Raw genomic sequence first — 51,832 nt, 5'->3', positions numbered from 1 at the left:
CCCCCTGCCCGGTTCGGGAATCGTCGCAGTGCAGTCGTCACTGCCGCAGGCGCATTCGAATCGGGAGCCGCTCAAGAGCGCGAACATCGCATCCGAGGCGCGTTGCTGACGAGTCCGCCCATCGCCGCCGCATACCGCGTCGGCGAGGCGTCGTACCGCTGCGACCGCTACCCGCACGTTCTCCGCTGACATCACGGCGGTGATCTCACCGACCCCGTCACCACAGTTGTCGGTGAACACCCCGCGCTTGTCCAGAGCACGTTCACGACGTTCACGCACCGCATCCGGATCCTGGCGGAACACGATCCGATCCACCATGTCCCGCAGGCGAGGTCGCTTCCACGACCCTCGCCGCGTCCGCAAGGTGGTCGCGATCTGTTCATCCACAGCCGCCACCACCTCGGGCGGGGTGCCCGGCCCACGCACCAGATCGGTACGTGAGATCACCAGTCGCGCTTGCTCGACCGACACGATCCCCTCCCGCAGACAACCGAACACCTGCGGCAGATCATCACGCAGCACGATCGCCTCGTCGATCATGCGTTCCGCCTGCGAACGTGACACCGCGAAGACCCCTGAGATGCGTGCCGCCGCATCCGAGAAGCCGTCGACGATCAACCCATCAGACGCAGCACGCTCGACAACCAGCCGGTCATAGAGCACGCCGATCGACTGATACCGCGCCCACGCCACAAACGCCTCACCACACCGCAATCGGGTCAAACCCTCCAGCACCGCAACCGTGTCCGAACCCTCGGGAGCAGCGGGATCGACACCACCCAACAACCCGAGCGGCACGCCCGTTGCCCAATCCGACTGAACAGCACCGGACGTCGAATCGAATCGTCCCGAATCATCACCTCCCGCAGCCGAATCGGCTCCTCGGCCAACTGACTCGATCGACACCCGACACCCCCTCCGAACCACCGGATCGAACGTTTGTACCCATACTACGGGCGGACACCGACAAGAATGGCCATCCCAGATGCACAGAACACATCTGCGGATAAACCTCTGTGAGGCCAAAGTTTTCAGTGAAAGTCAACGTTGCTATATCGGAGTTCTACCTCCACAGTGGACGCCACATCACCGACCAAAGAGAGCAGCCCCACTGGTGAATACAGATCAGACAAGAGCACTGCAGGTCGCAAATGAACAGCTGGCGATTGATGAAATGTACGACCGTCTTGACGCCGAGCAGAACGAGATCCTCGCCGCCCGAGCACGCACCCTGACATCTGGGGCGGACGAGCCCGAGATGCGCGTAGCCAGAGATGCCGAGCTCCACCGAATCGACGCCGGGTTACAACGACGTCGACGCGCAGAGCGATCATTGTGCTTCGGACGTATCGACATGACCGATGACGGCGCGTATCTGCATGTCGGGCGGGTAGGTCTGCAGTCGGCGGAAGGCAGCACACTGCTCGTCGACTGGCGCGCCGAGGCCGCTCGACCCTTCTACGAAGCGACGACGAGATCACCACTGGGAGTGCGACGCCGACGCCATCTGCGCCTCGACGGTCGTACGGTCGTCGATGTCACCGATGAGATTTTGGATGGCACCACCCAGACCGAGAACGACATCGTCGGCGATGCACCACTCACCGCAGCGCTGACCGGTGCGCGATCGGGTCGCATGCACGAAGCAGCAGCCACCCTGCAGGCAGAACAGGATCAGATCGTCAGGTCGCAGCATCGCGGAATCGTCGTCGTCGACGGCGGTCCCGGGACAGGAAAGACGATCGTCGCACTCCACCGCGCCGCTTACGTGCTGTACGCATTTCCGTCGATCGCCGACCGCGGCGTGCTGATCTTCGGTCCCAACGCTCGGTTCTTGTCCTACATCTCGGACGTGTTGCCCTCTCTGGGAGAGAACGACGTCGCCATGGCCACGGCAGCCGATCTCGTCGACGTCCAACCCGATCGTCTCGAATCCGACGACATCGCACGCGCCAAGGGGCGCGCATCATGTGCCGCGACACTCGAGGAGGTCGTCCGGGCACTGCAGCCGCACGGGAGGTCGTTGCGGTTGCACACCGGGCACGGCACCATCGTCGTCGAGGCAGATCGCGTCGACGATGCTCGACGCCGGGCTCTCCAAGGAGGGGTCGGACACAACCCCGCGAGAGAAGCCTTCATCGAGTACATCGTCGACGACGTCGTCACCGAACTGGAACGACAGACTGTGCAGGAGATCTCCGACTTCGAAGCCGAGATCAAGGAAGCGTTCGGCATCGATCTCGATCGCATGTTCGCCGGCGAGTACCGCGACTCACCCGATGCCGCAGAGTCTTCGGGATTGGATGAGATCGACTGGGACCGAATTCGCGACGACCTCCTCGAGGATGAAGTTATCCGCGCGAGCGTCGATCGCGTCTGGCCCCGTCTTCAGCCGAACGAGGTTCTCCAGACCGCCCTTCGAGACGACGTTGCCCTACGCCGACTACTTCCCGAACTGTCAGACGAAGCCATCCACTCGGCCATGTCTGAATCCCAATCAGGTTGGACTGTCGCCGATCTCGCGCTACTCGACGAGCTCCACACGCTTCTCGACGGCCCACCGGACACCGTTTACGGGCATATCGTCGTGGACGAGGCACAGCAGCTGTCCGAGATGCAGTGGCGCATGCTGATGCGCCGCTGCCCCAACCGGTCGATGACCGTAGTCGGAGATCTCGCCCAGGCGGGACCGGCCACCACGATCACAGCGTGGGCTGACGCTCTCGACCCGTTCGTCGCCGACCGTTTCGTCCATCACACCCTGACCATCAACTACCGCACAACCGCCGAGATTCTCGACGCCACCGCCCCACTACTGAGTCGGATCGCGCCCAGCCAACGGCTTTCGCGCTCGCTCCGCCATGGAGACCAGCCGATCGTCGTCACAGCTTCCGATCACACCGTCGATGCCACCATCGGCACGCTCATCGCCGAGCTACGACGCGACCATCCCGGCGAACTGATCGGCATCATCGCCGCGTCAGGGCGGGCCGCAGTGCTGGGCGCTGACGGCCGTGAGACCCGCCTACGAGACACGAACGCCAGGCAGTCGAGTCGTGTCGGCCCCGACGTGCTCGTCATTCCCGCAGCAGAAGCCAGGGGCTTGGAGTTCGACACTGTCATCGTCGTGGCACCCGACGAGATCGAATCCGCCGGCGCGGCTGGGCTGAGAGATCTGTACGTGGCACAGACGCGAGCCACGAAGCGACTGATCACGGTCATCCGCACCGAGTGACGAGCGCATAGCTGAATCGCGCGACTGGTCAGCCTGACGCGGCGAGCGTGCGGACCTTCACAGACGAACCCGCCTCACCACGCAGCACCTGCAGCTGTGACGGTATCCGCGCACGCAACTCGTCGACGTGACTGACCACGCCGACAACCCTTCCACCGGAACGCAATTCGTCAAGGACACCCATGACCAGATCGAGCGACTCCGGATCGAGGGTGCCGAATCCCTCGTCGATGAACATGGTGTCGAGCACTCGTCCACCCGATTCCGCGGACACCACATCAGCGAGGCCGAGTGCCAGCGCGAGGGAGGCAAAGAATGTCTCGCCGCCGGACAGGGTTGTCGCCGCGCGAGTCGCGCCGGTGTACTCGTCGCGCACCTCGATGCCGAGGCCACCGCGCCGACCGCGTGGTCCGCCTGCGTCGGTGTGTGCGAATTCGTATCTCCCCGCGGACATCTGACGGAGTCGGACTGACGCTGCCACCAGTACCTCTTCGAGGCGCGCCGCGAGAACGTAGGAGCGCAGTGTCATGCGCCGCGCATTCTGGCCGCGACCGCTGACCAGTTCGGCTAGCTCGCGAAGCTCCAGCTGTTTGGCTCTCACGGGCTCGATGGCGCTCAACGCCTCCCAGTACTGGGCGACGTGATCGGCCAATCCGCTCACACGACGCCCGGCCACGGCCTCGGCACCCGCCGCGGTGTCATGGCGTTGACGAGCGTTGTCAACAGCCGCAGCCAGCGCATCGACGTCAACGGGTTCGGCGGCAAGTGCTGCGCGGACGTCGTCGTCATCCAGCGTTGCCTGCGCCTCACTGCGCAAGCCGTGCGCGCGCCGCAGTGACGACTCCCAGATCTCCATCTGTTCGGGAGTCGCCATAGCGGCGCGGACCGCTTCTTCGTCGACCAATCCGGCATCCGCGCACGCCTCCGCAAGGCGTCGGGCTGTGCGCTCGAGACGCTCACGTGATCGGATGACCTCGGCGCGGTCGTCTCGTACCGAGGTTGTGGCGCGACACACCTCGGCTAGTTCCTCACGCCGTGCGGCGACGCTGACCCGACCTCCGGTCGCCTGTGCGACCTCGTCGTCGAGCGACGTCAGCTCGGCGCGCAGTGCGTCGAGCCGCGTCGACGCCGACGCACGGGCGGACTGCTGTTCGCCTCGCTCGGCGGTCAGCCGCTGGGCTTGGGCGTCGAGATCGTCGACCTCGCGCTGCAGATCGTCGATAGAGCCTGCAACCCGTTCGGCTGTCGCGAGACGCGCTGCAGCGTCTGCTCGTTCGGCAGCGATTCCTTCGCGGCTCGCACCGCCGATAATGCTGTCGAGATTCGCCCTGCGCTCGAGATAGGTACCGAGCGACGACCGCGTTGCCGCCACGTCGTCGGCCGCGCGTTGCTCGATCTCGGACGCTGCGCGCTCATCGACGTCGCTGACACGAGCCTCGGGGCTTGCAGTCGTCGGCGCCGGATGAAGCGACGACCCACACACGACGCAAGGCTCGCCGTCGACGAGTTGTGATGCCAGTTCCGCGGCCATGCCGGTGAGTCGACGCTCGCGGAGGTCGAGCAGATGCGAGCGAGCGTCGTTGTGCGCCTCGCGGGCGTCGTGAAGTCGACGCTCGGCGCGCTCGATCGTCTGCGTGAGTTCTTCGCGCTGGCCGAGCGCAAGGTCGACCGTCTCGACCTTCTCCACTCTGCCACGCAACATCTCGAGCTGTGCGCGCTGGTCGCGAGCAGCACCCAACGCGTCGATCGCACCGGCTTTGCGCGCGGGCATCGCTGTCAGCGCGGCGTCGATGTCGTCCACACGGGCAGTCGCGGTCGCGATCTCCCGTTCGACGGCGGCTATGTCGGCAACGATGGTCGGGCGTTCGTCAACTCTGCGCGCCAGCGGTTCGAGGCGGACCGATTCCGCCGCCCAGGTGTCGGCCGCCCCCTCGAGCTCGCCGTCTGTGCACCCGTGCAGCGCAACAGCTTCCGGTAATGCAAACAACGCCGATTCTGACCCGGCACAGCGTGCGAGGGACCGCTCGAGCGCTTCGAGAGCATCACGATGATCGACCATCAACGGCACCACCGGAGCTGCGCGTCGTGCAGCCGCGAGATCGGTCTCGGCACGGTGGAGCTCAGCGCTCGCAGCCTCGAGTTGATCGATCTTCGACCGGGCAGCGAGTCCTCTCTGCCGGTCGCGCATGAGACTCGTTCCCCGATCGTATGTGTCTTGCGCTCGCTCGAGTTCGGCTCGAACCGACGACAGTCGGAGGACCTCGCGCTCATGTGACTCGCGTGCGGCGTCGAGACATCCCTGGGCCCAATCCATATCGGGCTCGACGGGCGTTTCCGTCTCGGCCAGCGCCGCGACCTGGGCCGCGATCCGACCGAGCGTGGCCTCCTTCTCGTCGAGCGCTGCATTGCCCGCACGCGCGTGGTCGCGCAACCATTCCTCGACGTCGCCGAAGCGCTCGGTGTCGAACAGGCGTTGTAACAGGGCTTCTCGATCCTCGTTGGCAGCGCGCAGGAACCGGGAGAAATCGCCCTGCGGCAGCAACACCACTTGGAAGAACTGCTCGGCACTCATACCGAGGAGACTGGCGATCACCTCGCCGATCTCGGGTAGCCGCGTGAGCGGTACGCCTGACCCGTCGATCCAGTCGAGGGTGGCCTTGGCCTGCACCTTGGTGGTGCCTGTCCCCCGCTTCTTCGGGCGGTGATACTCCGGGGATCGCACGATGCGCAGCCTGCGTCCGCTGATGGTCGCTTCGAGCTCCACCTCCGGAACCTGTTGCGCCGACGCATGATCGGAGTGCAGTCGCTTGGCGTCGTGACGCGCTCCCGGCACCCGACCGAACAAAGCGAACGCAACGGCGTCGAGAATCGTCGTCTTCCCCGCACCGGTCTGCCCGTGCAAGAGGAACAGCCCGTCCTCGGCGAGGGCGTCGAAGTCGACGGTGACGTCGTCGGCGAATGGACCGAACGCACACATGCGGAGGCGATGAAGTCTCATGCCGTCTCAGCCATGGTGTCAATCTCGAACAGCGTCAGCGACTCTGCTGTCTTCTCGGCCCCGCGCGACTCGTCGACCTGCCCCGCCGCAGCAACATGCTCCGGCTCACCGACGACGGCCCGCAACGCGGCATCGAGGAGCGCACACTCCGCAGCCGTGGGTTCGTCACGGACATCAGTGACGAAGGAGCGGATGATCTGTGCATCGGTTCGCCCGTGCACCCGCGAGTGATAGTCGAGTTCTGTTGCTGCGTCGGGACGCTGCCACTGGACGTGCACGGCATGTGGGAAGCGTTCGCGGAGTCGACGCATCGCGTCGACCGGGCGTGTCGCATCGGTCAACGTCGCCTCGACGTAGTGCTCCTCTGCGCCTGCATGATCGGTGGACGTCAACAGTTCGTCGAGTGTTCCCGTGAGCGAGCTGAGGCCGCGCACCTCCTGAATGTCGTGGCGTCGCACCTCGGTGACTCCGTCGGCGCCAAGGTCGACGAGCCACACCGCCTTGCGGTGCGTGCGCTCGCCGAACGAGTACGGCAGGAACGACCCGCTGTAGCGCACGGCCGGCGTGATCTCCTGCGGTGAATGCAGGTGACCGAGAGCAACGTAGTCGATACCGGAGAAGGTCTCGGCGGCAACGGTTTCCACACCACCGACGCTGATGGATCGCTCAGTACCGGTTGCCTCGCCCCCGACGACGAATGCGTGTGCAGCGACGACCGAACGTGCGTTGCGAGAGGCGAGATCGCCGCGAATGCGGTCCATCGCCGCGGTCAGAACATCCTGGTGGCCCCGAGCGTCGGGGACACCGAGGGCCACTCGACTGACCTCGGGTTCGAGGTACGGAATGCCGTAGATCGCCACGTCCCCGTACTCGTCGGAGAGGATCACCGGATCGTCTATGGCATCGACAGATGTCCGCAGATGTAGTCCGCCAGCTGCGGCAAAGGCAGATCCGACGCCGAGTCGGGTCGGGGAATCGTGGTTGCCCGACGTCACGACGATGGCTGCCCCCGCCGCTGCAATCGCCGCGAGTCCCTCGTCATACACACGCACGGCGTCGGCAGACGGCACCGACCGGTCGTACACGTCGCCCGCGACCACCACGACGTCGACGGACTCCTCCGCGACGATCGCTGCCAACTGAACAAGCGTCTGCCGCTGGTCGCCGAGCAGATCAATGCCGTGAAACGTGCGACCGAGGTGCCAATCGGAGGTGTGCAGGATGCGCATGACCAACACCGTACGATCTGCCACCGACAGATCTGCGGAGGCGCGTCAGCGGTCGGCCCGCGCGCTCAGGCGGCGCCGGCCTCCTCCACCGCACCCTCGGCGCCGGCAGCAGCTTTCACGTCCACAGCAGGCGGATACGAACGCTGCCCCGCCGGGCGCTTGAGGAACAGTGTGGCCACCACGCCGATCAGCAGTGCCGCCGCAGGCAGATACAGCGTCTGCCCCATGGCATGGGCGAACGGTTCGCGCACGGCGTGGCCGAAGACCTCGATCGGCAGCTGCTTGGCACTGTCGTTGTTCGATGCCGTGTCCATGCCCGGCAATTCGGCTGCGAGCCTGGTCTGCATCAACGCACCGACCGCGGCCGCACCGATCACCGACCCGATCATTCGGGTGGTGTTGTAGACACCGGCGCCCGCGCCCGCCTGATACCAGGGAAGATCGCGAGTGGCGGTCGCCGCGAGCGGCGCCCAGATGCCCGCCGAGGCGATACCCATCAGGCACAGCGGCAGGATGAGCTGCCACACCGGCGTGGCCGAGCGGGCGATGGCGCCCATCCAGAACAGCGAGATCGAGGCCAGCAACAGTCCTGTCGAGATGATCAGGCTCGGATGCACCTTGTCGAGGATCCTGCCGACGATCGGCGCGAGAACACCGGTGAAGATCGCCATCGGCACCATCACCAGTGCGGACTGCGTCGGCGTCATGCCTCCCACGAGTTGCAGGAAGAACATCGCCGGAATCATCTGGCCCGAGATCGCGAAACCCATGGAAGCAATACCGATGTTCGACAGCGAGAAGTTGCGCTGACGGAACAACGACAACGGCACCAGCGGCTCGGTCTTGACCCGCGACTCCCAGTAGATGAAGAGTGCGAACACCACGATTCCGACGATGATCAGCGTCCAGATCCACGGCGCCCAGTCGTACTTCTCTCCGTCCTGGATACCGAACACCAAGGCGGACAGACCGACTGCCGACAGCACCACACCGACCCAGTCGAAACTGTGGTCGTGCTTGTCGACCTCGGGGACCAGCACTGCGGCCAGGATCAGTCCGACGATTCCGACGGGCAGGTTGACGAAGAATATCCACTCCCACCCGAGGTTGTCGGTCAACACGCCACCGAGCAAGGGGCCGACGAGTGTGGCGACACCGGCAACCGTTCCCCAGACACCCATTGCGGCGCCACGCTTTTCGGGCGGGAAGATGCGTTGGATCATGGCCATCGTCTGCGGGGTGATCAGTGCGGCACCGATTCCTTGCAGCGCGCGGGCCGCGATCAACTCGCCGATCGAACCGGAGAACCCGCACCAGACACTCGCGGCGGTGAAGACCACGAGGCCGACCTGGTAAACGGTCTTGGGTCCGTACTTGTCGCCGAGCCTGCCGGTGATCAACAGCGGCACCGCGTAGGTCAGCAGATATGCACTCGTCACCCACACGATGCCGTTGACATCGGTGTCGAGAGATGCGCGGATCTGCGGCTGCGCGACGGCGACGATCGTCATGTCGACGAGGATCATGAAGAAGCCGACACACAGCGCCATGAGCGAGAGCCACGGTCTGTTGGTCACCGACTTAAACGTTGGAGCTGTCACGGGTTCGCAACTTTCTGTGTGGACGAGTTGTCGGTGGACGATTCAGTGGTCGTTGATGATTCGGTGGTCGTTGATGATTCGGTGGCCGTTGATGATTCACCATCTGCCGGCAAAGTGAATTGCTGCGCGGCCCAGGGAGATCCGGTGCCGTCAAGCCATTCGATCTGATTGCTGCGAAGTCGCCGGATGAGGTGGTCGACCCAGTCGACCTGTGCGCGCAGAGTGGCGATGCGACATCCGAGGTCGAGATAGAACACCTCCGGTTTGCCGAGGGAGAGCATCGCGGAGCGCGCAGCGTAGAGTTCGCCAAGTTCCCCGCTCATCCGGCCAAGTCGCTCCTCGAGGAGTTCGACGACACGATCGCGCGGGAGACCATGCGCTTCGGACAGCGCCAGATAGAGCTCGGGGTATTCGACGGGATGGCGCGCCAGGATCAGCTCGAGGCTCTCGACGAGCACCGCGCGCCCGCGTTCGGTGATCGCATATATGGTCCGCTCCGGCCGATTGCCCTCTCTCTCGACGCCGTGGACCTCGATGAGCCCCCCTGGGCGAGACGGTCCACCGAGTGGTACATGGTCCCGGCCCGGAACTTGCAGAGACGGTCCTCGCGCCGTTCGACGGTGGTCTGGAACATCTCATAGGGGTGCATGGGCTTTTCCATCAGCAACCCCAGAACCAACACGGCCAACGGCCCCAATGGGGCCGAACACTTATCGGTCACAGTCGTGCAGCTCTTTTCCACGGGTGGTGCACGGCGGGTATCCCCGGGCCGTTATTCCGAATGGAATATACCCAGGCGAATAACTTGAGGCAACACTGGTGAGGCACCACATCTGCATCGGCCCCGCAACGGGCGTCCACGACAACCGGCGCCGCGGCCACGTGGCCACGGCGCCGATGTTGCTGATGAGACGTGATCAGCAGGCGCCACCGAAGGGATGGTCGATCACGTATTTCCAGGTACCGTCGGGCTGACGCCGCGCGAGCTCGTCGGTCACGCCGGCCAGCGCAACCAGGGTGCCGTCTTCGCCGACGCCACCGTCCATGGTGAACGCAATACTGCTCAGGACCAGGTCTTCGTGCTCGAGCCAGTGCCGAGGAGTGAATCGCAGTGTGCCACCGAGCCCGAGGAACCAGCTCAGCGATGCGCGGATGGCATCGTGCCCCCGGACCGGCCCCGCATCCGGCCCGGGCACGAGCACCGCATCGGGTTCGTACATGGTCATCAGCAGGTCGAGGTCGCCGGCGTTGAAGGCGTCTCGCCAGCGTTCGTTGAGGTCGAACGGGCGAGCTGCGACTGCGGTGGGATCGGAAATGGTCATGAAACTCTCTTTTCTGTGTTGTTACTTGGACGTCGGACGGGATGGTGGACAGATCGGTGATCAGGGGCGTCGCGTGCCGTACAGGCGTGCGGCACGGCGCGCGTAGACGCGCGGGGCGAGTCGGGGAACGATCATGCGCAGAGGGGCCGGCGCGGTGTGCAGCATCTGGGCGAGCACCTCGGGATCGCCCTCGTAGCAGAACATTCCGAAGACGAGGAGCAGTGCGCTCTTGGGGACGCCTGCCGCACCCGCCTCGCCAATGGCGCCCCATTCTCGGGGAGACAGGTGGGCTGCGGCCAACGGCAACAGGTATCGCTCCTCGGCCTCGAGATGTTCGCGAAGCAGTTGATCGAGGGCTTCGAGCGCTACGGTCAACTGTTCGGTCTCGGTGTCGTCCCGACTCGCCACCCACTCGGCCTTAGCCACGTCGACGCGGTCGAGTGCCCTGTCGATGCCGGCGTGCTGAGCTTCAGCGGCTGCCACGAACGCGCTCTCCGACGGCGCCAGGCGTGGGGCGAGCACCGGCCACAGCAGCGCATCCTCACCGGCGTGGTGGTGATGGAGCAGTGAACAGATCAACTCGAGATGCTCGACGGCTCCGCGCACGGCGCGCCGCGAACCGTGTTGTGCGCGGCGAATTGCGTTGGGAGCCAAGCGAAATTCCCGGAGTAATGCTGTGTGGACCACGATCATGTCGCGAATGTCGGCGCCCGCGGTGTCGGTGATGTCGGCCAGTGGCGGACCAGGTGTTGTGTTCATGCCGAGAACTCTCGTCCATGATCGATGCGCGGCCCATCCCAGAAATCTGGGGTATTTGCGCTCGCCGCGCCGAATTAGCATGGAAAGCATGAACACTGCCCGGTGGCGCAGTCTCGACGACCGGCTCGCCGACGGGCTGCGCCCAGATCTGGACCGCTCCGCACTCGCCGGCGTCGTCTACTCCGCACTCGGCGATTACGTGCCGTACGACTTCGCCTGTCTGGCAGCGTCGGACCCTGCATCGGGTGTCATCACCTGGACGTCGAAAACCCGCGATCTGGGCGTCGGAGACGAAGAGTTCACCGCCAGCGAATACGGCCCGCCCGACATCAACAAGTTCGAAGACCTCGCCCGCCGACGACCACCAGTGGGAGGGCTGCACATCGACACCGACGGCGACCTCGACCGATGCCGTCGACACCGGGAGTTCATGCGGCCACGCTTCGGATTCGGCGACGAGTTGCGTGCGGTCTTCACCAGTCGTGGGGCCAGTTGGGGCGCAATGGGAATCTATCGACGCCTCGGCGATGTGCCCTTCTCGGCCGGCGACGTCGAGGCGGTCGCCGGCATGATCGACACCGTCGCGCATGCGATCGCGCGAAGCCTGTTCAGGTTGCCGACCGGGCGCGGCACCGACGCGGTGTCCGGCGACGGGCCCGCGGTCTTGATCGTCGACGCATCGGACGCGCTCACGCACGTGACGGCTGCGGCGCGGTCGGCCATCGAGGATCTCGGCGGCTGGGATCACGGTCAGTTGCCCGCAAACCTGCTGGCCGTGGTGGCCCGCACGCGGACCACCGGCGAACACCTCACGACCCGCGTCTTGACGAACTCGGGACGGTGGATGAGCTTGCGGGCCGCACCGTTGGACAACACCGGCAGCGGCGTCGACGTTGTGGTCAGTCTCGAGGAGACAGCGCGCGCGTCCCTGAGCAGGCTCGCCCTCGCAGCACACGGACTGACCGCTCGTGAGGAAGAGGTCGCCCTGCTGGTCCTGCAGGGGGTGAACACGGAAGGTATTGCTGCGTCCCTGCACCTGTCGCCGCACACCGTCCAAGACCACCTGAAAGCTGTGTTCGCCAAGGTCGGCGTCCGTAGCAGGCGCGAGCTGACGGCGCAGTTCCTGTCGAGCTGACCAGGCACAACCCCAATGTCGTGCGCGATCACTACTGTGGATTCCATGAGCGCTGATCAGTCCACCGCAACGCGCGAGCCCGACGGGCAGGCGTCCTATGTCACCAGCGGACAGGAGTTCGTCCGCGACACCCAGTACATCGAAACGCGCATCACACGTGATGGTCGCGACGGCTATCCCGTCGAGCCGAACAGGTACCGGCTCGTCGCCGCCCGCGCATGCCCGTGGGCAAACCGCACCCTCATCGTGCGTCGGCTCCTCGGCCTCGAGGACGCCATCTCACTGGGCCTGTGCGGTCCCACCCACGACAAGAACTCGTGGACGTTCGACCTCGACCCGGGCGGAGTCGATCCGGTTCTCAAGATCCCCCGCCTCAAGGATGCCTACGAGAAGCGCTTTCCCGGCTACCCCAAGGGAATCACCGTTCCGGCGATCGTCGACGTGCCCAGCGGCGAGGTCGTCACCAACGACTTCAAGCAGATCACCGTCGATTTCGAGGTCGAGTGGGTCGACTACCACCGCGACGGTGCACCCGATCTCTACCCCGAGCACCTGCGCGACGAGGTCGAAACCGTCAGCAAGGGCGTGTACACCGAGGTCAACAACGGCGTCTACCGCTGCGGATTCGCCGGCAGCCAAGAGGCATACGACAAGGCATATGATCGGCTCTTCACCAAGCTCGACGAGTTGACCGAACGTCTGAGCTCGCAGCGCTACCTGGTCGGCGACACGATCACCGAGGCCGACGTGCGACTGTTCACCACATTGGCGCGATTCGATCCGGTGTATCACGGACACTTCAAGTGCAATCGCAGCAAGCTGTCGGAGATGCCGGTGCTGTGGGCGTACGCACGCGACCTCTTCCAGACACCGGGCTTCGGTGACACGGTCGATTTCACGCAGATCAAGCAGCACTATTACATCGTTCATCGCGACATCAACCCCACCGGGATCGTGCCGGACGGCCCCGATCTGCGGAACTGGCTGACCCCACACCACCGTGAAGAACTCGGGGGACGTCCCTTCGGCGACGGAACACCACCACCCCCACCGCAGCCGAACGAGGTCGTTCCCGAACAGGATTGGGTACCGCTGTCATGACCGAAACCAAACGGACCGAACAGAAGCCTCCCAAGAAGGCGGTCGAACTCACCGGCTCTGTGCTCGACAAGGCGCAGCGTCTGCAGGCCCCCGCGGTCACGAAATACGTGAACGCGCTACGTAAGGCGCATCCGGATGAGTCGCCCGAGCAGATCATCCGCCGCCTCGAGAAGCAGTATCTGCGCACCGTGATGGGTTCGGGCAGCGCCGTCGGTGCAACCGCGGCAGTCCCCGGTATCGGTACGATGACCGCGCTCGGTGCCATGACGGGTGAGACGGTCCTCTTTCTCGAGGCATCGGCTCTGCTCGCTCTCGTGATCGCCGAGGTGCACGGGATCGGCGTCGAACAGTCAGAACGACGAAAGACACTGGTGCTGGCAGTCGCGCTCGGCGAGGAGGGGGTCACGGCACTCGGCCGCCTCATCGGGACACGAGGTGGCGCGTTGCGCCGACTGGGGACCGCGGCCATTCCCGGGGGCGGCGTGGGCAAACTCAACACGGCGTTGATGAACAAGATCGTGAAGAAGTACGCGATCAAGCGCGCGCCCCTGATCTTCGGCAAGATGATGCCCGCAGGCATCGGCGCCGTCGTCGGCGGCGTCGGCAACCGAGCACTCGGACGTCGCGTCGTCCTCAACGCACGTGAAGCATTCGGCCCCGCACCGAGATCGTGGCACGGCGACGTCGTCGACGGTTCTGTGGTGACCGAACCCGGTCTGCCCGCCGGGGATCGGTGACCGGCTCCCTCACGGACAGCCGGGCCCCGACCCGAGATGCCCCACCCACCTCCGACAGCGCAACACCGACCGAACGAACCGGCTGGATTCGTCGACTCTCCGCAGAATGCTGGCGCCACCGCAGACTGGTGGTCATCACTCTCGCAGTAACACTCGTCGCCGTCGGCGTCGACCTCGTCGCGCCGCTGCTCGCCAAAGCGGCGATCGACCGCGCCACCGGAGCGGTGCACGACTCCGTGACGATCCCGATGATCGTGACGGCTCTGCTGATCCTTGCGGTCGTCCGCTATGCCTGCCAGTTCGGCAGACGGCTCACCGCCGGGCAGCTGTCGATCGGCGTGCAGAATTCGCTGCGACTACGTCTGATGCGAACTCTGCTGCACCTCGACGGCGCAGCGCAGTCTCGCATCAGTACGGGACAGGTCGTCTCACGGTCGATATCCGATCTTCAGATCGTGCAGGGCCTGTTGGCCGTGGTGCCGCTCTCGGCGGGTGCGGCGGTCCAGGTCGTGGTCGCGATCGGGATCATGGCCTACTTGTCCCCACTGCTGACCATCGTCGCTCTGAGCATCATCCCCATTGTCGGTGTAGTCGTGTTCACCACGCGCCGAAAGCTATTCGCTGCGACGTGGTCTGCTCAGCAGGCGGCGGCCAACGTCGCACAACACGTCGAGGAGACCGTGACGGGCGTACGCGTCGTCAAGGGCTTCGGTCAGGAATCACGCGCGGTCGACGAACTCGTCGGCCTGGCCGGCGACCTGTACTCGAAACGACTGCGCGCGGCGAAGATCAACGCGCGATTCGCGCCGACGATGGCAGCCATCCCCCAGTTGGGAATGGTCGCGGTGATCGCGCTCGGCGGGTGGCTCACATTGCACGGCACCATCACCGCGGGCACGTTCCTCGCCTTCGCCACCTACGTCGCCACGATGACCTCGCTCGCCCGGCTGCTCACCAATCTGGTCGTCAGTGCCCAATTGGCCCGCGCGGCCGTCGACCGCGTCTACGAGGTGATCGACGAACCGACCGATCCGGGCGACCGACAGACCGGCACGGTGCCGGACGGGCCGCTCGGGCTCCGGCTCGACGCCGTCGACTTCGCGTTCGGCGACAAGACCGTGGTGCACAACGTCGACCTCGACATCGCTCCGGGTGAGTGCGTTGCCATCGTGGGACCGCCCGGCTCCGGGAAGTCGACCCTCGCCGAATTGACGAGCCGCTATCTCGTGCCGACCTCCGGTTCGGTGTCTCTGACCGCAAGGGACGGCATCCACGACGTCGCCGACCTCTCCCCCGACAGCCTGCACACCGCGCTGGCGGTCGTCTTCGACGAACCGTTCCTCTACTCCGACACCATTGCCGCCAACATCGCCCTCGGCGCCGCACCGGGCGAGCGAACTTCCGCGGACGGTTCGCCCGACCCGCGACTCGTCGACGCCGCGGCGCGGGCCGACGCGCTCGAGTTCATCTCGGCTCTGCCGGACGGATTCGACACCGTCGTCGGTGAGCGCGGTCTGACACTGTCGGGAGGTCAACGGCAACGAGTCGCGCTCGCCCGCGCGCTCTACGCCGCTCCGCGAGTCCTCGTCCTCGACGACGCCACGTCCGCCGTCGACGCCGCCACCGAGTCGCGCATCCTGCGTGACCTTCGCGGAGCACACGCAGACAGCGATGCGGGCGCGGGGTCAGGCGGGGGTAGGAGCGGCAGACCCACGATGCTGGTCCTCGCGCACCGGCGCTCGACGTTGATGCTCGCCGACCGCGTTGCCGTACTCGACGGCGGAACCATCACCGACATCGGCACGGTCGCCGAACTCGACGCACGCAGTCCGCGCTTCCGCGAACTGATGACCGGGATCGTCGCGGAGACGGCAGGCACCACCACCTCCGGCCGCACCGCACCACCATCCCCGACCCCCGACACACCGACGGCGATCGACGACGGCCTCATGGCCCGGCTGTGGCCACCCGTCGAGTCCGAATCTGCAGACACGGCACCTGCAGACAGGGCGTCGACGTCAGCGGCGGCACACATCGCGCCCGCACCCGGTCGGCCCTCCGGCAGGGGCGGCGGCGTCGCGAGTGCTCTCGGCTCCATGCAGGCCACGCCGCAACTGACTCGGGCGGTCGACGCATTGCCACCCGCCGACGAGAATCCCCACGTCGACACCGCAGCGGTACGTCGGGAAGACCGCCAGTTCAGTTTGTGGGGAATCCTCTCGCCGGTTCGCCTGCTCCTCGCAACAGCCATCATCTGCATCTCGCTGGACACCCTGATCGGTCTCGCCTTCCCGTCCCTGGCGCGAGCTGTTCTCGACGCCGCAGACCGCGCGGACGAAACACGGCTCTGGGAGGTCGCGGCGTTCGGTGTCGCGCTCGTCGCCATCGGATGGATCGTCGGCGCGGTGATGACGTTGACCTCCACGCGCGCCGGTGAGCGTGTCCTGTTCGGACTGCGGGTGCGCAGCTACGCACACCTACAGCGACTCGGCCTCGACTACTACGAGCGCGAGCTGTCCGGCCGCATCATGACCCGCATGACCACTGACGTCGATGCACTGTCGACGTTCCTGCAGACGGGACTGACGTCGGCGATCGTCGCCGTCCTCACCCTCGTCGGCGTCACCGTCGCTCTGCTGCTCACCGACATCGAACTCGGCCTGATCATCCTTCCGGTGTTCCCCATCCTGATCGCCGCGACAGTCGCCTTCCGGCGGGTCGCCGCCGATGCGTACACACGGTCACGCGAACTGGTCAGCGTCGTCAACGCCGACTTCCAGGAGAACATCGCGGGCATCAAGACCACCCAGACCTATCGCAACAGCGCCGTGGCGATGGCGCGCTTCACCGACCGCACACTCGAGTGGGTGCGTGCGCGTATGCGCTCACAACGCGCGATCTCGGTGTACTTCCCGTTCATCACCCTCATGTCCGACATCGCCACCGCGGTGGCGATCGCGGTCGGTGCGCATCGCATCGCCGGCGGCACGATGCAGGCGGGCACGCTCGTCGCATTCATCCTCTACCTGACGCTGTTGTTCGGGCCGGTTCAGCAGCTCTCACAGGTCTTCGACGGATACCAGCAGGCCGTCGTCGGCCTCCGCCGCATCGCCGACCTCCTGCGCACTCGCAGTTCACTCGAGTCACGCTCCGACCGAGTGCCCGTTCCCGCGAACGGTTTTCGCGGCGATGTCGATCTCGCCGACGTCGGGTTCCGCTACGCGGGTGCCTCTGCCGACGCGTTGAGCGACGTGGAACTGACCATTCCGGCGGGATCGTCACTCGCCCTCGTCGGGCGCACGGGCGCAGGTAAGTCAACGGTGGTGAAATTGCTTGCCCGCTTCTACGACCCCACCTCGGGTGAGGTACGGATGGACAGGACCGACATCCGCGATTTCGGACTGCTCGACTACCGTCACCGCATCGGGCTGGTACCACAGGAAGCCCACCTGTTCACCGGCAGCATCGCGGACAACATCGCCTACGGGAGGCCCGACGCCGACCGGACAGAGATCGCTGCCGCGGCGCTCGCCGTGGGTGCCACGGACGTCATCTCAGGGCTCGATGGCGGTATGCGCCACCAGGTGGGCGAACGCGGGGGTGGCCTGTCGTCGGGCCAGCGGCAACTGATCGCACTGGCCCGCGCCGAGCTCGTCGAGCCCGACCTCCTACTACTCGACGAGGCGACGGCGACACTCGACCAGGCGACGGAGGCGCTGGTGCTCGCCGCGGGCGAGACGGTCACACGCAGTCGTACCTCTGTGATCGTCGCGCACCGCCTGGCAACTGCTGCCCGAGCCGATCGCATCGCGGTCGTCGACGACGGCCGCATCGTCGAGTTGGGAACACACGACGAGCTGTTGTCGTTAGGCGGTAGGTACCGCGCGTTCTGGGATGCAGGTGTCGATCCGGACGCCGACGGTATCGAGCCTGCTTGAGGCGATGTTCGTGTCTGCCGCCACGAGTCGGCAACGCCGGCTGCGGATGGGGGCCGCGCCGCAATCGCGTCGTCGCGGCCGGTAGATGGCGCGCAACGTCGCGCGCGTAGCATGGGCAGGTGGTGCGCCGTAGTCTTCACGAGGGGCTAGCGACGCGAGCGAGCGACCCGACACCAGAGGGAATTGAGGCGAGATACCGCTGTGAGCAGTTCGATATCAGATTTCGGACAAAACACGTGGCTGGTCGACGAAATGTACCAGCAATTCAAAAAGGACCCGAACTCGGTAGACCCGAGTTGGCACGACCTGTTGAAGGACTACCGGCCCGGCGAGGACGGCGCGTCCTCGCCGTCCAATGGATCGAGTGGCAACGGTAGCACCGGCAAGGCCCGAAGCGGTCAGCCGACGAAGAGCACGACAGCGACGAAGAGCGCACCGACGACCAAGAGTGCGACAGCCTCGTCGAGCGCCTCATCCGCCACGAGCGCTTCCTCCACCAAGGACTCGTCGGCGTCGAACGGGACGTCGTCCAACGGCAACAAGCCCGCCGCACGTCAGGTGACGCTCGACCAGGAGCCGACGCCGCGCCCGGCAGGCAACAACTCCCCCGCCCGCGAATCCACTGCGACCAAGGCCGCCTCGGGTCACAGCGTTGCCAGCCGAGATGGTTCGTCGCGCTCGCAGAAGGCACCGGCGACCGCGAAGGCCGCGCCGAAGGGCGGCGACGAGCCCGCAGGCGAGGACACCCAGAAAGTTCTCCGCGGCGCATCGGCCGCGGTCGCGAAGAACATGGCCGCATCGCTCGAGATCCCGACGGCCACCTCGGTTCGCGCAATTCCCGCCAAGTTGATGATCGACAACCGGATCGTCGTCAACAACCACCTGTCACGTACGCGTGGCGGCAAGATCAGCTTCACCCACATCCTCGGCTACGCCATCGTCCAGGCGATCAAGTCGTTCCCCAACATGAACCGGCACTTCGCCGAGATCGACGGCAAGCCGAACGTCGTCACACCGGCGCACACCAACCTCGGTCTGGCCATCGACCTCGTCGGCAAGGACGGCAACCGCTCCCTGGTTGTCGCTGCCATCAAGAACTGCGAGACAATGGGTTTCGCCGAGTTCTACACCGCCTACCAGGACATCGTGCGTCGCGCACGTGACGGCAAGCTCACCGCCGACGACTTCGCGGGTGTCACCATCTCGCTGACGAACCCGGGCACCATCGGCACAGTGCACTCGGTGCCGCGTCTGATGAAGAACCAGGGCGCCATCATCGGTGCGGGTGCCATGGAGTATCCGGCGGAGTTCCAGGGCGCGAGCGACGAGCAGATCGCCGAACTCGGTGTCGGCAAGCTGATGACGCTCACCTCCACCTACGATCACCGGATCATCCAGGGCGCCGAGTCGGGCGACTTCCTGCGCAGAATCCACGAACTACTGCTCGACGACGCGTTCTACGACGAGCTGTTCACCGCGTTCCACATTCCCTACGAGCCGATCCGTTGGCGTCGTGACATCCCCGCGGGTGTCGTCGACAAGAACGCGCGGGTACTCGAGCTGATCGCGGCCTACCGCAACCGCGGGCACCTCATGGCCGACACCGATCCGCTCATGATGGACAGCTACGCCCGCACATCGCATCCGGATCTCGACATCCTCACCTACGGCCTGACTCTGTGGGATCTCGACCGTAGCTTCAAGGTCGGCGGCTTCCACGGCCAGGACACGATGAAGTTGCGCGACGTGCTGTCGATCCTGCGCGACGCGTACTGCCGACACGTGGGAGTCGAGTACACGCACATCCTCGAACCCGAGCAGCAGCGCTGGGTTCAGGAGCGCGTCGAGATCAAACACGTCAAGCCGCCGGTCGCCGAGCAGAAGTACATCCTCTCCAAGCTCAATGCCGCCGAGGCCTTCGAGACCTTCCTCCAGACGAAATACGTTGGGCAGAAGCGCTTCTCACTCGAGGGTGCGGAGTCGGTCATCCCGATGATGGACGCCGTCATCGACCAGAGCGCCGAGTATTCGCTCGACGAGGTCGTCATCGGCATGCCACACCGCGGCCGCCTCAACGTGCTCGCGAACATCGTCGGCAAGCCCTACTCGAAGATCTTCACCGAGTTCGAGGGCAACCTGAATCCGTCGCAGGCGCACGGGTCGGGTGACGTGAAGTACCACCTCGGCGCCGAGGGCAAGTACTACCAGATGTTCGGCGAGAACGAGATCAACGTCTCGCTCACCGCGAACCCCAGCCACCTCGAAGCGGTCGACCCGGTTCTGGAGGGGCTCGTCCGCGCCAAGCAGGACCAGCTACCCGAAGAGCGTGAGTTCTCGATCATGCCGCTCATGCTGCACGGCGACGCCGCGTTCGCCGGCCAGGGTGTCGTGGCCGAGACCCTCAATCTCGCGATGCTGCCCGGCTACCGCACCGGCGGCACCGTGCACATCGTGGTCAACAACCAGGTCGGGTTCACCACAGCTCCCGAGCACTCGCGTTCGAGCGAGTACTGCACCGACGTCGCGAAGATGATCGGTGCCCCGATCTTCCACGTCAACGGCGACGACCCCGAGGCGTGCGTCTGGGTGGCCAAGCTGGCGGTCGACTACCGCGAGGCCTTCCACAAGGACGTCGTCATCGACCTCGTCTGCTTCCGCCGTCGCGGACACAACGAGGGCGACGATCCGTCGATGACCCAGCCGGCGATGTACGACGTGATCGACACCAAGCGTGGCGTCCGCAAGTCCTACACCGAGGCTCTGATCGGTCGTGGTGACATCTCCACCAAGGAGGCCGAAGACGCGCTGCGCGATTACCAGGGGCAGCTCGAACGGGTCTTCAACGAGGTCAAGGAACTCGAGAAGTTCACCCCGGAGCCGAGCGAATCGGTGGAAGCCGATCAGCCGCTGCCGCAAAAGCTCGTGACCGCCGTCGACAAGTCGGTGCTCGAGCGCATCGGCGACGCGTTCTACGACACTCCGGATGGTTTCACTCCGCACCCACGCGTGAAGCCGGTACTCAAGCGCCGCCACGAGATGAGCCGCGACGGACACATCGACTGGGCATTCGCCGAGTTGTTGGCCTTCGGTTCGCTGGTGCTCGAGGGACGCACCGTTCGCCTGTCGGGCCAGGACTCACGCCGCGGTACGTTCAGCCAGCGCCACTCGGTACTCATCGACCGCGAGAACGGCTCCGAGTACACACCCCTCAATCACCTCGCACCACTCGATGGTGACGCGGACTCGGAAGGCCGCTTCATGGCCTACGATTCGCCGCTGTCGGAGTTCGCGGTGGTCGGTTACGAGTACGGCTACTCGGTGGGCAACCCGGACGCACTCGTGCTGTGGGAGGCGCAGTTCGGTGACTTCGTCAACGGCGCGCAGTCGGTGATCGACGAGTTCATCAGCTCCGGCGAGGCCAAGTGGGGCCAGCGCTCGGATGTCGTGTTGTTGCTTCCGCACGGCCACGAGGGCCAGGGCCCCGACCACACGTCGGGACGCATCGAGCGCTTCCTGCAGCTGTGTGCGGAGGGTTCGATGACCGTTGCGCAGCCGTCGACACCCGCGAGCTACTTCCACCTGCTGCGTCGCCACGTTCTCGACGGCATCAGCCGACCGCTGATCGTCTTCACGCCGAAGTCGATGCTGCGGAACAAGGCTGCGGTCAGCCCGGTCGAGGACTTCACCGACGACAAGTTCCGCTCGGTGATCGACGACCCGAAGTTCCGCAAGCAAGACGGCGACCGCAGCAAGGTCAAGCGCGTTCTGCTCGTCAGCGGCAAGATCTACTACGAGCTCGCCGCCCGCCGGGACAAGGAGGGTCGCGACGACATCGCCGTGGTCCGCGTCGAGCAGCTCTACCCTGTACCGCATCGTCGCCTGCAGGAGACGCTGGAGCAGTACCCGAACGCCGACGACTTCGTCTGGGTTCAGGATGAGCCCGCCAACCAGGGTCCGTGGCCGTTCCTCGGTCTCTGGCTGCCCGAGATGCTGCCCGACCTGCTCAAGGGCCTGCGTCGCATCTCGCGTCGACCGATGTCGGCACCGAGTTCCGGCTCGTCGAAGGTGCACGCCGTCGAGCAACAGGAGATCCTCGACGAGGCTTTCGCCTGACGGACTGGTCACACTGACGGTAGAAGGGCCGTACCCGCGCGGGTACGGCCCTTCTACTGTCTCTGGAAGTCCTTGTCGGAGAGCAGCCTGTCTGCGGACAGCGTCCCTCAGGCTGGGGCCAGGCTACGGCTGAGGTGGGCTTCGCAGATCTGTGCCGCAGCGTCGACAGCTTCGCGTGGGTCGGTCATCCGCGACGCCAGCTCACGCGCGGTCTCGCGGGTGGAACGGCTCGTGAGCACCGCGACTCCCGTGGCACAGTCGTCACCGGTCAGCGAGGCCAACCTCCGTCCGACGCCGACACCGAGTGCAGTGACGCGAGCAGCCCAGAACGGCTGCTCAGCCGTCACCGCACACACCATCGTCGGCAGTCCCGCACGCAATGTCGCGCCCGTGGTCCCCGCTCCACCGTGATGGATGGCCGCGCGGCACCGCGGTAAGACGGCAGCGTGGTCGAGCGCTCCCACAACGAACACGTCGGGATCCGAACGACCCACACCGTCGTAGTCGGTTGCCGAGAGTAGACATCGCTGCCCGGTACCCCGCACGGCGCGAACGATCATGTCGAGTGTGGCAACGGGTTCGGCGATCGACATGCTGCCGACCGTGACGAATACAGGTGGCGTCCCGGCGTCCAACCACTCGGCGAGATCGGTACCTTCCCCACTGGTTTCGCTGATTCCCACCCTGGATCGGCGCGGCAGATCCATGAAGCCCACGATCGGTTTGGTTGCGCCCCACTCGGATTCCAGCCGCGGCTCGATCTCCCGGTCGTAGGCCTGGATTGCGACGATCCCCGCCTGTTGCATCCGCTCGGGAAGCGGCCCCCGCGCGCGCGGGAGCCCGAGCCTGCGTCGAAATCGGTTCTCGTTCCACCCGGTTGCCAGCCAGGTGAGGCGGTCGGTCACACGCCACGACCGTCTCTTCCACTCTGCCGACCAGGAGTCGGTGAGACCCGGTATCGCACCGAACACGCTGTTGTGCGACATCGGCGCGAATCGCAGAACCACCAACGACGTGCCGAGATGCTCGGAGAGTGCAAGACACCGGTCCTGGCAGAGCGGCGCGGCGACGATGAGGTCGACGTCGGACAGGCGCGCGCCGGGGTCGACGAACTCGGCCGCCAGCGAGTCGTCGAACGCTGTGAACCCTCGACGAACCGTTGCCAGTGCGAAGCGTGCGCGCGCCAGTCCGTGCGAACCGCGCACCGCCTCCGCCTCGGGTGACGACCACGCCGTGTGGGTGTCGAGACCGATCTCGATCGTGTGCAGGCCGACCTCGATGGCGAGGCCTGCCAGATTCGGCGGGAGCGCAACGCTGACACGATGGCCACGTGCCTCGAGTTCGAGAGCGAGCGCGAGACCCGGTTGGATGTCGCCCCGGCTGCCGTACAGGACGACGGCGACGTGTGCGCTCACCAGAACCAGTGCTCCAGGTTCCACGCTGTGAGCTCGTCGTCGATCATGGCGCGCACCGTGTCGGAGTCCCCGAAGTGATCAGGATGGATACCGAAGAACGTCAACGTGATTCGTGAACCGTACGCTGCAGCCCATGCGGCGACCGCGGGACCACGCGTCCGTCGATCCTGGATCGGAAGTCCTGATGCCAAAGCGCGCACAGCAAATCGCGTGGCCGTCGAGTTACCGATCCGCAAGACCGCGTCGGGCACCCTCCCGAGGTTGGACACCGTGGTGTCGGGTCCTGGGACCGATCGCATCATGGAGGCGATAGCGCGAGACGGTAGCAGTCGCACCAGTGGCTGCAGATTGTCTGCCACCTGGTCGTGTCGTTTGGCGGCATACTCGCCGAATGCGTTCTTGCTCAGTGTACGAATATCCTCGAGACCCTCGCCCGGACCAACTGGTCCCGCCAATCGAATCCATACGCCACCAGAGGCATTGGCGCGTTGATCGGTGTCACCGTCGCGCGTACTCACGGCGATGCACACGCGCAGCTCGTCGTCGACCGGCAGCCCCGAACGGTCGACGATGCCCGCCAGCAGTGCGGTGAACAGGCTGTTGGATGTGCCGCCGTGCGCGCGTGCGCATTCCGCCCAGGCGTCACTGTCGACGTCGACGATCGCGAGCGTGGTGTCGGGGCCAGAACCATCAGCCGGCTCGGCGAGTGATCGACTGCCCAATCGCGACGGCCGCGTCCGAGCAGTGGTCGCGGGCACTTCCCCGTCGGCGGCGGCCGACGCCGCTCGCCTGTCCCGGTACTGCTGCCATCCCGCCCTCGCCAGCACACGCACCGACCTGCCGGCCGCGCGGACCTGCGAGGCAGCGTCGACGAGATCCTCGCCGAGGACGCGACGACCGTGCACTCCGGCGGGATCCGGAAGCAGAGCAGCCGTTTTCGACAGTGCCGCTTCCAAAGCGGAGAAGAGCCCGTGCCCGTCGGTGACCATGTGCGAGACGACCAGCGATACGACCCGATGTCCGGCTGTCGTCGTCGCCGAGTCCAGCCGCCATCCGCGTCCCGAGATCGGTTCGACTCCCGAGTCCCGGACGCGCCGGTCGACCCACGACGCGATCGCGTCGTCGTCGATCGTGTCGTCGTCGTGCCCAGCCGCAGGCATGAGCGAACGCACCCATCGGTGCCGCGCGGCCGGGACACGCGTCCGGGATACCATGCGGTGCAGGGACCCGCGGGCGAGGCCGTCGCGCAACTCCTCGATTGCCCCGGGCCCGGGATCGTCCTCGAACACCCACAGGTACTGAATCGGCGAACCGATCCCGAAGAGATCCTGCGCGAGCAGATAGGCCTCGTCCGGTCCGGTCACGCGAAGTGGCGGAGTATTTGACTCGATGGAACGCTCCCCGGGTGTCGACGCCCGGCGCTCGGTCGTCGTCTCGGTTGTGGCGGTCATAGGGCTCCTCACCAGATGTCGGAAGTCGTCAGACCCCACGCGGCCAACTCCTCGGCGAGTAGCGCGCGAAGGGAGTGTTCGTCGGCGAACACCGACTCGTCGAACGCGAGGACGCTGAAGGTCACGTGTTCGGATGTCCGCAGTGACCACGATTGGACGCCGTCACCGAAACGGTGATCGCCTGCAGGGTCGACACCCTGTGCTGTCCCGCGAAATGCGAGGCGGCGAGCACGATGTCCACCGACTCGCAGCACTGCGTCGTCGACGTCGCCGAGATTGGACACGACCGCATCCGGCATCCCCGAACCCGCGCTTGCTGCCGACACCAGCAACCGTGTCGGGAGAAGCCACACGAGCGGATGGAGGTGCGCGGTAGGTGCGCGAGTGCCATTCGCCAACCGGGTGTAGGCCTCTTTGCATGCGCGTCGAATGCGCGAGAGATCCTCTCCCGGAGCCGGATCGTCGGTGAGCAGGACCGAGACGCCTGCGGTCGCGTTGGCACGGTCGTCGTCGGTGCCATTCCGCCTGTCAACCGGGACACCGACTTTCAGCGGTACGCCCATCGGCGCGTAACCTCCCGATCTGAGCAGGCCGGTGACGACGGCGATGAACAACGCATTCGGAGTGCCGCCGTGGCGGGCGGCCACCGCGTCCCATTCGCTTGCCGACACCGTCACCGTCGCCCACCGCGGCTCGGCCGACCGTGCGCGGCTCGCCGGGGTCGAGCGTTGCGGGCGCGGATCGCCCACCGGATCGGAGGTTCCTCGACGATGACGCAGGGCGCGGGCGACTCCGACCGTCGATGCCCGCACCTGCCTCACCACATCGAGCCCGTCAGCGACGAGCGTCGGAGGTTGCGCTGCGGACCGTTCGGCCACCGTCTCGCCTCCGTCGGAGGCCAGCGCCCGGCGGGCTGCTGTGATCAGGCCGCGACCGTCGGTCACCAGGTGGAGCGCGCACAGCGACAGCAAGGTGTCGCCCGACTCGGTCACCGCTGCGCGAACCTGCCAGCACCGACCGCCCTGCGCATCCAGCTGCACCTCGGCGAGCACATACGTAGCCCAGCGGTGGGTATCGGACGACGCAACGCGCGCGGAGTCGAGCACGGGCGCGAGGACACCGTCAGCGCTCACCCAACTCGGACGCGCACCCGGTACGCGCGGCGCAACGACCCTGCGGTGTAGGACGCCACGCGAGAGACTGTCGGCAAACGCGGAGACGACAGCGGGATCGAGAGGTCCGGGAATCTCCCACACCAGTTGGAGCACAACCGACCACCCGAGGCCTCGGTCCAACAACCAGTAGGTGGAATCCTCGTCGGCGAGGCGCGACACGGCCTCGGCCTTTCCTCGGCTCGCTTGCCGCGTAGGACGCATGCGAGCGCCGACCGGTTGCCGCGCGGTTGTCTTGTGCTGTGTAGTCGTCATGTCGTGGACCTCCGGTGTGACCGCACTGCAGGACTGCGCGGAATGCGTAGGATCGGAGTCGTCAACAGTTCGACGAGCGCCGACGAACGGAGAACTGCGGAGTGCGTATTGTGTTGGCAGTCAATGGAAGTCGAGGCGACGCGCAACCTGCTGTCGCGCTCGCGACAGAACTGCACACCCGAGGCCACGACGTCACCCTCGCGGCGCCACCGGACCTCGTCGAGTTCGGGCGTGGGGCGGGTATCGCTACCGAACCCTACGGCGGCCAGACGCGCGAACTCCTCGACTCCGACCTCGTCCGGTCCGATCTCAAGTCGCGCAATCCGCTGCGCCGTCTGCGTGCCATCTCCGAGATCAGCGTGCGTGGGGGCCGGGAGATGCAGCAGCAGCTGCTCGACCTGACCGAACGCGCCGATGCCGTCGTCGCCACGAGTGCCGGGCAGGAACGAGCTCACAACGTGGCGCAGGTTCGTGCGATCCCGCACATTCCGCTCCACTACTGTCCGATCCGCCCCAACCGCAGCACCTCGCTGCTTGCCCAGTTCGGTATCGACGGCCCCGGGGCGCTCAACCTGTGGAGCTGGCGCCTCGTCGAGCACACCCTGTGGTTCGCGACGCGTCGTGCCGAGAACACGTTGCGTGCCGACATCGGTCTTCCGCCCGCGCGCACGGCCTATGCATCGCAGATAGAGACGACGGGCGTTCCCGAGATCCAAGCGTATGATCCGGTGCTGTTCGATGGCCTTGCGGCCGAATGGAATCGACGCCGCCCACTGGTCGGGTTCTTCGATCTCGCCCCACGCCAGCGCGCAGGTGTCGGCGACACGGGGCTCGATGATGATCTGCGCGGCTGGCTCGACGCGGGGGACCCGCCGGTCTACGTGGGTTTCGGGAGCATGATGCCCCGCGATCCCGACCGCCTGGCGACCGCCTTCCGCGAGGCGGCGGCCCAACACCGTGTGCGTCTTCTTGTTTCGGGCGGCTGGAGTGGATTCATGTCGAGTGCAGATGTAACCGCGACCGACGACATCCGCGTGGTCGGCCATATCGATCACCGCAGCATCCTTCCGCTCTGCCGCGCAGCCGTACACCATGGCGGCGCCGGGTCGCTGGCAGCGGGATTGCGGGCCGGCCTTCCGACCCTCGTCACCTGGTTCGGCGCAGACCAACCGATCTGGGGCCGCGCGATCACGACGTCGGGCCTGGGCGCCACCCTTCCTGTCGCCCGGGTGACGACAGAGAACCTCCTGGCAGCCTTCGGCACACTGCTGTCTCCGGAGGTCGCGGAGCGAGCTGCCGACGTGGCACGTAGCATGATCGATCCGACAGAGGCGGTCACGGCCGCGGCCGACATAGTCACACACGTCGTCACCGGCTCACGGAAGTAGTCGATCGTGCCGTTGACGCAGCATGTTTCGTACCCCGAAACCGCCCGTCTCGGGATCGTAGGAACGCAACACCAACAGTCGCGCGCCGTGGAGCGCCGTCAACGCCGGTAGGTAGACAGCCGCTGCGCCGAGCGCGAGTCCATACCGTCGGTGAAGCGCAAATGTTCGCGGCAGGAAACTCATGTATGTCACGAACGACGACATACCGGTTTCCATCCGTCGCGGCGAGACTCCCACCGTCAACGCAGGCAGGAAGGCGTTGCGTCCACCCGCGTCCTGGACGCACAGTCCGAGATCGACGTCCTCGAAGATGTCCCGACGCATGCTCACACGATCGCGGATACGAGACCACACTTCGCGTCGCACAACCATGTTCGAGCCATAGAGCACGGGAATCTCCGACGGTGCGCGAACCTCCCGATCCCGATTGAGCGGATGGAGCCTGATCTTCCACTTGTCGAAACGGCCGTCGAACGGCACCCCATACGCCTCGCCGCGACCACACAACGCCGACCATGCCTGCGCGCCGTCAGCCATGAAGAAATCGACGATGGTCTCCGCCCAGTCGGGACCGACTCGCGTATCCGCATCGATGCGTGCCACCAGATCACCCGTGGCAGAGTTCATTCCGGCATTGCGCGCGAACACAAGTCCCTGCTGCGGCTCAGTGATGAGCCGAATTTGTGAAAACTTCTGCGCCAGAGCCCTGATGATGTCCGGCCCGCGATCGGTGCTGTTGTTGTCCACCACGATGATCTCGTGAATGTGGGCGATCTGAGCACATAGTCGGTCCAGACACTCACCGATCGTCGACTCCTCGTCGTAGACGGGAACGACAACCGACAGGGTGATTGTGTGCGTCTTCCCGAGTCGATTCGAGTCGCTCGCAGCGAGCGGTGCCAGTGTCATGTCATGTTCTCCGCATGTAGGTACGCAACGTGATCGGGACGAAGATGGTCAGTACAGCGGCTGCGCCGGCGAGGGTGTAAGCGATCTGCAGACCGGCGGCCTGCCCGTCTGCCAGCGCTCTCGCAGCAGACACCAGATGCGAGACCGGGTTGACCGAAGCGATGGCTTGCATCCAACCGGGCATGGTGGCGATGGGGACCAGGGCGTTGGACACGAATGTCATCGGCATCAGCACCAACATCGACACACCCTGAACGGTCGACGCCTTGTCCAACAACACACCGAGCAGAGCGAAAACCCAACTGAGCGTGAAGGCGACGAGCACGACGAGTACGCACGCGAGCACCAGACCGCCGAAGCTGTGGGGGCGGTACCCCATGAGCATTCCGACCGCGACGGTGATCACCGTCGCCACGACATAACGCACACCGTTGGCCACGAGCGCTCCAGCGAGCGGTGCGATGCGGGCGATCGGCAAGGACTTGAATCGGTCGAAGACGCCTTTGTCGAGGTCCTCGCGCAACTGCACACCGGTGACCACGGATGCGGCAACCGACACCTGCACCAGAACACCGGGAATCAAGAGCGGCAGATAGGCTTTGACGCTACCGGCGATAGCGCCGCCGAAGATCGTGGAGAACATGATCGTGAACACGATCGGAAGCACGATCACGTCGAACAACTGCTGCGGGTTGTGCTTGATCTTCAGCAGCCCCCGACGTGCCATCGTCGCCGACTGTCCGATCGCCGCGCGGACGGGGACTCTGTTCGGAGACGGCGGACGCCGACCCACCTTGTCGTCCGCCGATACGGAATCCACAGAGGATGTCACGCCGCACCCCGCTGCGTGTCGGAAGGCCCGGTGTCGGGCCGCGCGCTGACGTCGCCATCGGTCAGCGCGAAGAAGACCTCGTCGAGGCTGGGTCGACCGACAGTCACCGCATCGAGTTCTATTCCGCCTGCGCGCAATTCGTAATGCAGCTCTGGCAGGACGTCGGTTCCGGCGTTCGGCACGACCACTCGTGGTTCAGCCCCCTCGAGCACGACGTCGCCGCAGGCGAACGGGGCGCAGATTGCCATTGCCGAGGTGGCACAGGTGGGGTCGCTCAGCGTGAGTGTCACCGATGTGTCCCCGACTCTGGCTTTCAGTTCGGCCGCGGTGCCGTCGGCAACAACACGGCCTCGATCCATCACAGCGATATGATCTGCGAGCTCATCTGCTTCGTCGAGATACTGTGTTGTCAACAGCACGGTCGACCCTGCAGACACCAATCGCCGCACCGTCTCCCACATCTGTTTTCTGGTGCGCGGATCGAGTCCCGTCGTCGGTTCGTCGAGGAAGAGCAGTCGCGGACGGGTGATCATCGACGCAGCGAGGTCGAGTCGCCTACGCATGCCGCCGGAGAAGTGCCGAACCGCGCGATCAGCCGCGGCGGCCAGGCCGAACTCGTCGAGTAGGTCTGCCGCTCGGGCGCGCGCAGCACGTCCGGAAGATCCGACGAGCCGACCGAAGATCACGAGATTCTCACGCGCCGTGAGGTCTTCGTCGACGGATGCATACTGCCCGGTCACACCGATGAGGCCACGCACCGCGGTCGCCTCGTCTTCGACGTCGTACCCGAATACACGCGCGCGACCGCTGTCACGACGCATCAGTGTCGCCAACATGCGGACGGTCGTCGTCTTCCCCGCTCCGTTCGTGCCGAGGAGCGCATACACAGTTCCTTGCGGTACATACAGATCGACGTCGTCGACCGCGGTCGACCGTCCGAACTTCTTGGTCAGCCCCTCGGTCTCGATCGCTGGCAGTGGCGACAAGGAATCAACTCCTCGGTGTCCGGCAGGCGGTCGAGGCACCGGATGCCAACACGACAATTCCTGCAAGGAGAACGAAACAGACGAATGCACAACGTCTTTCGGGTTCTTCAGAAACAAGACGGCGCCATTGCCGACATCAATTCACGCGTGACGACGACTTCGTCACCGACGCCGGAGAACGGACCAGCGGCACCACACATGCGACGTGTGGTCCCGACGGCGGCATCGCCGACTCCCATCACGGATCGGCCGACCTCGCAACCGTTCCAGCCGCTCACGATCACGGTCCACGCTAGGCGAGGTAGCAGCGGGACCGCAACCGCTGACTCCTGTGTCGACGCACACATTCATCTGTGTGCATCTGTGGCGCAACGTATTTCGATTCGTCTGAATATTTCCGGAACACAGGCTGACCGTCGTACAGTGATCGACGTCACCGCGGCGCGGCGATGCGCGTCCCCCATTTCGGGGTCTATCGTCTAGATGACGGACGACGCAATTGTCTGAGTTCTGGCTCTGTTTCGGCCACCCGGAAGTCGTATCGAATCCGCGAGTTGTTCACTCTCGACACGCTCGTGGCACTCAGGGCTGCGTCGTCCGGCTCAGCGCAACGATGCGCACCGACGCTCTTCACCCCCGGTCCCCCAAGGGTTCTCGTGCTGCTCCGCGATATCGCGACAAACACGTGAAAGGCGCATTCGAAGTAATGAAGTTCACCGAGATCTCGGATTATCCGCTCGACGGCGGAATCGCAACCGAGTGGATCCCGACGGCGGTGGTTTCACCGTCTCAGTGGCAGGTCGACACGCGACCGCTGTCGTACGAGCACGAGGCCATACTGCGCCAGCCTGGCTCCCCCGCGCGTCCATCCTGGCTCGGCGCGGTGTTCACCATCGCACACCGGTACGACCCAGAGGTGTTCGATGTCGCGATACGCGCATGGCTGTGTCGGCATGAGGCCTTCCATACGATCGGCGACCGCACAGCATACGGCGAACCGGCTGCCGGGGGCGTCATACGCCGCACCTACCGAGAGGCCCGACTAGGGCTACGCAGGCACGTGGTGGGGCACGTGCCTGACGGCACCGAACTCGCACGTCGACTGACGAACATGTTCGACGCGTCGCTCTCAGCCCACTCCTGGCCTCACGTCCGCGTCGTCAGCATCTCGCCTCTCTCCTCCGTGGACTCCGACGACCAGTTCACGGTTGTGTTCGCCGCGGACCATCTGGTGATGGACGCGTATTCGATCATGTTGTCGATCAACGAGATACAGCAGTTCTATCGTGGAATGCTGCTCGACGAAGAGGTCGAGGTGAATCCCGTCGGTAGTCACATCGAGTTCAGCAGCATCGACCGGGAGACCGGTGGCGCTGTCACTCCCGATCATCCGACAGTCGCGGCATGGGACGGGTTCTCGGACCTGCCGCCGCTCCTGCCGCACGATCGGTTGCCGACGGAGATCGGTCGTCCACACCAGACGAACGACGGTGGGCGCCAGATCGGGTACTCCGAGTACATCGCGGACGGCGACCAAGCCCGCGCACTGAACACACACGCACGCGCGGTGGGGGTGAGCACGCAGGCCGCGGTGTTCGCTGCGATCGCGCTTGCGTGTCAGGGTGTGACCGGCGACCACCACACCCGATTGGTCATGCCGTGGCACACCCGTCACGAGAGCAGATTCCTCACCTCGGTCGGCTGGTACGTCGGACTGGCGCCGTTGCACATCGAACTCGGTTCGGCAGCCACGTTCGTAGACGCATGCTCGGCCGCAGCCTCGGGACTCGGCGTCGCGAGAGTCCACTCCCGTGTGCCCTACCGACGAGTGACCGAACTGCTGGGCGCGTGCTCGGCACCTGCATTCGTCGTGTCCTACCTCGACTTGCGTCGTGTGCCAGGGGCATCGGAGTGGCCGGCTCGCCGAGCCCAGGCGCTACGCAGCGAGGCCTACTCCGACCGAGAGGTCTACCTGTGGATCGGACGCGTCGACGATGGCCTCACCCTGTCTGCGCGGTATCCGGCCACCGACTCGGCAGGTCTCGTCGGTGAGTTCATCGATCTCGTCGGTGAGACGTTGCGGGTCGCCGCAGCCGAGGGCTTCGAGATGTCGCTCGACCAGTACATCGCGCGCGACCGCGTTCCGATCGAAACCACCAGAACAGCCTGACGTCAGGAGACGACGACCGTGCGGATGATCCAGATGGACACATGGCGACCCGAGGCCGGTACGGCGCTGCGGTGGCAACCGACCGCGGAGTCGGCGGCGGCAGCGGCGTCGACTCTCGCCCACGACGGCCCGATCACCTTCCTCACCGAGAACCACGTGCGGGGCTCGATGGCGGCAGCAGCAGACGGCATGCGGCACCGCGCGTTCATCGGGACAGCCACCGACGTCGACGGCGACCTCGATGCGGATGCGATGACCTGGGCGCTGACCGTCTTCGTCCGGCGCCACGGTGCACTCAGGATGTGGTTCGGGAAGAGCGGAGAGGCCATCGATACCCATGTTGTCGACGCCGCAGCGGTCGAGTTCGAGATCGCCGACGACGGGCACCTCGTCCCCGGACCACCGACGACCGCCTATCTGCTCCGACGCTTCGAACAAGAGACTCCGAGCACGTCGTTCCCGGGTTTCGCCTTCGGCGCCATCATGCGACGCGGGAGCTTCTCGATCTACCTCGCCTGCGATCACGGTCTCACCGACGGCGTCTCGCAGGCGTTGGCACTCGACGAACTCCTCGGCATCTACGGCGGCTTGTGCGCCGTTCCGCCCGACGAACGACGCGACGCGGCGCAAGCGACTGACGCAGGCGCAGACTATTTCGACTACGCAGAACTCGAGTCGGCAGCCACAGCGGTGCATGCCGGCGGTTCGACGCAGACCGGAACATGGGTCGACATCTTCTCCCGACACGGGTTTCGGATGCCGCGATTCTCTCTCGATCTCGGACTCGCCCCGGGCGAAACCGCTCCGGTTCGTCCCTTTCGGCTCCACGTGCTCGACGGTTCCGAGATCGAGGCCTTCACGAAGGTGTGCCTCGATGCCGGCGGCAAGATGATCGACGGAATCTACGCAGCAGTGGCCGCCACCGACCACGAACTCGCAGGCGTGGAACGGTATTTCGGCATGACGGTCCTCAACACCCGCGCCGCCTCACCCGAGTTCGCAACTGCGCAGGGCTGGTTCTGTGCGTTCGCGCCGGTCGAATTCCCGGTCTCCGGAACATCATCGGTGCGGGAACTCATCGTTGCGGCACGGGCCGGACGAACCCGAGCGCGCGACCTCGGGGCAGTCCCCACCGCCGCGGCACTCGCCGCGCTCGTGGCCGCCGGGCTGACGGCCAACGAGGTGATGACAGCACCGAACCTGCTGTCCTACATCGACTTCCGATGGTTCCCCGGCAACCGTACGCCGACCTACGAACGAGCCGTGATGTTCACCGGGGAGGGACGGACCGCCAATGCGTCGATGTGGATCAACTGCGACAACGACGAACTGTACATCGGCAGCCAGACTCCGGACACCCCATTGGCTCAGGCACGGGTTCACCGCTATTTCACCCGTCTGCGTGACATCATCCGGTCGGTAGCACTAGAGGGCGACCACGTCATCGACGGCGATCACGTTCAGACGGCTGCCACAGCAGCGGTGTCGGGGAGTCGCTGACATGCAGGTGACAACGATCGACCACTATCTACCTGCCGCAGGTGAACTCATCGAATGGGAAGTGGATCCGACCTCGGCTCGATCCGTCTCGTCACCGATACCCCCGTCCTTCAACCAGGCGATCCACCTCGGCAGCGCAGAGACCTCGCACACCTGGCTCGCGGGAACCTTCGAACTTCCGGGACGGATCGATCGTGATGCGCTGGGGCTGGCATTCCACGACCTCATCGCGCGGCACGGCACCTTGCATTCCTCCTTTGTGCGCGGGACCGCCGGCATCGAACGTCACTGCCTCGACCCCTCCGCTCTTCGAGTGGTTCCCAGGTCGGTGTCTCGGCCGGGTAGCCCAGCGGAGATGCGCGACGCCCTGTGGGAACGACTGGATATCGGCTGCCAGCCATTCGGGTTTCCCGCGTACCTGCTCGGCGCCATCGATCGCGATGACCGTTCGACGGTCGTATGTGGCTTCGATCATGCACATGTGGACGCCTACTCCATCTCGATCGTGATCGACGATCTCCATCGCCTCTACACCGCGCACCGTGACCGGTACGGAGCACCGCTGACCGATCTGCCGATGTGCGGCAACTTCATCGACTACTGCCACGACGAACAGTCGGCCACGGCGGTGTCGATATCGGACTACCGTATGCGCGACTGGCTGCGCTTCTTCGACGCTGTCGACGGCGAGTTGCCCGGTTTCCCGCTCGATCTCGGGGTTCGCCTGGGAGAGCGAGCGCCACAGCGGACCGCTATCGAACCCTTGCTCGACGACTCGTCGGCGACGCTGTTTCAGCAGTTCTGCCGGCGCAATGGCACCACGCTCTTCGGAGGTGTGCTCTCGGCGATGGCCGACGCCGTGCGCAGACTCGGCGGCGGGCCCGAACTCGCGACAATCTTCCCGATGCACACCCGACGTGAGGACAGGTGGCTCAACGCGGTCGGCTGGTTCACCACGAATGCACCGGTGCGCGTGGTGAGCACCGGCGACCTGTCCGCGACGGCGCGTCGCACGGGGCCGGCACTGCGGCGCGCCATCCACCTCGGCGAGATACCCGTCCCGCAGGTCATCGCCAACGTCGGCGGCTTTCGACAGGCCCGCTCCGACATCTTCATGGTCTCCTACATCGACTATCGAACACTGCCGGGTGCGCGCTTGCACGAATCCATTGCCGCACATCACATCTCCAATGTCTCGACCGCCGACGACGCCCAATTCTGGATCTCGCGCACCGACCGCGGGCTAGCGCTGCGCACCCGCTACCCCGACACCGACCGCGCGCGTCGGACGATGCGGGCATTCATCGACGACGTTCGTGGCTCACTGTCGGATGCGGCGAGGAGTCAGCAACTGTCAACGGTGGTCAGCTCGCCACGAGCGGACGTGGGTCGAAAGTCACGCGAATCCGCGTGATCAGTCCGTTCTCGACGCGACTCCAGTTGGCCAGCTCGAGAGCGAGCTGGGCATCGCTATCCTCCAACGCACCACCCGTCGGGTGATGTTGACCAGCGAGGGAGAGCTGGTACTGCCCGTCCTGCGCGCCGCAGTCGAGGGAGTCGACGCCGTCGCGGCAGCAGCCGACGATCTCCGCGGCCTCATCACCGGGACCCTGCGGGTCGGCACCGTGAGCGGCCTGACCTGGCGACCGGTCTTCGACGCGATCGCTCGACTGCATCACGACCATCCCGGCGTCGAGATCTCCGTCCGCGAAGGCATCTCGACAGCGCTCATCGAGGAGGTCGAGTCGGGGGAGCTCGATGTCGCGATCGCAGCCTGGTCGGGGGATGCACCGCAGCACCTACCATCGGGGGTCATCGTCGACGACGCTCTGCATGCGGTCATCGCGCGTAATCACCCGTGGGCGACCAGATCCACCGTCTCACCCGACGAGATCGCCGACATCGACCTGATCTCACTCACCCGCGGCACAGGCGCCCGCGCGGCGCTCGACGCACTGCTCGCGCGCCAGGGGCAGATGCGACGTCCGCGTTGGGAGGTTGCGTCACCGTCGCTGGCACGCATGCTCGCCACGCGCGGACTCGGCGTCGCCGCCCTCAGCGCGAGTACGGCAGCGTCATGGAACGACATTGTCAGCCTGCCGATCTCCGATCCGGACGCACGGTCCCGTCTCGGGGTGGTGTGGCGTGATCCCGAATCCCCTGCGGCCGCTGCGCTGCTCAGCGAGATCGGCCCCCACTTCCGAAGCGCTGCGCCGTCTCCGTCGCGTGAACTCACGCCGCTGAAGACCGGGAAGTCGGCGGCCGCCGACGGATTACGCGGAGGCCACCACGGCGATCGCCGGCAGCGACGATCCGATCAACGCCAGTAACTGTTCGCGGCTGATCTGCTCGTCCGTGAGCCAACCGATGGTGACCTCCTCGACAAAGGCGATCCACCCGAACGTCGCCAGTCGTACCGCAGGCGTGACCTCCACCCCGAGCGCCGGCGCGTGGTCGAGGACTCGCTCGGCCATGGCCTCTCGGGTGCCGTCGATCACTGCGCGCATCGCCGGGTCGGTGCTCGACGCTCCGCGCAGAAACGCCGTGTACGCGCTGCGGTGCTCACTGACGTAGTCGACGAAGGCCGACAACGAGCTCGACAGAATGGCGAGCGGGTCGTCGAGGGACTCGTCGGGCGCCGTCAGCCGCAGCATCTCCTCCCCCTGCGCCCTCGCGATGGCGACGTGGAAGTCCTGCTTGGAATCGAAGTAGTGGAACAACAGCGCACGGGATACACCCGCGACCTCCGCGATCGCGTCGATGGACACCTCGTCGAGCGGACGCTCGGACATCATCTGGAGTCCGAGCGCGATCAGTTGGTCGCGTCTGGCCTCGGGACTCATCCTGGTGCGCTTCGCCTGGGTCACACCCCCACTCTAGGCGTCTTATTGACCATCATTCAATAGCCTATTGACTACGGTTCAATAGGCTCCTAGTGTGATGACCATGACAACGCACAATGTTGAGGTCGCGATCGTCGGAGCCGGATTCTCCGGGCTCGGCGCGGCGATCACGATGAGTCAGAACGGCTTCACCGACTACGTCATCCTCGATCGAGGCGCCGACTTCGGTGGCACCTGGCGCGACAACACCTACCCGGGCGCCGCGTGCGACGTCGCATCGAACCTGTACTCGTATTCGTTCGCCCCCAACCCGCAATGGTCGCGGTCCTATTCGCATCAGCCCGAGATCTACCGGTACATCAACGACGTGGCCGACCACTACGGTGTGCGTGACAAGGCCAGGTTCGGCACCGAGGTCATCCGCGCAGCGTGGAACGAGGACGAACGTCGCTGGTTCATCGACACCGTGTCGACACAGTCCGACCCCGATGCCGAGAGCGTGACGACCTACCGCGCGCAGCATCTGATCGGCGCAGTCGGACCGTTGTGCGAGCCCAATCTTCCCGAGATCGACGGTATCGAGTCATTCGGCGGCACGATCATGCACTCGGCACGCTGGGACGACGACGTCGACCTCACCGGCAAACGCGTTGCCGTGATCGGCACGGGGGCGTCGGCCATCCAGATCGTGCCCGAGGTGGCCAAGAAGGTCGACCACCTCGATGTCTACCAGCGCACGGCACCCTGGATAGTTCCCCGCACCGAACGGCCGTACACGGCGGTCGAACACTGGTTGTTCAAGAACGCACCGATCGTTCAGCGCGCCAGCCGCGCGGGCGTGTACGCCTTCAACGAGTTCATCGCCTTCGGTCTCACGCACTCGCGCACGGCACTCAAACCGGTCGAGATGGTCGCCCGCGCCAACATCCTGCGTGGGATTCGCGACCCCCAACTGCGCGAAAAGGTCACCCCACGCTTCCAGGTCGGCTGTAAACGAATACTGCGATCCAACGCCTGGTACCCGGCGCTCGATCGACGCAACGTCGACCTCGTCACCGACCCCATCGCACGCGTGACACCGTCGAGCATCGTGACAGCCGACGGCACCGAGCGGGAGATCGACGTGCTGATCGTCGCAACCGGCTTCCACGTCACCGACTCACCTGTGTTCGACTGCATCGTCGGCGCCGATGGACGCTCGCTGGCGCAGGCCTGGGACACGATCGGGATGCAGGGATACAAGGGGTCGTTCGTCCACGGCTTCCCGAACATGATGCTGATGATCGGACCGTCGACCGGCCTCGGACACACCTCGATGGTCTACATGATCGAGTCGCAGCTCAACTACCTGATCGACTACCTGAAAACCGTTCGTACACAACAAATCACGCGTTGCGATGTCACCGCGACGTCGCAACGCCAGTACAACCGGGACATTCAGCACGCGCTCCGAAACAGCGTCTGGGTGAACGGCGGATGCGCATCCTGGTACGCCGACGAGAACGGCAACATCACCACACTGTGGCCCGGATTCACCTTCAACTTCCGTAGGCAGACCCGCAAATTCGACGTCGCTGCCTACGATGTCGCGCACGAGCAGTCGCGCATCGAGAACGACTCGGCTCCGGCCGAGATCCGCACCTGATCACTCTCTAGCGCACGACTTACCCACCGTGGTGCACCCTCACCGCGGTGACGCCCGCCAATCACGTCAACAACAGGAGGACATCATGAAGGACTTTCGCGACAAGGTCGTCGTCGTCACCGGCGCCGGCTCGGGCATGGGCCGCGAGCTCGCCGTGAAATTGGCCCAGCAGGGTGCCAAGCTCGCGATCTCCGACGTCGACCCCGACGGTCTCGCCACGACGGAGAAGCTCGTCGCCGAGGCCGGTGCACCGGTGCATGCGCAGATCCTCAACGTCGCCGAGCGCGAAGCGGTTCTCGACTACGCCGAGACCGTCATGGGCCACTACGGCAAGGTCAACGTGGTCTTCAACAATGCGGGTATCGCTCACCACGGCGAAGTGGAGCGCACCGAGTTCAAGGACATCGAGCGCGTGATGGACGTCGACTTCTGGGGTGTGGTCAACGGCACGAAGGCGTTCCTACCGCACATCATCGCCTCTGGTGACGGTCACATCGTCAACACGTCGTCGCTGTTCGGTCTGCTGTCGGAGCCGGGCCAGGCGGCGTACAACTCGGCAAAGTTCGCTGTCCGCGGGTTCACCGAAGCACTCAACCAGGAGATGCTCATCGCCAAGCACCCCGTGCGCGTCACGTGCGTGCATCCCGGCGGCATCAAGACCGCGATCGCACGCAACGCGACCGTCGCCGACGACTACGACCAGGCGAACTTCGCGCAGTTCTTCGACAAGTACCTCGCGCGCACCTCTGCGTCGTCGGCGGCAGACACCATCATCAAGGGCGTGAAGAAGAACAAGGCGCGCGTGCTGATCGGCGCCGACGCGATCGTGCTCGACATCTGGGTACGTCTGGTGGCATCGAAGTACCAGGGTCTCGTCGCGAGCGTGACCAAGCGCGTTACATCGTCGTTCCGCTGACCTCTCGGGATCTACAAGCTGTGCTCGCCGAGCCACCCGACCGCGAGGTCGCGTGGCTCGGCGCCCTCGTCCGCGCGACGAGCCAGTTCGGCGAGGTCGGCAGTCGTGATCTCGCCCGCGACGCGATTGATCTGCTTGACCTCGCTACGCGTCAGCGCCGCTGTGCGGAAGACCGGAACGAGGTTCTGTGCTCGCGGACCGGCGGTCTCTCCGCGGGCTGGGGTCCCCGGCGCGGCTGAATCCGGTGCGGTTGAGCCCCGAGCCCCGCTCTGCGTGGGGGTGGACACCCGGAGCGCCTGGATTTGAGGGGCGGAGGCATCGAGCGCCACTGCGGCGTCGAGGGCCGACAGCACCCCGGCCGAGTCTCCGGTCCCGACGCGTGCGATCACCTCACGCACCGATCCGACCGTCTCGACCGGACCGAACCGACATCCCTGTGCGGCGAGCGCCGACATGACACCGGGCTCCGCGCGGTCGACGACCACGACGGGCATTCCTGCGGGAAGCCTCCCGCATTCCGACAAGTCGGTGGCGTTACTCGACTGCGCAAGCGACGTCGCGACGAACACCTGCGGAGTCGCGCTCACCGGCGTCGCATCCCCCACCGAGACACCTTGGGGCAGAGAGCGATTCAGCTCGTCGTAGACATCCTCGGCCGTCGTCGCGGTCGATGACGGCGCAAGTGCCGAGAGCAGATCGCCGCCGAAGGCCGGAAAGAGGTCGAGGGCGGCCTTGTCCATGTCGGCCAGCAGGCTGGTGTCGTCACCGATGCGTACCTGGTGTGCGACCGGAGCCCCGACGTCGCGCAAGGCGCCCGCGTAGATCTCGGCCATCACCTCCAGCGCAGAGGTGTCGCCTGCGCCCACCCTCAGCAGTCGGCCGGTCGAGTCGGCCTCACTCGACGGGCTCGAACAGCCGGCAAGCACCCCGGCTGTGAGGAACGCGACGACCGCGAGCACGGCTGTGGACCAGACACGAGTGAGCACGGGGTTCACGGTATAACGCGTCAGCGGTGGCTGAGCGCACCCGTCTGATGTCGACGGCGACGTCGAGGGAAGGCCCGCCCGGTCACGGGCATGCCTGCTGACGTGGCTTGGCGACGTTTCCGAGACCGGTTGCGCGAGTAGCATCCACACCGTGCCCATGCCCAACCTCCGTCCCGGCGGAATGTCCAATCTGCGCCCAGGCGGACGCAACGCCCGTCAGTCGCGGACGCTCCCCCGGATTCCTGTTCCCGTCGCGCGTGCGGTGGTCGACTGCGCGGTCTATGTCGACGGAATCCGCCAGCCCGGTCGGATCACGTACTCCGACGCGTTCACGAAGGTCCGTGAGAGTGGTGAGGGCTTCGTCTGGCTCGGACTGGCACACCCCGATGACGAACAGATGACCGGCGTCGGTGAGGTGTTCGGTCTGCACGAGTTAGTCGTGGAGGACGCCGTCCACGCGCACCAGCGCCCGAAGCTCGAAGTCTACGACGACATGCAGTTCCTCGTTCTTCGCACCGTTTCCTACGTCGAGCACGAGTCGATGGAGAAGGCCAGCGAGGTCGTCGAGACGGGCGAGATCATGGTGTTCGCGGGTCGGGATTTCGTGATCACCGTGCGCCACGGCGACCACACACATCTGCACAACCTGCGACGTCGCATGGAAGCGAGACCCGAGCGCCTCGCGCTCGGCCCGACGGCGGTACTCCATGCGGTCGCAGATAAGGTCGTCGACTCCTACCTGGCGGTGTCCGAGCGTATGGAGGACGATGTCGTCTCCATCGAGAGCACGGTGTTCTCCCGACAACAGCGCTGGTTGAACATCGAGCCCGTCTACCTACTCCGGCGCGAAGTCCTCGAGTTGCGGCGGGCGGTGACGCCGTTGGCAGGCCCGATGTCGCGACTGGCGTCGGACAACACGCTCGTGCCCAAGGAGATCCGCCGCCAGTTCCGCGACGTGTCCGATCACCTGAGCACGGTCATCGAACGCGTGGTGGAGTACGACGAGGTGTTGAGCTCACTTCTCGACGCCGCCGCCACGAAAGTGAGCATCCAACAGAACAGCGACATGCGGAAGATCTCCGCGTGGGTGGCGATCGCCGCGGTGCCCACCATGGTCGCTGGGCTCTACGGGATGAACTTCGACATCCTGCCCGGTATGCACGACCGGCAGGGATTCGGACTGCTGTGCCTCGCCATGCTCATCGTGTGCGGAGCCCTCTGGGCGACCTTCCGACGAAGCCACTGGCTCTAGACCAGCGCCGACCTGCGGGTGTACACCCTCGTGTACGCCGGGCAGACCACCGCTCACATGCTGGCCGGCGAACGTCGCGGATCTGCGACGTCGATGTTGGCCTCCGCCCACGCCTCACGCAGTTCGTCGGCACCTTTGAGTAGCACCCATGCGGCCTCGTTCGCCGTGATCGGAACAGCCCGAAGCAGGCGCACCGGAGCCATCGGTTCGGGTAAGGCGATCTCACCCAGTTCGTCCGCGCCGGTCAGCAGGGCCGTGAACGGCGCACCGTCCCACAGGGGTTCTCCGAGATCGACGAGCGCATCCGCATCGAGCACGAGACCTTCGACCGCGGGCGCCGCCGCCACGGTGGCGAGTCGACGGTGCACACCGGGCATCGCGACACCCGCGTGCATCCGCACGACCAGTTCGGCGCGGGGCCCACGGACCGGATCGGGATGGAGATCGCCGGGATCGGTCATCGGGTGACGTGAGCAACCAACAGTCGCGAACACCACATCGTCGTCGACGACATAACGCTCGACGTCGATCGCTTCGACTCCCAGGAAAGTCACCGACGCACGCTGCGGTTCGACACCGAGTCGGGCGACGAGGAAGTCATGGACCGCATCGGTCACTGAGGTGCTCACGGTCTTCCACCGTAGCGTCTGCGCCCTATCCGGACCTCGCCGCGTTCGGGCGCCTGGGTGTCGGCCGACATGAAGCCGTCAGGGACGCGGGAGCTTCCGATGCAGCGGGTTCGTGGTCACGGGTGTGGCGCGACGGCGAACACCGGGCACCGACGAGACCACGGCGGGTGCTTCTGCGGTCGCACGGGTGGCATCCTGCGCGCGCATCGCCGGACTGTTCCCCGTCCCGAGTGCCGGTGAACCCACGATCCGCATCGCACTCGCACCGCACGCCGGGCAGACCACTTCGGTCGGCACCGTGGCCATCGCGTGGATCTCCTCGACGTCGACGCACCTCTGAGCACAGCGGAACACGTAGGTCGGCATGCATCGACCTTAGCGCCGACAACTGCTCGGCGTTGGCGTACCCGCGTGCGGTATACACGCCCGGCATACGGACGCGGCTCGCAGACGAGTACTCGATACTGTTGTGCTGCAGCGTCTTTCCTCATCCAGCGCATCGCGGCAGATTTCGCGATATCGTGACTCACGAATGATTCCATCCGGAATCATCGTGCCGAGCACTGGTGTGTGGCCCGGCCGCACACCAGCGTCGCCAGGAGGTCGCCGTGCCAGAGTTGCTCTTCGGGTTGGACTCGTCCAAGCCGTTCACCGACCAGCAGATCATCGGCCACAATCGTTGGCACCCCGACATCCCGCCCGCGGTCACGGTGAAGCCCGGCGCCACCTTCCGCGCACACTGCCGCGAGTGGTTCGACGGTGCCATCCACAACGACGATTCCGCAGAGGACATCCTCAACGCCCCGCTCAACAACGTGCACACCCTTTCCGGACCGTTCGCCATCGAAGGCGCCGAGCCGGGTGATCTGCTGATCGTCGACATCCTCGATGTCGGACCGATACCGCAGGAGGATTCCGGACCGCTGGCAGGTCAGGGCTGGGGTTACACAGGCATCTTCGCCAAGCTCAACGGCGGCGGATTCCTGACGGACCAATTTCCCGACGCATACAAGGCGGTCTGGGACTTCTCCGGCCAGAGCGCCACGAGTCGCCATGTGCCGCATGTGAAGTACACCGGAATCGTGCATCCCGGCCTCATGGGCACCGCACCGAGCCCGGATCTGCTGGGAAAATGGAATGCACGCGAAGCCGCGCTCATCGCAACCGATCCCGACCGCGTGCCGCCGTTGGCACTGCCCCCTCAACCCGACGGAGCGATCCTGGGGTCACTGAGCGGAGCCGAGTTCGACCGTGTGGCCGCAGAAGGCGCGCGGACGGCACCACCACGTGAGAACGGCGGCAACCAGGACATCAAGAACCTCACCAAGGGCACCCGCGTGTTCTACCCGGTGTTCGTGCCGGGGGCGAACCTGTCGTTCGGTGATCTGCACTTCTCCCAGGGTGACGGTGAGATCACCTTCTGCGGAGCCATCGAGATGGGCGGTTTCATGGATCTGCACGTCGACCTCATCAAGGGCGGCATGGAGACCTACGGCGTCAGCGAGAATGCGATCTTCATGCCTGGCAACACCGATCCGCAGTACTCGGAGTGGATCGCGTTCTCGGGAACCTCCGTCACGCTCGACGGCGAGCAGCGCTACCTCGACTCCGATCTCTCCTACCAGCGGGCATGCCTTCATGCGATCAATTACCTGACCAAGTTCGGCTACAGTCCGGAGCAGGCGTATCTATTGCTCGGCTCCGCACCGATCGAAGGCCGGTTGTCCGGGGTGGTCGACATCCCGAATTCCTGTGCCACGGTGTATATCCCGACCGCCATCTTCGACTTCGACGTCTCGCCGTCGAAGAGCGGGCCGGTGCAGATCGATCCGGGCATGGGTGCGCCGCACGCGAGTTTCTGACCATCGGGAGGATGCGCCTACGCTTACCCCATGGTGCGTGTTCTCGCGGTGGCCGACGAAGTGGTCGACTCACTGACGTTGGGCGTGGGCATCGACGGCAAGCCGGACCTGATCCTCGGCGCAGGCGATCTACCGTTCGACTACCTCGATGCGCTGATCTCGCTCTGTGACGCGCCGTGCGTCTACGTGCCGGGCAACCACGACCCCGATCTGAGTGGATACCGTCACTCCAGGAGCGGATGGACGCGCGCGGGACTGCCCGCGCGCGATCCCGGCCCGCTCGGGGCTCTCAACGCCGACGGTCGTACGGTCGAGGCAGCCGGATTGTGCATCAGCGGTCTCGGCGGCTCGATCCGTTACAGTAGCGGGCCCAACCAATTCTCCGAGCGCCAGCAACGCCAGCGGAGTTGGCGTGTACGGCTCGGCTGCCATCTCACCCGCCGGCGGCCCGACATCTTTCTCACACACAGTCCTGCTCGGGGCGTCGGAGACGGAGATGACGGACCGCACCGCGGATTCGAGTGCTTTCACGGTCTCGTCGACGATCTACACCCGGCACTGCTGGTCCACGGTCATGTGCACCCCTTCGGCGCACACCCGACAGACAAGCTCATCGGCAAGGACACCGTATCGATGAACGTCGTCGGCTATTGTCAATTCGATATCGAACCCGGGGGCCGGGACTTCACGATCGTGAGGCGACGATATGGCGCGTGACACAGGATTTCCCGACGCCGACGCCGAAAACGACTTCGCGCGTATGCGCCGACAGGCCGAACTCGCCCGCCTCACGCACTGGTTCACCCGTCAGCCCGCGGACGTCAACACGATCCTGCCGTTCGACGAAGTAGTACGCGCACTGGGCCGAACCGGCGAGACCAATCTGGGACTGCAGCAGGTCCGCGTACGCGACATCGTCGGAAGCGTCGACCGCACAAAGGATTTCGACAAGTACTTCCGGCCGACCTCGTCGCGTATCCGCGAACGCTGGCAACGGCTGGCGGCGGCCCAGCGCCGCGGCGAGTCGGTACCGCCGGTGCTGTTGTACAAGATCGGGTCGATGTACTTCGTCATCGACGGCCATCACCGCGTCTCGATCGCCATCGCACGTCATCTCGAGACGATCGATGCCTACGTCACCGAGATCCACACACGCATACCGCCCGAGGGCATCAACGCGCCGTCCGACCTCGTACTCAAGGATCACCGACGACTGTTCCTCGCACGGGTCCCGCTCGCCGGTGCCCAAGCCGACGCCGTCCGCCTGCGCGATCCGTTCGCCTACGCCGAACTCGCAGAAGCAGTGGAGGCGTGGGGTTTTCGACTCAGCCAGGAGCTCGGCGAATTCGTGAGTCGACGAGACGTCGCGCGTCGCTGGTTCGGTGAGGAATTCCTCCCCGTGGTCAGGATGGCCCGCCGCGCCGAGCTACGACCGGACCTCACCGACGACGCCGAGCTGTACATGTGGGTCGCAGGTGAACGTTATCGCCTGGTACGCAGGCACGTCTGGGACGACGAGATCATCGACGAACTCCGAGAGCAGTCGCGGCGCAGGCGTCGGTAGGCGTCTTCACGTCGCTGCACGAGCCTGTCGAGTCACCTGTGCCGCAGACTCACTCCCGACTGCTGGTCGAAGACAGCGATCCTGTCGGTGTCGAACACCAGCTCGGCGCGCGAGTTCTTGGTGACCGCAGACTCCGGGGAGAGCCTGGCAACCATCTCCCCTGTACCGAGTTCGGAACCCGATTCGGCGGCCAACTCGGCCAGTGCGTCGTTGGCGGCACGGTTCGAGTCGATCGTGAAGTAGGCGTACTTGTCCGACCCCATCGACTCGAGCACGTCGATGTCGGCGGTGAACGTCGTGCCACGCGCTTTCACCGACGGATCGATGAGTGTGGCGTCCTCGATCTGTTCGGGTCGGATACCGATGAGCACCTCCCCGTTGCTGCCTTCCTTCTTCGCCTCGGCGGCAATGGCCTCGTGATCGTCGAGAACGAGCGCCCCGAATGGGGTGTCGACACCCTCGGCGGTCAACGCCCCGGGCAGGAAGTTCATCGACGGCGACCCGATGAATCCGGCGACGAACACGTTGACCGGGTCGTTGTAGAGCTCGTTGGGTGTCCCGACCTGCTGTACGTAACCGTTGCGCATCACCACGACGCGGTCACCGAGGGTCATCGCCTCGGTCTGGTCGTGCGTCACGTACACGGTCGTGGTGCGGAGCCGCGTCTGAAGCCGCGCGATCTCCGTGCGCATCTGCACGCGGAGTTTCGCGTCGAGATTCGACAGCGGTTCGTCCATGAGGAACGCCTTGGGCGAGCGCACGATCGCGCGCCCCATCGCGACGCGCTGGCGCTGACCGCCCGACAGGTTCGACGGCTTCCGATCGAGGTACTGGGTGAGGTCGAGGATCTTTGCGGCCTCGTCGACCTTCTTGGTGATCTCGTCCTTGGGGAGCTTGGCCAGAGTGAGCGGGAACGCTATGTTCTGCCGTACCGTCATGTGCGGGTAGAGCGCATAGCTCTGGAAGACCATGGCGATGTCACGGTCTCTGGGCGACTTGTCGTTGACCCGTTCGCCGCCGATGTACAGGTCGCCGCTGCTGATGTCCTCGAGACCCGCGATCATGTTGAGGGTCGTCGACTTTCCACAGCCCGACGGGCCGACCAGGATGATGAACTCGCCGTCGGCGATCGTGAGGGTGAAGTCGTGAACGGCGACGGTGCCGTCCGCGTACTTCTTGCTGACGTTGTCGAGCACGATCTCTGCCATGGGGACTATCCCTTCACCGCGCCGGAGGTCAAGCCGGCGACGATTCGACGTTGGAAGAAGAGCACAAAGATGATGATGGGGATGGTGATGACCACCGCGGCTGCGGCGATGGAGCCGGTGGGCTCCTCGAACTGCGAACTGCCGGTGAAGTTCGCGATCGCCACCGGGGCGGTGATGGCGCGCTCGGTCGAGGTCAACGACAAGGCCAGTAGCAGGTCATTCCACGCGAAGATGAACACCAGGATCGCCGCGGTCACCACACCGGGGGCGGCGAGGGGGGCAATGACCTTCCGGAACGCCTGAAACGGGGTCGCACCGTCCATCTTCGCCGCTTTCTCCAACTCCCATGGGATCTCCCGGAAGAACGCCGAGAGCGTGTAGATCGCCAGCGGCAACGCGAAGGTGATGTACGGGAGGATCAGCCCGAGCCAGGTGTCGAAGAGCCCGATGCTGCGTTCGATGTTGAACAACGGTGTGACCAACGAGATCTGGGGGAACATGGCGATCAGCAGCGCTGCACCGACGAGCAGCTTCTTCCCGGGAAAGTCGAGGCGCGCAACGGCGTAGGCGGCCATCGTGCCGATCGCGACCGCGATCAGCGTGGTGATCAGACCGATGCCCAGCGAGTTACGCAAGGCGGAGGTGAAGGCGCTCGTCTGGAAGATCCCTGAGTAGTTCTCCCACGTCCACTGCGCCGGGATGAATCTACCGTCTGTCACGCTGCTCGCCGGTTTGAACGACAAGCTGATGATCCACAGCAGCGGAATGATCGCGTAGAGCACGACCAGTATGTCGGCGATCAGCCACCCGACACGGGATTTGGCGGTGCGGTTCACGGCGGCCTACCTCCCCTCGTTGTCGGAGCCGGGCGCGGCGGTACCGAAGCCCTTGATGAAGATGAACGCGATGATCGCGACACACACGAAGATAAGTATCGAGATCGCCGATCCCACACCCAGATTGAAGGCCTTGAACAGGTTGTCGTAACCGAGCATCGAGACCGAGTAGGTGTTGTTGTTGCCTGCCGTCAAGACGTAGATGTTGTCGAAGATGCGGAACGCGTCAAGCGTTCGGAACAGCAGCGCGACCAGGATCGCGGGTTTCATCATCGGAATGATGATGCGACGCAGGCGGGTCCATGCGCCCGCGCCGTCGACCTCAGCGGCCTTGAGCAGTTCGTCGGGAACCAACGCGAGTCCGGCGAGCAGCAGCAGTGCCATGAACGGTGTCGTTTTCCAGACCTCGGCGAGCACGATGATCGCCAGTGACGGCCACTGCTGGGTGAGCGGTGCACTACCGTCGGGCAGCAGATTCGCGAGGTACCCGGTTCCGGGGGTCCATGCGTAGTACCACGAGAACGCGGCCGCAACCGTCACGATGCCGTAGGGGATCAGCACGACGGTTCGGATCACGCCCCGGCCGAAGATGGTGCGGTGCATCACGAGTGCGACGGCCATACCGAGCACGAACTCGATGACCACGGACACCACTGTGATCCCTACCGTCACGAAGAACGCCGTCCACCAGTAGTTGGAGCTGAGCACGGTGCCGTAATTGCTGAACCAGGTGAATTCCCGCTCCCCCGGAGCCGAGAGACTCGACTTGTTGAGCGACAACCAGAAGGCGTAGATGATCGGGTACGCGGTGACCGCGAGCATGAGGATCACTGCGGGCGCGATCAACCAGTACGCCAGTCGACGTTCCTGCTTCTTGCCCTCGCTGACCTCCCGCGATCGCTTCACGGGCTTGGACGCCGATTCCTCACGTACCAGGCTCGCCGTCGACGCGGGAGCACCCCGCCGCGCGGCCGCCCCGACCACGCCGGCCTCTGCAGCAGTGGGCGTCGGCGGCGGCGTCGACTCGTGGGGCGCTGACGCGTTTGACGTCGATGCCGCGTGCTCGGGTTCGCCACCGCTGGGCCGTCCGAGACGTTCGGGAGGAGTCCACGCGTCCGAATGCACTGTGCGCCCGTATGATCCGGGCCCGTGCCCGGTGGAGATGTCGGCGCTGCTCGATCCACCCGTATCTTCGCCGTCGCCGGGCAATGCGTGCTTTGCCCTGTGCTCGGACTCCTGGTCGTGACCCGTGCCGTCGTTGCCGGATGTCATGGGATGAGTCCCTCCCCGTTGATCGCCCGTTGCACCTGCTCGGCCAGTTGGTCCACGAGCGTCTCGGGATCCCAGGAACCGACCGGAGAGAGCTTTGCCTGCAGGAGCGTCGAGATCGCCTGATAATCAGGAGATTTCGGCCTCAGGGCGGCGTGCTCTGGTTCGAGCTGGAGCTTGATGTCGTCGGCCATCGGATATGCCGCACGGAAGTCGGGATCGCTGTAGAGCGACGAAATGACCGGCGGGGTTCCCGCGTCGATGGAGTAGAACTTCTGGGCGCGGGCGTTGGTGAGACACATCGCCGCCTCGAAGGCGAGGTCCTTCTGCTGTGATGTGTCGGCCACCGCGATGTTGAGGCCGCCGACCGTACTCTTGGCCGGAATCGCATCGGTCACTCCGGGATACGGTGCGAAGTCGAACTTCTGTCGTACCGCGCGTGTCACCGGCGCCAACTGCTCATCCGTAGGTGACTTGTCCTTGTCGGCGAACAGGCCCGCGTACTGCTGCACATCGGTCAGGAACGGCACACTGCCCGCCGCGGCGTTCTCCCGCATGGAGGACAACACGAACGGCCAGTTGACCTGATAGATGGCCTTGCCGGTCTCCATCCCGAGGCGCGAACTGGTCTCGTCGCCGTTGGTCAGCGAGGGGTCATGGCCGGGAGCGGTGGCGACCGACTTGAGCACCTGCAGGGCCTTCACCGTGGCCGCACGATGCTCGGGAGTGTCGTTGAGTGTCACCTTGTTCGGATCGTTGGGGTCGACCACCTCGCCACCCGCACTCGCGAGCACCGAGTTGAACCACACCATCAAGCCCTCATACTGCTTGCCCTGCACCATGATGTAACTGGGCCCACCCTTGGCGAGGCTGCTCGTCGAGTCGGCGACCATGCCGTCCCACGTTTTCGCGGGTTGACTCTTGTCGAGGGTGTCGCGGAGAACATCCTTGCGATACCAGAGCAATTGGGTGTTGGTCCAGATCGGGATCGCGTACAGCCGCTCGGAGTCGTCGTGCTTGGTTTTCCACTTCGCGGTCTCCAACGGACCGCCGAGCGTCCGTGACTCCACCTCACCGGTGAGGTTGTCGGGCACCGGGGTGAGCCAACCGGCGTCGGCGAACTCCGCAGTCCACACGACATCCATGCCCATGAGGTCGAGGCTCTTGTCGTTGCCCGACAGACGGCGCGCCAACTGCAGGCGCTGGTCATCGGCTGCCTTCGGCAACGAGGTGGTCACGATGCGATATCTGCCGCCCGACTCCTGAGAACACTTGTCGCCCATGGCCCTGATCGAATCAGCGCCGTCGGCGGGCGGGTACAGATTCAGGACGCCCGGCTCGTGCCCGGAACCGCACGCCGCGACGATCGGCAACACGGTCACGAGAGCTGCGGCGGCAATGGCCGCTCTCATGGACGTGCGCCGCGATCCGCCCGCCTTGACGGGCCGGTCGCTGCCACCTCCCCTACCTGTGCTGCCCCTGTAACCGTTGCTCCGCACGCAGCCTCCTTGATGTCGCACGCAGCACAGCGAGCGTCGTCGCGCGCCATGGCGTTGGTGGCTACGCTAGCCCGGCGCGGCAGTGACAAGCAACACATTCGGCGCGGTCGTGCCAAATGTGTTCGATGCGCGAGCGTCTCGCCACATCAAGGGAGAGGCCGCAATTCGGCCGGGATCACCAATTCGGCTGATTCAGGGGTTCAGCCGCGCCAGCATGTCGCGGGCCTTCTCGGCGCTCTTCGGATCGCAGAGTACGTCGTACCGACCGGCGACGAGCTGCATCGTCGACGCGAAGTCGCGCTGGCCGCGCGTGGCGGCGTACGGGATGGTCGTGGAGATCACACCGAAGACGACACCGCCGACGAGACCGAACAGGATCGGCACCATCGGGTTACCGGTCACGACCAGAGAGACCAGGAGGCCGAAGAACAGGCCGAGCCACGCGCCCGAGACCACGCCTCCACCGATCACCTTGCCCCACGTGAGCCGACCGATGACGCGCTCGACCTGCATCAGGTCGACGCCGACGATGGTCACGTCCTGCACGGTGAAGTTCTCGTCGGAGAGGTAATCGACAGCACGCTGCGCCTCCGCGTACGTCGAGTAGGAGCCGATCGGCCACCCTTTGGGCGGAGTCGGGAGACCCGGGGTCTGCCGACCGGAACTCAGCGGGTTGGTCATGTCATGTCCTCCACTAGGCCACTACCCTTACCCCCATGGCGTCGGTGAGCAAGGTCTTCGTGGCCAGATTAGTCGGGTTGGCGGTCCTTGGTCCTGACGGTGAGTCAATCGGTCGTGTCCGAGATGCGGTGATCGCTGTTCGCCTGCCCGGACAGCAGCCGCGTGTGCTCGGCCTCGCGGTCGAATTGGCCACGCGCCGACGGATCTTCGTACCGATGCTACGGGTCACGTCCGTCGATCCCACCGCGGTCACCCTGAACACGGGCACCGTGAGCCTACGACGATTACATCTACGCCCGGGAGAGGCGCTCGCGATCGGGCAGATTCTCGACACCCGGGTGCGCGTCGACGACCCCGACCACGAGGACCTCAGAGGTATCGACATGATCGTCGTCG

The 51,832-nt window shown here is 65.3% G+C and carries 39 protein-coding genes and 1 pseudogene; 18 read left to right on the top strand and 22 right to left on the bottom strand.

The features are described from left to right. Positions 1–906 (bottom strand): DUF222 domain-containing protein (locus GOOTI_RS09420; RefSeq protein WP_039993837.1); only part of this gene is annotated, 906 nt, incomplete at its 3' end. 208 nt (positions 907–1,114) lie between these two features. Here GOOTI_RS09420 and GOOTI_RS09415 point away from each other — a divergent pair. Continuing rightward, positions 1,115–3,235 carry an AAA family ATPase gene (locus GOOTI_RS09415; protein WP_039993836.1) on the top strand — a complete coding sequence of 707 codons (2,121 nt, stop codon included), beginning with the start codon at positions 1,115–1,117 and terminating at the stop codon, positions 3,233–3,235. Positions 3,236–3,263: 28 nt separating this feature from the next. Here GOOTI_RS09415 and GOOTI_RS09410 read toward each other — a convergent pair whose 3' ends face one another. The 6 genes and pseudogenes from GOOTI_RS09410 to GOOTI_RS09385 form a co-directional block, all read right to left on the bottom strand. Then, positions 3,264–6,233, bottom strand: coding sequence for an AAA family ATPase (locus GOOTI_RS09410; protein ID WP_039993835.1), 2,970 nt, complete (start codon positions 6,231–6,233; stop codon positions 3,264–3,266). Next, a complete protein-coding gene (locus GOOTI_RS09405) occupies positions 6,230–7,462 on the bottom strand; it encodes an exonuclease SbcCD subunit D (protein WP_007238350.1) in 1,233 nt (410 codons plus the stop codon). The genes GOOTI_RS09410 and GOOTI_RS09405 overlap by 4 nt, the downstream gene beginning before the upstream one ends. 65 nt (positions 7,463–7,527) lie before the next feature. Then, positions 7,528–9,012 carry an MFS transporter gene (locus GOOTI_RS09400; protein ID WP_233425466.1) on the bottom strand — a complete coding sequence of 495 codons (1,485 nt, stop codon included), beginning with the start codon at positions 9,010–9,012 and terminating at the stop codon, positions 7,528–7,530. A gap of 47 nt (positions 9,013–9,059) precedes the next feature. Then, positions 9,060–9,724: pseudogene (locus GOOTI_RS09395) on the bottom strand (PadR family transcriptional regulator). Between the two features lie 256 nt (positions 9,725–9,980). Then, complete coding sequence (locus GOOTI_RS09390) at positions 9,981–10,385, bottom strand: YybH family protein (protein ID WP_007238346.1); 405 nt, start codon at positions 10,383–10,385, stop codon at positions 9,981–9,983. A 60-nt stretch (positions 10,386–10,445) separates the two neighbouring features. After that, positions 10,446–11,144, bottom strand: coding sequence for a hemerythrin domain-containing protein (locus tag GOOTI_RS09385; protein WP_007238345.1), 699 nt, complete (start codon positions 11,142–11,144; stop codon positions 10,446–10,448). Positions 11,145–11,232: 88 nt separating this feature from the next. Between GOOTI_RS09385 and GOOTI_RS09380 the strand changes: the two genes are divergently transcribed. The 5 genes from GOOTI_RS09380 to GOOTI_RS09360 all read left to right on the top strand — a co-directional run bounded on the left by GOOTI_RS09380 (position 11,233) and on the right by GOOTI_RS09360 (position 22,168). Next, positions 11,233–12,279, top strand: a complete 1,047-nt coding sequence (locus GOOTI_RS09380; protein ID WP_007238344.1) for a helix-turn-helix transcriptional regulator — start codon at positions 11,233–11,235, stop codon at positions 12,277–12,279. Between the two features lie 45 nt (positions 12,280–12,324). Next, a complete protein-coding gene (locus GOOTI_RS09375; protein WP_007238343.1) occupies positions 12,325–13,380 on the top strand; it encodes a glutathione S-transferase family protein in 1,056 nt (351 codons plus the stop codon). Next, entirely contained in the window at positions 13,377–14,117 is a 741-nt protein-coding gene (locus tag GOOTI_RS09370) for a hypothetical protein (protein ID WP_007238342.1), read from the top strand. Before GOOTI_RS09375 ends, GOOTI_RS09370 begins: the two co-directional genes overlap by 4 nt. Further along, the gene (locus GOOTI_RS09365; protein WP_007238341.1) at positions 14,114–18,055 is read left to right on the top strand and encodes an ABC transporter ATP-binding protein; all 3,942 of its coding nucleotides are present in this window, start codon (positions 14,114–14,116) and stop codon (positions 18,053–18,055) included. The genes GOOTI_RS09370 and GOOTI_RS09365 overlap by 4 nt, the downstream gene beginning before the upstream one ends. A gap of 252 nt (positions 18,056–18,307) precedes the next feature. Further along, entirely contained in the window at positions 18,308–22,168 is a 3,861-nt protein-coding gene (locus GOOTI_RS09360; RefSeq protein ID WP_007238340.1) for a multifunctional oxoglutarate decarboxylase/oxoglutarate dehydrogenase thiamine pyrophosphate-binding subunit/dihydrolipoyllysine-residue succinyltransferase subunit, read from the top strand. A gap of 107 nt (positions 22,169–22,275) precedes the next feature. On the opposite strand, the gene GOOTI_RS09355 is transcribed toward GOOTI_RS09360, so the two are convergent. The 3 genes from GOOTI_RS09355 to GOOTI_RS09345 are packed head-to-tail and all read right to left on the bottom strand — an operon-like array spanning position 22,276 to position 26,461. Further along, positions 22,276–23,607, bottom strand: a complete 1,332-nt coding sequence (locus GOOTI_RS09355) for a glycosyltransferase (RefSeq protein WP_233425464.1) — start codon at positions 23,605–23,607, stop codon at positions 22,276–22,278. After that, positions 23,580–25,034: a hypothetical protein gene (locus GOOTI_RS09350; protein ID WP_007238338.1), complete on the bottom strand. Its 1,455-nt coding sequence runs from the start codon at positions 25,032–25,034 to the stop codon at positions 23,580–23,582. Before GOOTI_RS09350 ends, GOOTI_RS09355 begins: the two co-directional genes overlap by 28 nt. An 8-nt stretch (positions 25,035–25,042) precedes the next feature. After that, a complete protein-coding gene (locus GOOTI_RS09345; protein WP_138985238.1) occupies positions 25,043–26,461 on the bottom strand; it encodes an amino acid adenylation domain-containing protein in 1,419 nt (472 codons plus the stop codon). A gap of 110 nt (positions 26,462–26,571) precedes the next feature. Here GOOTI_RS09345 and GOOTI_RS09340 point away from each other — a divergent pair, with 110 nt between their 5' ends. Then, positions 26,572–27,849, top strand: coding sequence for a glycosyltransferase (locus tag GOOTI_RS09340; RefSeq protein ID WP_233425465.1), 1,278 nt, complete (start codon positions 26,572–26,574; stop codon positions 27,847–27,849). Here GOOTI_RS09340 and GOOTI_RS09335 read toward each other — a convergent pair. From GOOTI_RS09335 to GOOTI_RS09325, 3 genes are read right to left on the bottom strand one after another with little or no spacing between them, the layout of a single operon-like run. Continuing rightward, the gene (locus tag GOOTI_RS09335) at positions 27,838–28,758 is read right to left on the bottom strand and encodes a glycosyltransferase family 2 protein (protein WP_007238335.1); all 921 of its coding nucleotides are present in this window, start codon (positions 28,756–28,758) and stop codon (positions 27,838–27,840) included. The two genes, GOOTI_RS09340 and GOOTI_RS09335, sit on opposite strands and share 12 nt — an antisense overlap. Position 28,759: 1 nt before the next feature. Next, positions 28,760–29,590, bottom strand: coding sequence for an ABC transporter permease (locus GOOTI_RS09330; RefSeq protein ID WP_039993832.1), 831 nt, complete (start codon positions 29,588–29,590; stop codon positions 28,760–28,762). Beyond that, positions 29,587–30,576 (bottom strand): daunorubicin resistance protein DrrA family ABC transporter ATP-binding protein, encoded by a 990-nt coding sequence (locus tag GOOTI_RS09325; protein WP_007238333.1) that lies wholly within the window; start codon positions 30,574–30,576, stop codon positions 29,587–29,589. Before GOOTI_RS09325 ends, GOOTI_RS09330 begins: the two co-directional genes overlap by 4 nt. 706 nt (positions 30,577–31,282) lie before the next feature. Between GOOTI_RS09325 and GOOTI_RS09315 the strand changes: the two genes are divergently transcribed. The 4 genes from GOOTI_RS09315 to GOOTI_RS09300 all read left to right on the top strand — a co-directional run bounded on the left by GOOTI_RS09315 (position 31,283) and on the right by GOOTI_RS09300 (position 36,576). Then, complete coding sequence (locus GOOTI_RS09315) at positions 31,283–32,746, top strand: condensation domain-containing protein (protein WP_007238332.1); 1,464 nt, start codon at positions 31,283–31,285, stop codon at positions 32,744–32,746. Between the two features lie 33 nt (positions 32,747–32,779). Continuing rightward, on the top strand, positions 32,780–34,246 hold the full coding sequence (locus tag GOOTI_RS09310; protein WP_233425463.1) for a peptide synthase: 1,467 nt from the start codon (positions 32,780–32,782) through the stop codon (positions 34,244–34,246). A 1-nt stretch (position 34,247) separates the two neighbouring features. Continuing rightward, entirely contained in the window at positions 34,248–35,660 is a 1,413-nt protein-coding gene (locus GOOTI_RS09305; RefSeq protein ID WP_007238330.1) for a condensation domain-containing protein, read from the top strand. A gap of 85 nt (positions 35,661–35,745) precedes the next feature. Next, positions 35,746–36,576 carry a LysR substrate-binding domain-containing protein gene (locus GOOTI_RS09300; RefSeq protein ID WP_233425462.1) on the top strand — a complete coding sequence of 277 codons (831 nt, stop codon included), beginning with the start codon at positions 35,746–35,748 and terminating at the stop codon, positions 36,574–36,576. On the opposite strand, the gene GOOTI_RS09295 is transcribed toward GOOTI_RS09300, so the two are convergent. Further along, positions 36,520–37,089 (bottom strand): TetR/AcrR family transcriptional regulator, encoded by a 570-nt coding sequence (locus GOOTI_RS09295; RefSeq protein WP_007238328.1) that lies wholly within the window; start codon positions 37,087–37,089, stop codon positions 36,520–36,522. The genes GOOTI_RS09300 and GOOTI_RS09295 overlap by 57 nt on opposite strands. 103 nt (positions 37,090–37,192) lie before the next feature. Between GOOTI_RS09295 and GOOTI_RS09290 the strand changes: the two genes are divergently transcribed. Together GOOTI_RS09290 and GOOTI_RS09285 are read left to right on the top strand one after the other, a co-directional pair. Then, positions 37,193–38,734 (top strand): flavin-containing monooxygenase, encoded by a 1,542-nt coding sequence (locus GOOTI_RS09290; protein ID WP_039993841.1) that lies wholly within the window; start codon positions 37,193–37,195, stop codon positions 38,732–38,734. Positions 38,735–38,819: 85 nt separating this feature from the next. Beyond that, the gene (locus tag GOOTI_RS09285; RefSeq protein ID WP_007238326.1) at positions 38,820–39,650 is read left to right on the top strand and encodes an SDR family NAD(P)-dependent oxidoreductase; all 831 of its coding nucleotides are present in this window, start codon (positions 38,820–38,822) and stop codon (positions 39,648–39,650) included. Positions 39,651–39,661: 11 nt separating this feature from the next. Here GOOTI_RS09285 and GOOTI_RS09280 read toward each other — a convergent pair whose 3' ends face one another. Then, a complete protein-coding gene (locus GOOTI_RS09280) occupies positions 39,662–40,795 on the bottom strand; it encodes a type 2 periplasmic-binding domain-containing protein (protein ID WP_007238325.1) in 1,134 nt (377 codons plus the stop codon). 22 nt (positions 40,796–40,817) lie between these two features. On the opposite strand from GOOTI_RS09280, the gene GOOTI_RS09275 reads away from it, so the two are divergent. After that, on the top strand, positions 40,818–41,888 hold the full coding sequence (locus GOOTI_RS09275) for a magnesium and cobalt transport protein CorA (RefSeq protein WP_039993839.1): 1,071 nt from the start codon (positions 40,818–40,820) through the stop codon (positions 41,886–41,888). Positions 41,889–41,941: 53 nt separating this feature from the next. On the opposite strand, the gene GOOTI_RS09270 is transcribed toward GOOTI_RS09275, so the two are convergent. Both GOOTI_RS09270 and GOOTI_RS25105 read right to left on the bottom strand, forming a co-directional pair. Further along, complete coding sequence (locus GOOTI_RS09270; RefSeq protein ID WP_007238323.1) at positions 41,942–42,517, bottom strand: suppressor of fused domain protein; 576 nt, start codon at positions 42,515–42,517, stop codon at positions 41,942–41,944. Positions 42,518–42,595: 78 nt separating this feature from the next. Continuing rightward, on the bottom strand, positions 42,596–42,883 hold the full coding sequence (locus GOOTI_RS25105) for an FmdB family zinc ribbon protein (RefSeq protein ID WP_007238322.1): 288 nt from the start codon (positions 42,881–42,883) through the stop codon (positions 42,596–42,598). 242 nt (positions 42,884–43,125) lie between these two features. Here GOOTI_RS25105 and fmdA point away from each other — a divergent pair, with 242 nt between their 5' ends. The 3 genes from fmdA to GOOTI_RS09250 are packed head-to-tail and all read left to right on the top strand — an operon-like array spanning position 43,126 to position 45,943. Then, entirely contained in the window at positions 43,126–44,379 is a 1,254-nt protein-coding gene (fmdA, locus tag GOOTI_RS09260; RefSeq protein ID WP_007238321.1) for a formamidase, read from the top strand. Positions 44,380–44,409: 30 nt separating this feature from the next. Then, positions 44,410–45,096 (top strand): metallophosphoesterase family protein, encoded by a 687-nt coding sequence (locus tag GOOTI_RS09255; RefSeq protein WP_007238320.1) that lies wholly within the window; start codon positions 44,410–44,412, stop codon positions 45,094–45,096. After that, the gene (locus tag GOOTI_RS09250) at positions 45,086–45,943 is read left to right on the top strand and encodes a ParB N-terminal domain-containing protein (protein ID WP_007238319.1); all 858 of its coding nucleotides are present in this window, start codon (positions 45,086–45,088) and stop codon (positions 45,941–45,943) included. The genes GOOTI_RS09255 and GOOTI_RS09250 overlap by 11 nt, the downstream gene beginning before the upstream one ends. A 32-nt stretch (positions 45,944–45,975) precedes the next feature. On the opposite strand, the gene GOOTI_RS09245 is transcribed toward GOOTI_RS09250, so the two are convergent. From GOOTI_RS09245 to GOOTI_RS09225, 5 genes are all read right to left on the bottom strand, one after another. Further along, positions 45,976–47,151 carry an ABC transporter ATP-binding protein gene (locus GOOTI_RS09245; protein ID WP_007238318.1) on the bottom strand — a complete coding sequence of 392 codons (1,176 nt, stop codon included), beginning with the start codon at positions 47,149–47,151 and terminating at the stop codon, positions 45,976–45,978. Positions 47,152–47,156: 5 nt separating this feature from the next. Beyond that, positions 47,157–47,987, bottom strand: coding sequence for a carbohydrate ABC transporter permease (locus tag GOOTI_RS09240; protein ID WP_007238317.1), 831 nt, complete (start codon positions 47,985–47,987; stop codon positions 47,157–47,159). 6 nt (positions 47,988–47,993) lie between these two features. Then, positions 47,994–49,259 (bottom strand): carbohydrate ABC transporter permease, encoded by a 1,266-nt coding sequence (locus tag GOOTI_RS26130; RefSeq protein WP_083835889.1) that lies wholly within the window; start codon positions 49,257–49,259, stop codon positions 47,994–47,996. Next, entirely contained in the window at positions 49,256–50,668 is a 1,413-nt protein-coding gene (locus GOOTI_RS09230; RefSeq protein ID WP_039993829.1) for an extracellular solute-binding protein, read from the bottom strand. The genes GOOTI_RS26130 and GOOTI_RS09230 overlap by 4 nt, the downstream gene beginning before the upstream one ends. 279 nt (positions 50,669–50,947) lie before the next feature. Then, positions 50,948–51,436: a YflT domain-containing protein gene (locus GOOTI_RS09225; protein WP_007238314.1), complete on the bottom strand. Its 489-nt coding sequence runs from the start codon at positions 51,434–51,436 to the stop codon at positions 50,948–50,950. A 35-nt stretch (positions 51,437–51,471) separates the two neighbouring features. Between GOOTI_RS09225 and GOOTI_RS09220 the strand changes: the two genes are divergently transcribed. Then, on the top strand, positions 51,472–51,832 hold a 361-nt coding region (locus GOOTI_RS09220), incomplete at its 3' end, for a PRC-barrel domain-containing protein (protein WP_039993828.1).

It is taken from the genome of Gordonia otitidis NBRC 100426, from assembly GCF_000248075.1.
GTDB lineage: Bacteria > Actinomycetota > Actinomycetes > Mycobacteriales > Mycobacteriaceae > Gordonia > Gordonia otitidis.
The sequence above is the reverse complement of the archived record's forward strand: the minus strand, read 5'-3'. Positions and strand labels throughout refer to the sequence as shown.

What these genes read in the sequence shown, in the direction of transcription:
- GOOTI_RS09390 (WP_007238346.1), bottom strand. Translation starts at nt 10,385, where the DNA reads ATGACCATTTCCGATCCCACCGCAGTCGCAGCTCGCCCGTTCGACCTC.
- GOOTI_RS09345 (WP_138985238.1), bottom strand. Translation starts at nt 26,461, where the DNA reads ATGACGACTACACAGCACAAGACAACCGCGCGGCAACCGGTCGGCGCT.
- GOOTI_RS09305 (WP_007238330.1), top strand. Translation starts at nt 34,248, where the DNA reads ATGCAGGTGACAACGATCGACCACTATCTACCTGCCGCAGGTGAACTC.
- GOOTI_RS09335 (WP_007238335.1), bottom strand. Translation starts at nt 28,758, where the DNA reads ATGACACTGGCACCGCTCGCTGCGAGCGACTCGAATCGACTCGGGAAG.
- GOOTI_RS09375 (WP_007238343.1), top strand. Translation starts at nt 12,325, where the DNA reads ATGAGCGCTGATCAGTCCACCGCAACGCGCGAGCCCGACGGGCAGGCG.
- GOOTI_RS26130 (WP_083835889.1), bottom strand. Translation starts at nt 49,259, where the DNA reads ATGACATCCGGCAACGACGGCACGGGTCACGACCAGGAGTCCGAGCAC.
- GOOTI_RS09255 (WP_007238320.1), top strand. Translation starts at nt 44,410, where the DNA reads ATGGTGCGTGTTCTCGCGGTGGCCGACGAAGTGGTCGACTCACTGACG.
- GOOTI_RS09230 (WP_039993829.1), bottom strand. Translation starts at nt 50,668, where the DNA reads ATGAGAGCGGCCATTGCCGCCGCAGCTCTCGTGACCGTGTTGCCGATC.
- GOOTI_RS09300 (WP_233425462.1), top strand. Translation starts at nt 35,746, where the DNA reads ATGTTGACCAGCGAGGGAGAGCTGGTACTGCCCGTCCTGCGCGCCGCA.
- GOOTI_RS09280 (WP_007238325.1), bottom strand. Translation starts at nt 40,795, where the DNA reads ATGGGCACGGTGTGGATGCTACTCGCGCAACCGGTCTCGGAAACGTCG.
- GOOTI_RS09310 (WP_233425463.1), top strand. Translation starts at nt 32,780, where the DNA reads ATGGACACATGGCGACCCGAGGCCGGTACGGCGCTGCGGTGGCAACCG.
- GOOTI_RS09275 (WP_039993839.1), top strand. Translation starts at nt 40,818, where the DNA reads ATGTCCAATCTGCGCCCAGGCGGACGCAACGCCCGTCAGTCGCGGACG.
- GOOTI_RS09315 (WP_007238332.1), top strand. Translation starts at nt 31,283, where the DNA reads ATGAAGTTCACCGAGATCTCGGATTATCCGCTCGACGGCGGAATCGCA.
- GOOTI_RS09285 (WP_007238326.1), top strand. Translation starts at nt 38,820, where the DNA reads ATGAAGGACTTTCGCGACAAGGTCGTCGTCGTCACCGGCGCCGGCTCG.
- GOOTI_RS09410 (WP_039993835.1), bottom strand. Translation starts at nt 6,233, where the DNA reads ATGAGACTTCATCGCCTCCGCATGTGTGCGTTCGGTCCATTCGCCGAC.
- GOOTI_RS09370 (WP_007238342.1), top strand. Translation starts at nt 13,377, where the DNA reads ATGACCGAAACCAAACGGACCGAACAGAAGCCTCCCAAGAAGGCGGTC.
- GOOTI_RS25105 (WP_007238322.1), bottom strand. Translation starts at nt 42,883, where the DNA reads ATGCCGACCTACGTGTTCCGCTGTGCTCAGAGGTGCGTCGACGTCGAG.
- GOOTI_RS09350 (WP_007238338.1), bottom strand. Translation starts at nt 25,034, where the DNA reads ATGACCGCCACAACCGAGACGACGACCGAGCGCCGGGCGTCGACACCC.
- GOOTI_RS09385 (WP_007238345.1), bottom strand. Translation starts at nt 11,144, where the DNA reads ATGAACACAACACCTGGTCCGCCACTGGCCGACATCACCGACACCGCG.
- GOOTI_RS09400 (WP_233425466.1), bottom strand. Translation starts at nt 9,012, where the DNA reads ATGGCGCTGTGTGTCGGCTTCTTCATGATCCTCGTCGACATGACGATC.
- GOOTI_RS09380 (WP_007238344.1), top strand. Translation starts at nt 11,233, where the DNA reads ATGAACACTGCCCGGTGGCGCAGTCTCGACGACCGGCTCGCCGACGGG.
- GOOTI_RS09360 (WP_007238340.1), top strand. Translation starts at nt 18,308, where the DNA reads ATGTACCAGCAATTCAAAAAGGACCCGAACTCGGTAGACCCGAGTTGG.
- GOOTI_RS09225 (WP_007238314.1), bottom strand. Translation starts at nt 51,436, where the DNA reads ATGACCAACCCGCTGAGTTCCGGTCGGCAGACCCCGGGTCTCCCGACT.
- GOOTI_RS09250 (WP_007238319.1), top strand. Translation starts at nt 45,086, where the DNA reads ATGGCGCGTGACACAGGATTTCCCGACGCCGACGCCGAAAACGACTTC.
- GOOTI_RS09290 (WP_039993841.1), top strand. Translation starts at nt 37,193, where the DNA reads ATGACAACGCACAATGTTGAGGTCGCGATCGTCGGAGCCGGATTCTCC.
- GOOTI_RS09295 (WP_007238328.1), bottom strand. Translation starts at nt 37,089, where the DNA reads ATGAGTCCCGAGGCCAGACGCGACCAACTGATCGCGCTCGGACTCCAG.
- GOOTI_RS09245 (WP_007238318.1), bottom strand. Translation starts at nt 47,151, where the DNA reads ATGGCAGAGATCGTGCTCGACAACGTCAGCAAGAAGTACGCGGACGGC.
- GOOTI_RS09405 (WP_007238350.1), bottom strand. Translation starts at nt 7,462, where the DNA reads ATGCGCATCCTGCACACCTCCGATTGGCACCTCGGTCGCACGTTTCAC.